Origin of the sequence: Parafilimonas sp. (assembly GCF_051953455.1) — a bacterium.
GTDB lineage: Bacteria > Bacteroidota > Bacteroidia > Chitinophagales > Chitinophagaceae > Parafilimonas.
In genome coordinates, this window is record NZ_JBQCIT010000023.1 from 1 (window position 1) to 46,772 (window position 46,772).

General features: G+C 38.7%; 42 protein-coding genes and 1 pseudogene. 21 read left to right on the top strand and 22 right to left on the bottom strand.

Annotated elements, in window-relative coordinates; all coding sequences use genetic code 11:
* Positions 1–222: 222 nt before the first annotated feature.
* Complete coding sequence (locus ACTHN6_RS09080; RefSeq protein ID WP_440435435.1) at positions 223–411, bottom strand: hypothetical protein; 189 nt, start codon at positions 409–411, stop codon at positions 223–225.
* 12 nt (positions 412–423) lie between these two features.
* Between ACTHN6_RS09080 and ACTHN6_RS09085 the strand changes: the two genes are divergently transcribed.
* Positions 424–1,302, top strand: coding sequence for a pirin family protein (locus ACTHN6_RS09085; RefSeq protein ID WP_440435436.1), 879 nt, complete (start codon positions 424–426; stop codon positions 1,300–1,302).
* A gap of 98 nt (positions 1,303–1,400) precedes the next feature.
* On the opposite strand, the gene rpsT is transcribed toward ACTHN6_RS09085, so the two are convergent.
* Positions 1,401–1,655 (bottom strand): 30S ribosomal protein S20, encoded by a 255-nt coding sequence (rpsT, locus tag ACTHN6_RS09090; RefSeq protein WP_440435437.1) that lies wholly within the window; start codon positions 1,653–1,655, stop codon positions 1,401–1,403.
* A gap of 212 nt (positions 1,656–1,867) precedes the next feature.
* Between rpsT and ACTHN6_RS09095 the strand changes: the two genes are divergently transcribed.
* Complete coding sequence (locus tag ACTHN6_RS09095; RefSeq protein ID WP_440435439.1) at positions 1,868–4,678, top strand: 2-oxoglutarate dehydrogenase E1 component; 2,811 nt, start codon at positions 1,868–1,870, stop codon at positions 4,676–4,678.
* Between the two features lie 96 nt (positions 4,679–4,774).
* Positions 4,775–6,382, top strand: a complete 1,608-nt coding sequence (odhB, locus tag ACTHN6_RS09100; protein WP_440435440.1) for a 2-oxoglutarate dehydrogenase complex dihydrolipoyllysine-residue succinyltransferase — start codon at positions 4,775–4,777, stop codon at positions 6,380–6,382.
* Positions 6,383–6,419: 37 nt separating this feature from the next.
* Here the strand turns inward: odhB and ACTHN6_RS09105 are convergent, their stop codons facing one another.
* From ACTHN6_RS09105 to ACTHN6_RS09130, 6 genes are all read right to left on the bottom strand, one after another.
* Positions 6,420–9,041: a CHAT domain-containing protein gene (locus ACTHN6_RS09105; protein WP_440435441.1), complete on the bottom strand. Its 2,622-nt coding sequence runs from the start codon at positions 9,039–9,041 to the stop codon at positions 6,420–6,422.
* A gap of 473 nt (positions 9,042–9,514) precedes the next feature.
* Positions 9,515–12,046: a CHAT domain-containing protein gene (locus ACTHN6_RS09110; RefSeq protein ID WP_440435442.1), complete on the bottom strand. Its 2,532-nt coding sequence runs from the start codon at positions 12,044–12,046 to the stop codon at positions 9,515–9,517.
* 291 nt (positions 12,047–12,337) lie between these two features.
* Positions 12,338–12,460: a hypothetical protein gene (locus ACTHN6_RS09115; protein WP_440435443.1), complete on the bottom strand. Its 123-nt coding sequence runs from the start codon at positions 12,458–12,460 to the stop codon at positions 12,338–12,340.
* Positions 12,461–12,509: 49 nt separating this feature from the next.
* Positions 12,510–13,244, bottom strand: coding sequence for a tetratricopeptide repeat protein (locus tag ACTHN6_RS09120; RefSeq protein ID WP_440435444.1), 735 nt, complete (start codon positions 13,242–13,244; stop codon positions 12,510–12,512).
* Between the two features lie 57 nt (positions 13,245–13,301).
* Complete coding sequence (locus ACTHN6_RS09125; protein ID WP_440435445.1) at positions 13,302–13,868, bottom strand: RNA polymerase sigma factor; 567 nt, start codon at positions 13,866–13,868, stop codon at positions 13,302–13,304.
* A gap of 267 nt (positions 13,869–14,135) precedes the next feature.
* Positions 14,136–14,618, bottom strand: a complete 483-nt coding sequence (locus ACTHN6_RS09130; protein WP_440435446.1) for a hypothetical protein — start codon at positions 14,616–14,618, stop codon at positions 14,136–14,138.
* A 790-nt stretch (positions 14,619–15,408) separates the two neighbouring features.
* Between ACTHN6_RS09130 and amaB the strand changes: the two genes are divergently transcribed.
* The 8 genes from amaB to ACTHN6_RS09170 all read left to right on the top strand — a co-directional run bounded on the left by amaB (position 15,409) and on the right by ACTHN6_RS09170 (position 23,355).
* Positions 15,409–16,929, top strand: coding sequence for an L-piperidine-6-carboxylate dehydrogenase (gene amaB / locus ACTHN6_RS09135; protein WP_440435447.1), 1,521 nt, complete (start codon positions 15,409–15,411; stop codon positions 16,927–16,929).
* Positions 16,930–16,995: 66 nt separating this feature from the next.
* Positions 16,996–17,619, top strand: a complete 624-nt coding sequence (locus tag ACTHN6_RS09140) for an energy transducer TonB (RefSeq protein WP_440435448.1) — start codon at positions 16,996–16,998, stop codon at positions 17,617–17,619.
* Between the two features lie 115 nt (positions 17,620–17,734).
* Positions 17,735–18,529 (top strand): thymidylate synthase, encoded by a 795-nt coding sequence (locus ACTHN6_RS09145; RefSeq protein ID WP_440435449.1) that lies wholly within the window; start codon positions 17,735–17,737, stop codon positions 18,527–18,529.
* A 64-nt stretch (positions 18,530–18,593) separates the two neighbouring features.
* On the top strand, positions 18,594–19,091 hold the full coding sequence (locus ACTHN6_RS09150; protein WP_440435450.1) for a dihydrofolate reductase: 498 nt from the start codon (positions 18,594–18,596) through the stop codon (positions 19,089–19,091).
* Between the two features lie 99 nt (positions 19,092–19,190).
* Positions 19,191–19,988 (top strand): O-methyltransferase, encoded by a 798-nt coding sequence (locus ACTHN6_RS09155; protein WP_440435451.1) that lies wholly within the window; start codon positions 19,191–19,193, stop codon positions 19,986–19,988.
* A 354-nt stretch (positions 19,989–20,342) separates the two neighbouring features.
* Entirely contained in the window at positions 20,343–21,467 is a 1,125-nt protein-coding gene (locus ACTHN6_RS09160) for a Re/Si-specific NAD(P)(+) transhydrogenase subunit alpha (RefSeq protein ID WP_440435452.1), read from the top strand.
* Between the two features lie 131 nt (positions 21,468–21,598).
* Positions 21,599–21,910 (top strand): NAD(P) transhydrogenase subunit alpha, encoded by a 312-nt coding sequence (locus ACTHN6_RS09165; RefSeq protein ID WP_245751267.1) that lies wholly within the window; start codon positions 21,599–21,601, stop codon positions 21,908–21,910.
* Between the two features lie 5 nt (positions 21,911–21,915).
* The gene (locus ACTHN6_RS09170) at positions 21,916–23,355 is read left to right on the top strand and encodes an NAD(P)(+) transhydrogenase (Re/Si-specific) subunit beta (protein WP_440435453.1); all 1,440 of its coding nucleotides are present in this window, start codon (positions 21,916–21,918) and stop codon (positions 23,353–23,355) included.
* Positions 23,356–23,445: 90 nt separating this feature from the next.
* Here ACTHN6_RS09170 and dprA read toward each other — a convergent pair whose 3' ends face one another.
* From dprA to ACTHN6_RS09185, 3 genes are all read right to left on the bottom strand, one after another.
* Complete coding sequence (gene dprA, locus ACTHN6_RS09175; RefSeq protein ID WP_440435454.1) at positions 23,446–24,546, bottom strand: DNA-processing protein DprA; 1,101 nt, start codon at positions 24,544–24,546, stop codon at positions 23,446–23,448.
* A gap of 108 nt (positions 24,547–24,654) precedes the next feature.
* Positions 24,655–25,371 (bottom strand): SIMPL domain-containing protein, encoded by a 717-nt coding sequence (locus ACTHN6_RS09180; RefSeq protein WP_440435455.1) that lies wholly within the window; start codon positions 25,369–25,371, stop codon positions 24,655–24,657.
* A gap of 94 nt (positions 25,372–25,465) precedes the next feature.
* Positions 25,466–26,698 carry a nucleoside recognition domain-containing protein gene (locus ACTHN6_RS09185; RefSeq protein WP_440435456.1) on the bottom strand — a complete coding sequence of 411 codons (1,233 nt, stop codon included), beginning with the start codon at positions 26,696–26,698 and terminating at the stop codon, positions 25,466–25,468.
* 114 nt (positions 26,699–26,812) lie between these two features.
* Here ACTHN6_RS09185 and ychF point away from each other — a divergent pair, with 114 nt between their 5' ends.
* The gene (gene ychF / locus ACTHN6_RS09190) at positions 26,813–27,925 is read left to right on the top strand and encodes a redox-regulated ATPase YchF (protein ID WP_440435457.1); all 1,113 of its coding nucleotides are present in this window, start codon (positions 26,813–26,815) and stop codon (positions 27,923–27,925) included.
* 84 nt (positions 27,926–28,009) lie between these two features.
* Here ychF and hisS read toward each other — a convergent pair whose 3' ends face one another.
* Complete coding sequence (hisS, locus tag ACTHN6_RS09195; protein ID WP_440435458.1) at positions 28,010–29,368, bottom strand: histidine--tRNA ligase; 1,359 nt, start codon at positions 29,366–29,368, stop codon at positions 28,010–28,012.
* Between the two features lie 44 nt (positions 29,369–29,412).
* Positions 29,413–29,901, bottom strand: coding sequence for a low molecular weight protein-tyrosine-phosphatase (locus ACTHN6_RS09200; protein WP_440435459.1), 489 nt, complete (start codon positions 29,899–29,901; stop codon positions 29,413–29,415).
* Positions 29,902–30,064: 163 nt separating this feature from the next.
* Here ACTHN6_RS09200 and ACTHN6_RS09205 point away from each other — a divergent pair, with 163 nt between their 5' ends.
* From ACTHN6_RS09205 to coaD, 7 genes are all read left to right on the top strand, one after another.
* Positions 30,065–30,877, top strand: coding sequence for an energy transducer TonB (locus ACTHN6_RS09205; protein ID WP_440435460.1), 813 nt, complete (start codon positions 30,065–30,067; stop codon positions 30,875–30,877).
* A 31-nt stretch (positions 30,878–30,908) separates the two neighbouring features.
* Complete coding sequence (locus tag ACTHN6_RS09210; protein ID WP_440435461.1) at positions 30,909–31,142, top strand: hypothetical protein; 234 nt, start codon at positions 30,909–30,911, stop codon at positions 31,140–31,142.
* Between the two features lie 64 nt (positions 31,143–31,206).
* Positions 31,207–32,100 carry a PstS family phosphate ABC transporter substrate-binding protein gene (locus tag ACTHN6_RS09215; RefSeq protein ID WP_440435462.1) on the top strand — a complete coding sequence of 298 codons (894 nt, stop codon included), beginning with the start codon at positions 31,207–31,209 and terminating at the stop codon, positions 32,098–32,100.
* Complete coding sequence (locus tag ACTHN6_RS09220) at positions 32,100–33,857, top strand: tetratricopeptide repeat protein (protein ID WP_440435463.1); 1,758 nt, start codon at positions 32,100–32,102, stop codon at positions 33,855–33,857. Before ACTHN6_RS09215 ends, ACTHN6_RS09220 begins: the two co-directional genes overlap by 1 nt.
* Positions 33,858–34,068: 211 nt before the next feature.
* Positions 34,069–34,590 carry a bifunctional pyr operon transcriptional regulator/uracil phosphoribosyltransferase PyrR gene (gene pyrR / locus ACTHN6_RS09225; RefSeq protein WP_440435464.1) on the top strand — a complete coding sequence of 174 codons (522 nt, stop codon included), beginning with the start codon at positions 34,069–34,071 and terminating at the stop codon, positions 34,588–34,590.
* Between the two features lie 105 nt (positions 34,591–34,695).
* The gene (locus tag ACTHN6_RS09230) at positions 34,696–35,628 is read left to right on the top strand and encodes an aspartate carbamoyltransferase catalytic subunit (RefSeq protein ID WP_440435465.1); all 933 of its coding nucleotides are present in this window, start codon (positions 34,696–34,698) and stop codon (positions 35,626–35,628) included.
* Between the two features lie 55 nt (positions 35,629–35,683).
* On the top strand, positions 35,684–36,154 hold the full coding sequence (coaD, locus tag ACTHN6_RS09235; protein ID WP_440435466.1) for a pantetheine-phosphate adenylyltransferase: 471 nt from the start codon (positions 35,684–35,686) through the stop codon (positions 36,152–36,154).
* A 62-nt stretch (positions 36,155–36,216) separates the two neighbouring features.
* Here coaD and ACTHN6_RS09240 read toward each other — a convergent pair whose 3' ends face one another.
* The 4 genes from ACTHN6_RS09240 to ACTHN6_RS09255 all read right to left on the bottom strand — a co-directional run bounded on the left by ACTHN6_RS09240 (position 36,217) and on the right by ACTHN6_RS09255 (position 40,747).
* Positions 36,217–37,827: a Na+/H+ antiporter gene (locus ACTHN6_RS09240; RefSeq protein WP_440435467.1), complete on the bottom strand. Its 1,611-nt coding sequence runs from the start codon at positions 37,825–37,827 to the stop codon at positions 36,217–36,219.
* A gap of 80 nt (positions 37,828–37,907) precedes the next feature.
* Entirely contained in the window at positions 37,908–38,663 is a 756-nt protein-coding gene (locus ACTHN6_RS09245) for a class I SAM-dependent methyltransferase (protein WP_440435468.1), read from the bottom strand.
* Positions 38,664–38,780: 117 nt separating this feature from the next.
* Positions 38,781–39,614, bottom strand: a complete 834-nt coding sequence (locus ACTHN6_RS09250) for an aminotransferase class IV (protein WP_440435469.1) — start codon at positions 39,612–39,614, stop codon at positions 38,781–38,783.
* Complete coding sequence (locus tag ACTHN6_RS09255; protein WP_440435470.1) at positions 39,611–40,747, bottom strand: DmpA family aminopeptidase; 1,137 nt, start codon at positions 40,745–40,747, stop codon at positions 39,611–39,613. The genes ACTHN6_RS09250 and ACTHN6_RS09255 overlap by 4 nt, the downstream gene beginning before the upstream one ends.
* A 153-nt stretch (positions 40,748–40,900) precedes the next feature.
* On the opposite strand from ACTHN6_RS09255, the gene ACTHN6_RS09260 reads away from it, so the two are divergent.
* Positions 40,901–42,205, top strand: a complete 1,305-nt coding sequence (locus tag ACTHN6_RS09260; RefSeq protein WP_440435471.1) for a mechanosensitive ion channel family protein — start codon at positions 40,901–40,903, stop codon at positions 42,203–42,205.
* A 103-nt stretch (positions 42,206–42,308) separates the two neighbouring features.
* Here the strand turns inward: ACTHN6_RS09260 and ACTHN6_RS09265 are convergent, their stop codons facing one another.
* Together ACTHN6_RS09265 and ACTHN6_RS09270 are read right to left on the bottom strand one after the other, a co-directional pair.
* Positions 42,309–42,938, bottom strand: coding sequence for a porin family protein (locus tag ACTHN6_RS09265; protein ID WP_440435472.1), 630 nt, complete (start codon positions 42,936–42,938; stop codon positions 42,309–42,311).
* Positions 42,939–43,130: 192 nt separating this feature from the next.
* A complete protein-coding gene (locus ACTHN6_RS09270; protein ID WP_440435473.1) occupies positions 43,131–43,499 on the bottom strand; it encodes a hypothetical protein in 369 nt (122 codons plus the stop codon).
* A gap of 195 nt (positions 43,500–43,694) precedes the next feature.
* Here ACTHN6_RS09270 and ACTHN6_RS09275 point away from each other — a divergent pair, with 195 nt between their 5' ends.
* Entirely contained in the window at positions 43,695–44,201 is a 507-nt protein-coding gene (locus ACTHN6_RS09275; RefSeq protein ID WP_440435474.1) for a hypothetical protein, read from the top strand.
* Between the two features lie 246 nt (positions 44,202–44,447).
* On the opposite strand, the gene ACTHN6_RS09280 is transcribed toward ACTHN6_RS09275, so the two are convergent.
* The 3 genes and pseudogenes from ACTHN6_RS09280 to groL form a co-directional block, all read right to left on the bottom strand.
* Complete coding sequence (locus ACTHN6_RS09280) at positions 44,448–45,110, bottom strand: hypothetical protein (protein WP_440435475.1); 663 nt, start codon at positions 45,108–45,110, stop codon at positions 44,448–44,450.
* Between the two features lies 1 nt (position 45,111).
* Entirely contained in the window at positions 45,112–45,450 is a 339-nt protein-coding gene (locus tag ACTHN6_RS09285; protein ID WP_440435476.1) for a PadR family transcriptional regulator, read from the bottom strand.
* Positions 45,451–45,555: 105 nt separating this feature from the next.
* A pseudogene (gene groL, locus ACTHN6_RS09290) lies at positions 45,556–46,772 on the bottom strand (chaperonin GroEL); the annotation flags it as partial.

A 46,772-nucleotide genomic window follows, 5' to 3' on the forward strand; every position in this document is an offset into this window, starting at 1 on the left:
TGAAGAAAATTGTTGAGTAGAATTACTGTTGCCGTTGTGTCGAAAAAAGTGCGTTGTGTCCAAATACATAAGCTGAGTAGAATTGTTGATGCCCAAGATTAAAACAACTTGCATGTAACACAAAGATTACTGATATTATACGCAGCGCCAAAAAAAATTGCTGCTTGGTTTTCAATACTTACCGCTTTCGTTTTTTGTATTGTCGTTGCGGTAATCAAATTTCTATCCCAAAAAATCAGGATGCCATTTTCCAGTTGGATTTGTTCTCTGTAAAATTGCTTGTGTAATCACTTTTAAGATTAGCATCCCACCCAGACATTTTTTCCCTTTGCTATTTTTTAGCGCCAGCTCAGCCTCATTCTTATCATACATCAATGCCGCAGGCAGTGGCTCCTGGTAAATTTGTGCCATAAAATTTTTACTATGGCAACAAAACAAATAGAATCAATAATCGCACCCGGCACCGCACATTATGTGGGCGATGGTTTCAGGGTGCATAATTTTATTCCCGGTGCAAGTGGATTGACTATGCAAAGGATGTCTCCGTTCATCATGCTTGATTATAATTCTAAATTTTATTTTTCGCCCACAGATAAACCAAGAGGTGTTGGTGTGCATCCGCACCGTGGTTTTGAAACTGTAACAATTGCTTACAAAGGCAGTGTGGCGCATAACGACAGCGGTGGCGGCGGCGGCATAATTAAAGAAGGCGATGTGCAATGGATGACGGCAGCATCAGGCGTTTTGCATAAAGAATATCACGAAGAAAATTTCAGTAAAAAAGGTGGTGATTTCCAGATGGTGCAATTGTGGGTAAACCTTCCTGCAAAAGATAAACTGAGCAGGCCTAAATACCAGGCGCTTTCAAATGAAAATATCAATCGTTATTATCTTGAAAATAATAGCGGTGAAATTGAAGTAATTGCCGGCGCTTATAAAAATGTAAAAGGCTCTGCCAGCACTTTTACACCGGTTAATCTGCTGAATGCTAAAATAAAAAAAGGTTCTTCTGCAGACTTTAATTTCCCATCAAACTATAATACTTCGCTACTGGTAATTGAAGGCAGCATTATTGTAAATGGTACGGAAAAAGTTGCGCCTGATAATTTCGTACTGTTTAAAAATGACGGCGAAACATTTACGGTTGAAGCAGCTCAGGATGCGGTTGTTTTGGTCTTAAGCGGTGAGCCTATTAATGAACCGATAGCTGCACACGGGCCGTTTGTAATGAATACAAGGGAAGAAATTATGCAGGCTTTTGACGATTATAACAAGGGCAGGTTTGGTTACCTGGCAGATTAGGATTAGGTTTCGTGTCAAGTTAAACCTGTTAGGTTTAACCATAAAAAAATCCCGCAGCAATGCGGGATTTTTATTGGTATATCTTTTAACAGCAATATTTAAGCTGTAGCTGTTGCTTTCTTTGAAAGTTTGCGCTTAAGATTACTTGCCTTGTTTTTATGAATAACACCTTTTTTTGCAAGCTTGTCAATCATAGAAACAACGGAGGGAAGCGATTCGCCATATGCCTTTTCATCAGCAGAAGCCTTTAAATCGCGAATGGCATTACGGGTAGTTTTGCCATAATATTTGTTACGTTCCCTGCGCTTTGCTGCCTGGCGCACATCTTTCTTGGTAGCTTTATGATTTGCCATAATAATTTTTTCGGACGGCAAAGGTAAGGGATTAGCAGGTTTTATCAGCAAGTTTCAGTACTTAATTTCTTTCAAAACTATTTGCGGGCACTATAAAAACGCGTTCTTAATTAATTTTTAACCTGTTATTTAGAAAATTAACTTCATCTATCTCCTGTTAAAATCAACGATATTTGCATTCTAATTATATAAAACCTCGATAAATTGCCTCCATGAAGGATTTTTCATACATCACGAGCTCGCATCCGGCATATATTGAAAGTTTATACCAGGATTTTAGAAAGGATCCCAATAGCGTGGATCCTGAAATGAAGAAATTTTTTGAAGGATTTGATTTTGCCGTTTCAAACGGCAATGCCAACGGAAATGGCAAACACACAAGTTCCGCTGCAGGTGCTATAGATACTACTGAAGTTTTAATACCTGTGGAAACCACTGAAACCTTAACCTCTAATCCGTTAGCCAAAACAGATTGGATGAAGGAAATTCGTGTGTACAGGCTTATTCTCGGCTATAGAAATAAAGGCCATCTTATTGCCGACACAAATCCTATACGCAAACGGAAAGACCGCCATGCCAATCTTGACCTTGCTTTTTTTGGGCTCAGCGAAGCTGATCTTGACAAAACTTTCCAGGCGGGAAACCTGGTGGGTTTGGGCGAAACAACGTTGCGTAATATTTTAAGCCATCTTAAAGCCTGTTATGCTTCGCATGTGGGTATTGAGTTTAAATATATCAGCGATCAAAAGCAAATTGACTGGCTTACGAACGAAGTGGAAAGGAAATTTGTAAACCCGCTTCCCATTGAAACTCAAAAGAGAATCCTGGAGAAACTTAACCAGGGCGTAATGTTTGAAAAATTCCTGCATACAAAATATGTGGGCCAGAAGCGGTTTTCACTGGAGGGCGGCGAAACCACTATACCGGCGCTGGATTCAATAATTCAAATCGGGGCAGAACATGGCGTGGAAGAAGTAGTGATAGGCATGGCGCACCGGGGAAGGTTAAATGTGCTGGCCAATATCTTAGGCAAAACGTATGAACAAATCTTCAGCGAATTTGAAGGCACGGCCAAGCTCGACCAGACAATGGGCAGCGGCGATGTGAAATACCACATGGGTTTTGGCAGCGAGGTAGAAACAAAAAGCGGTAAAAAAGTTCACCTTAAATTAATGCCTAACCCTTCGCACCTGGAAGCTGTTGACCCTGTTGTGGTGGGTTTTGCAAGGGCTAAAGCCGATATTTTATACAACAGCGAATACGATAAAATTCTTCCCATACTTATACATGGCGATGCATCCGTTGCTGGCCAGGGCATTGTATATGAAGTGATACAAATGAGTGATTTAAAGGGATATTATACCGGCGGCACCATTCATTTTGTAATCAATAACCAAATTGGTTTTACCACCGATTTTGATGATGCAAGAAGCTCAGATTACTGCACTTCATTAGCCGGCGCCATCCAGGCGCCTGTTTTTCATGTAAACGGCGATGATCCTGAAGCTGTGGTTAAATGCGTTGAAATTGCCACGCGTTACCGGCAGGAGTTTAACCAGGATATTTTTATTGATATGGTTTGTTATCGCCGCCATGGCCATAACGAAGGAGACGACCCGAAATATACACAGCCACATATGTATAAACTTATTGACGGGCATGCAAACCCCAGGGAGGTTTATACCAAATACCTGATAGAACATGGTGAGGCAGATGCACAGGAGCTTGCAAAAGGCATGGAGAAAAAGTTTTGGGAAGATTTGCAGGAGCGCCTTGATGAAGTAAAACAGAACCCGCTACCTTACAGGTACCAGCAGCCGGAAGAATGGTGGCGCAGCCTGAAAAAGGCAACACCTGAAGATTTCAATGCGTCACCGGTTACTGCCATTAGTGAAGAGCAATTGAAATTTTTATTTGACGGGCTGATGAGATGGCCTGAAGATTTTCATCCTTTAAGAAAGGTTGAAAAACTGCTCCAGGAAAAAATTAAATTGTTTACAAACGAAAGGAAGATTGACTGGGCCACCGGCGAATTATTAGCGTATTCATCTTTATTAACCGAAGGGAACATTGTTCGTATGAGCGGGCAGGATGTGTGCCGCGGCACCTTCAGCCACCGTCATGCAGTGCTGCGCGATGAGAATACAGATCAGTCTTATAACCGTCTCAATCATTTTAACGAAGAGCAGAAAAAATTCTTTATTTATAATTCTCTGCTGAGTGAATATGGCGTGCTGGGTTTTGAGTATGGTTATGCGCTTGCCAATCCAAATGCACTTGTTTTATGGGAAGCACAGTTTGGCGATTTTAGTAATGGCGCACAAACGATGATCGACCAGTTTATTGCCGGCGGCGAACAGAAGTGGAATCGCATGAACGGCCTTGTAATGTTGCTGCCGCATGGCTATGAAGGCCAGGGCCCTGAACATAGCAGCGGCCGCATGGAGCGCTATCTTCAAATGTGTGCACAGCTAAATATGGTGGTTACGAATATTACAACGGCTGCCAACTTTTTTCACGCTTTAAGGCGCCAGCTTGCCTGGAATTTCCGCAAACCACTTATTAATTTCTCTCCAAAAGCTTACCTGCGCTACCCCGGCAGTTACAGTGATATAAATGAATTTACCCAGGGCGGGTTTAAAGAAGTAATTGATGATGCCGCCATTACAGATGTATCATCGGTAAAGAAAGTATTGTTCTGCAGTGGTAAATTATATTTTGAACTGGCGGAAAGAAAACAAAAAGATAACCGCAAGGATATTGCACTCATCCGCCTTGAACAGGTTTACCCTTTGCCGGTTAAGCAATTGAATGAGTTGTATAAAAAATACAATAAAGCCGTATGGTTCTGGGTGCAGGAAGAACCGCTTAATATGGGTGCTGCATCATTCCTTCAAATGAATTTAAAGAATATCAATTATGGGGTGATAAGCAGAAGCGCCAGCGCCTCCACAGCCAGCGGTTATGCAAAAGTGCATGCACAGGAACAGGCGCAGATAATTGATACTGCATTTAGTATTTAAAACCCTTGCCTTAAAGGGAGTTTTCGAAAATGACTAATATCTTTGAACAGTTCAAAATAAAAATATAAAACACTCCCTTAGGGAGACGGAGGGCTTATGATTGAAATAAAAGTTCCGGCAGTAGGAGAGTCTATCAGCGAAGTAACCTTACTAAAATGGTTGAAAAAAGATGGTGAATATGTTGATCGCGACGATGTAATAGCAGAGCTTGAAAGTGAAAAGGCAACGTTTGAAGTAAATGCCGAACAAAGCGGTGTTATAAAACTTATTGCCAACGAAGGCGATACACTGAACATTGGCGCCGTGCTTGCCAATATAGATGAAAAAGCAAAAGCCCCCGATGCATCATCAGCCGCAACGGCTACCGGTTTAAAGCGCCCTGAAGTAATTGAACAGGCAGAAGCACCTCAGCCAAAAGAAACTACTACAGAAGAAAAACCCGCACCAGTTGCAGAAACAAAACCTGCAGCAGGAAAGGGTATTATAGAATTGAAAGTTCCTACAGTAGGAGAGTCTATCAGCGAAGTAACTTTATTAAAATGGACCAAAAATAACGGTGACTTTGTTGAACGTGATGAGGTGATTGCTGAAATGGAAAGCGAGAAAGCAACGTTTGAATTAAATGCGGAAGAGGCTGGTGAATTGACGCAAGTAGTTAAAGAAGGTGATGTAATTCAAATAGGCGATGTGGTTGCCACAATAAATACTGATGTGGCGGCGCCGGCAAAACAACCAACAGTCAATAGTCAACAATCAACGGAAAAGAAAGAAGAAAAACCACAACCTGCGGCTGCTGGGCAACAGCCATTGGCAGATGTAAAAGCAACACCTGTTGCATCAGCTATAATTGCAGATAAAAAAGTAAATCCATCTGATATAAAACCTACCGGCAGCAACGGCAGGATATTAAAAAGCGATGTGCTGGAAGCTTTGTCTCATCCAGCCAAACAACCATTTAAAGGCCAGGAATTAAACAGCCGTAATGAACGCAGGGAACGCATGAGCAATCTGCGCAAAACCATTAGCCGCCGCCTGGTTGAATCGAAGAACACCACGGCGATGCTTACTACTTTCAATGAAGTGGATATGACACGCATCATGGAAGTTCGCAAACAATACAAAGAAATTTTTAATAAAACACATGGTGTTAACCTTGGCTTCATGAGCTTCTTTGCAAAAGCTTGTGCTATTGCATTAAATGAATGGCCTGCTGTTAATGCTTATATTGATGGCGATGAACTGGTATATCATGATTATGCGGATATAAGCATAGCTGTAAGCACGCCGCGTGGTTTAACCGTGCCGGTTATACGCAACGTGGAAAGTTTAAGCATGGCTGATATTGAAAAGAAAGTAATTGAGCTTGCGGGTAAGGCGAGAGACAGCAAACTTACCGCTGAAGATTTACAGGGTGGAACATTTACTATAACCAATGGCGGCGTGTTTGGCAGCTTAATGAGCACGCCAATTATTAATCTGCCACAAAGCGCTATACTGGGCATGCATAAAATTCAGGAGCGACCGATTGCCATAAACGGGCAGGTTGTAATAAGGCCGATGATGTACCTGGCTGTAAGTTATGATCACCGCATAATTGATGGAAGAGAAAGTGTAAGCTTTTTGGTGCGTGTGAAAGAATTACTGGAAAACCCTGAATTGTTATTGTATCCAAAAGATCCAATCAAGTCATTGCTTGAAATTTAAGAATGTTCGAAAGATCTATATAAAGGGCTGAAAATTTTCAACCCTTTTTTTGTGGGAACCTTTTCCGGATATAAAACAGGAGAAATGCTACTGCAATGCCTGCAACAGCAATCCACCATATATAATTATGATTTGCAGCGTCCACATTCACAGCATCTGTGTTTCCTATTAACACCATATTTGCCCAGTAATACGGCAGCAGTTTTTCTTTACCACTGTTTTTAATAAAATACAACTTGGCTTTTTGCAGCGCTTCATCTTTATTCATGCCCTCAGATAAATACTGGTTAAACTTTTTTGAAATTTTGTAAATGGATTGTTCATCGGCTTTCCAAAGCGTGGCGGCTATTGCCGGAATGCCCGCCGCCGCAAAGCCTCTTGCCAGGCTATAAACGCCTTCACCCGTTGCATTTTTGCCAACGTTTGTTTCGCAGGCACTTAGTAAAACCAATTGCGTTGCCGGGTTATTTAAGAGCTGTAATTCTGATAAATGAATAACGGAATCCCACATAAGTAAAACCGGTTCGTTGCTTGAAGTATCAGCACTTGCATGGGAGAAAATATTGATGATTGAATAATTGGAAGCATTAGTAAAAAAATTATTTCTTGTCGCATTTTTATAGGTAAACAATAGAACATTCTTATAGAAACCCGCGCATTCCTGCATTGCAGCGTCTGCATATTGAAGCGCAGGCACATGAAGATCATTTGAAAAAGATACCGGAGCAAATCCTATAAAACTGCCTTTGGCTGCGCTGTTTTTAAACTGCTGCATTAAAAGCCCTGCTGAGTAAACATAATCGAAGCTGTAGTTATTAATTAAAAAAGATTTGCCGTTATTATCTGAACATAAAGCTTCGAATGGAATTAAACTATTATCAGTGCAAATTATTATTCTGCCGTGTGGCAAATTCAAAGGTTGAAAGATTGATGCGAAGAGTGAGTTAGATAAGTTGATGAAATGATTATAATTACTGTTGAGCCGGTTTTTATCAGCGCATAATTCGCTGAATGTGGCAATCTGCTTCTTAATATTTTTAGCGGCGGGTATTCGAAGAAAATTGACATTGTCTGCTTTTATTGCCAATGCATATAAAACTGAATCGCTGAAAAAATAATGCACAAAACATTGTTTTGATTTGCTTAGGAACGTTTGTAATGTTTCAAGCTTTGGTACTTCATCGGCATATTTATATTGATAATAAAGCGGATATTTTTGTTCCAGCGATTTTATATAATGCTCGAAATTATCTTTTGCATTTAGTAATTGTAATTGTACGTTTTGAAACTCTTTATCCTTTTCGTCTAAGGCAGCAAGCTTTTGTTCAAGTTCTACAATTTTAAACTGATAACTTTCTTCTCGCTTTGTTTCCGCTTCCGGCAAATAAGCAGTGGCATTTAATTCATTGAGTTTATCACCTAATAAAACCGCCCTGCTTTTTTCAAAAAAATAAAATGCCAGCGATGGATTCTTATCGAGATAACAGGCTTCAATTGCAATTGCATAAAACTGGTTTGTTTTGTCGCGCCAGTAAATCTTGCTTTGTTCACTTATATGTTCATGTCGTATTTGAGTGATGACAGAATCGGTAACAAGCGCCGTTTGAATACAGGCCTTAAGATAGGCCGTATTATTATTCCGGTGATATTCCTCAAGCAATAGCTCAGTTTTGTTTTTCATTAAAGTTATAATCAATTCAGCCCTGTTGCCAAATACACTTATTTTATTGATGGGAGGATTTTGTAAAATGCCCGAAACATTAAATTTTAAAGTGTTCATTGCTTTTAGATACAGATTCCCAGCTTCGGTTAGCTTGTTTTGTTTAAAATGAGACTCTCCATAGTTTAAATAGGCAAATGATAATTTGACTGAACGATCAACAGGGTCTGTTATTTTTCCTGCATAATATAAAAACCGCTCATAGCATTTTGCAGCATTTTTATAATCGCTTAATCCATTATAAAAATTTCCAAACTCGTTATAATCCGCACCAATGTTTGAATAGGAAGTTGTTTTTAATCTGTAATTGATAGCCTCATTATAATAGTATTTTGCAGAATCAAATACTTTTTTATTATTGTAAATTAACGCAAGGGTTTTATAAGCTGTTGCTAATTCAAATGCATCATTAATTTTTTTTGATGCATTTAAGGCCGCATAAGCAATGGGCAAACTTGCTTCAATATTATTTTGAAAAAACAAAGCTTGCGCCTGCATATTTAAAAAATTCGTTTTTGCAGATGTGTTATTTTCGATTTCAGCCAAATGTGCGCCCTTTATACTTTCCTCAACAGCTTTTTGATAATCTCCTGAAGAAAAGTAAATGTTAGCTTTTGCTGTTCTTGCATCTAAGGCAAAAGTGTTAGTATCTATAAATTTGGAAGCAAGATTGATTGAACTATCATAGTTTTTCAATGCCTGTGGATAGGATAATAAGGTTTCAAAAGCAGAGCCAAGGTTGAAAAAAGCATTGATGTTTAAATATATGGATGATCCTGTATTAGAGGCGTTATTAACCTGCAGGGCTGCCTTTGTAAATTTTATAGTACTGTCATAATCGTGATTGACAATATATTCATACTTCCCTATTTTTAATAATATCCACGCATAAACAGAATCCTTATCTTTTAGAGATCTGGATGCAGCTTTTTCCAACACATAAAAATCCTTTAATTTTTGCTTATCAGAGATTGATGAATTATCCTCTATAGCAAAAACTTTATTTAAAATTTCAGGCTTGGATAGGCTTTGGCTCTCTAAGTCTGAAAGAAAAAAAGAAGTAAATAAGTATGCAATCAAATACCTGTACAGCATCACATTAAATTGTCAGTAAAACTGGCCTAATTTAATATAATGCCGTACAACAGCAGAACAAATTTTTTATGAGGCTGCCCGGGAATTAAAAAGAGTGTTATTAATAAAGTTATTTGGGCTTGGTTTGCTTTGTTGTCCCTGTTGGAGCGGTTTCACTTGCCGCACTTGCCGTAGGTTGAACGATCACATCTTTTTTTGTTTTTGTCTTTGCCATAAAACTGGTGTTTTGATTTAATATTTGAATTTTACCTATTAGTCGTGGTTAATACAAATAGGGGAAGCAAGTTATCAAATTTATCGGTGTATGATCTTATAAATTATTTAAAGGTTTTCTTTTTAATGATGAAAGCCCCAGGTATAAGTATAAGCAATAAACCCGCTAACCATAAATAAGCACCGGAATAATTCGGCTGGAGCTGAATCGCATCCGCATTTCCAATCAGTATCATATTCGCCCAATAATAAGGCAACGTTTTTTCACTGCTGTTGTTTTGTATAAAATCTAATTTGGCTTTTTGCAGTGCCTCATCTTTAGTCATCCCTTCAGATAAATATTGATTGAATTTTTCTGAAATAGCATATATCGTTTGCTCATCCGCTTTCCACAAAGTTGCCGAAACCGAAGGAATGCCTGCACTTGCAAATCCCCTTGCCAGGCTGTAAATACCTTCGCCTGTAGCATTTTTGCCCACATTGGTTTGGCAGGCGCTTAAGAGCACAAGCTTTGTTGCCGGGTTGTTCAATGTTTGTAGCTCTGATAAATGAATCAAAGAATCCTGCATAAAAAGTACGGGCTCATTTTCTGTGGTATCAGCATAAGCATGGGAGAAAATGCTTACAACGGAATAGGAGGGAGCGTAAGAAAAAAAGTTATGGCGGCTTGCAGATGTATGGGTAAAAAGTTTGTCATTTTTATAAAAAGAGGCAGATATATTTAACGCGCTTGCAGCATTTTTTAAATCAACAACGCCGAGCGATTTATTAAAGGAAACAGGGGCGAAGCCGATAAAATTTCCTTTGGCAGGCGGGTTGTTGAATTGCTTCATTAAGAAGCAGGCAGAATACACGTAACCGAAACTATAATCGTTCAGCAAAAAATCTTTTCCTGAACTATTGATGCATAATGCATCAAACGGAATAGCTATATTTTCTGTACATATTATAATGCGGCCTTTGGGCAAATCCAATGGCTGAAATATTTTTTTATAAATTGAATTGGATAATAAAGCAAAAGTTTGATAATTATTATTCAGCGCTTTTTTATCAGAACAAAACTGCAGAAAATTGGTAAGATCATTCTTGTTAAACTCCTGTTGTGAAAGCTTAATAAAGCGGGTTTTATTTGCAGTTACTGCCAGTATATAAGTAACTGTATCAGCAAAAAAATAATGAACAAAACTTTGATTGTTCTTTGCAAGGTAAGATTGAAACGCTTCTAATGTTGGAACACTATCTGCATATTTATATTGATAATACACCGGGTATTTTTGTTCGAGCGATTTAATGAATTGTTCATAATCGTTTTTGATATTTAACAGCTCTAACTGTAAAGCCTGGTATTTTTTAGATGTATCAGATAATACTGACATTTTTTGCTGTAACTCAATGATCCTTATTTCATAATCTTCCTGTTTGGTTGCATCGTTTTTTGAGAGATAAGAAGCTGCATTGAGTTCGTTTAATTTATCGTTGAGTAATACAGCACGGCTTTTTTCTATGAAATAAAAAGCTGCATCAGCATTGTTACCCAGGAAACTGGTTTTAATAGCATTTGAATAAAAATCTTTTGTATAATTTCTCCAATACAATTTGCTCTCATCGCCCGTTTGTTCTTTTCGCATTTTCGTTATGATAGTATCCATGACCAGGCATGTTTGCATACAGGCCTTTAATAAATTATTATCCTTTTTTGCTGCAAAAGTTTTTAATAGTAATTCTATTTTATTATTAATGAGAACAATTATCGTTTCATTAATACCGGTTTTGTATAAATCTGATGACGTTGGATTTTTATTAAGGTTGGTAACCGGGGCATTTAAGTATGCAAAAGCTCTTTGGACATATTTAGATGCCGTAAAAAAATCATTTTGCTTTAGATAAAGTTCTGCAAGGTTTGTATTGGCTTTTGCAAGAAGTGCAGAATCATTTACTTTTTTTGCATAATTTATTGTTTGGAAATAGCAAAACTTTGCCTTTTCATAATAATGTAAACTGTCTGTATAAAAGTTTCCATAGTCGAGATAATCACGGGAAACCTGGTCAAGGTCTCCAGTTTTAATCCTTATGGCAATTGCTTTTTTAAATAGTGAATCGGCAGCTTTAAATTGTTGTTTTCTCTGAAAAATTATAGCCTTTATTTTTTGTGCCGATGCTAATTCATATAAAGCATTATTTTCTCCGGATATCTTTATTATTGTGTTTACATCAGTAAAAGCTTCTGTTAAGTTGTTTTCATAATAAAGTGATTGGGCCCTTTGTATTAATAGTTCCAAAAAATATGTAGAATCTCTTTTTTGTAAAGAGGCATATATACCCGATGTGCTTTCTTCTATTGCTTTTTGATAATCCCCGGCCTGGAAAAATATATAGGCTTTGTATAATCTTGATTGTATGACATAATTTAAGGTGTTGGGAAAAATTTTTGCAGCCAAAATAGTGCCGTCGAAATATTTTATCGCTTTATCAAATAATGAAAGTTGGTAATAATATGCAGCTAAGTGATAATACGCTTTTATTGTGAGGTGTTTTGAACCTTTTTTATTGTTTATTGCCGCTAGCGCTTCATTAGCCATCGCAATTCCAATGTCAAAGTTTTTATTGCAGTTAACTTCATAATAACCAATTTTCAAAAGTATAGCTGCATAAATGGAATCAGGTTGACATCTGCAGCTGTTAAAAAGATTTTTAAGCGCATAATAATCCGCTAATTTTTCCGCATCATTTAGCTTGGTACTTTTATCAATAACCGATATTTTATTTAAAAAATCTCGTTCGGCGCATTGAGCTTGCGTCTTTAATGTAAAAGAAGATATTACAATAATTAAAAAGCTAAAGCTCTTGCAAATAGGAATGGCATTATAATACATAAGCTAAAGCTTATTGCTCTTTTAATTTGCTATGGAATGTATGAGGTGCTTTTCTTAGCTATCAGTAGTGGGAGGATTTTTTGGTTTATCTCCGCCACCGGTAGTTTTAGCCGCTATATAAACTACTGTAATAAGTATAGCTCCTTGTATAATAGTTTGAATAGTAGTTTGATCCATAATTTATATTTTGGGTGTTAGCTAATCAGATCAAATGGAAATCACATTGCTAAAACTTCTTCAACCATTCTTCAGCAGTTTCTTTTTCGCTTTCGTTTTCATTTACCACTTTCTGCAGTAATATTTTGGCTGTTGCTTCGTCACCAGCTTTATTTCTTTTTAATAAGGCTACGGCTTTTAAAAAATCTCCCGGGTTATAATAAAGGCCTTGCATATTGGCCAATGCATCAAACTGCTCAATAGCTTTATCGTAATTATTTAATTGTATATAAGTTAAGCCTGTGTATTTTTTGGCATCGCTATTGGCAGCATCCTGTTTGGTAACGCCTTCAAAATAACCTAATGCTTTGGTATAATCTTTATTCTTATAAGCTGCAATGCCAAGCTGCAGGCTGTCGTGCGAAGCATCCATGGTTTGGCTTAAATCTATATTATTGATGTATTGGGAAGCAAGCCTTTGCGGTGAACTTTGCATTTCAAACAGGAACATAGACGCTACCACCAGCACACAGGCTGCTGCCGCGTACATGATCCATTTGTTTAAGGTTGATTTTTTAGAGATGGAAATAACAGGGGCGCTTTCTTCCTCCGTTTTTAATGTTTTCCATTCCTGCTGTTTTTTTGCCAGCAAATCTTCGCGCAAAGTTTCACGGGTAACTATATAGAAGGCCACTTCTTTTGCGAAAGCCTCATCTGTTTCACACCTTTTTTCAAAAGCCTGTTTTTCCTCGGCATTTAATGCCTGTCGAAAATAAGATTCAATATATTCCAGGTTATCTGGCATAATTATATTTTGTTTAGAGTATCTGTTTTAATAGCTGAGCAATAACCATATCCTAAGCTAATTAAGTATTTTTTCCCTGAGCTTATCCAAACACCTCAACCGCGTGGTTTTAACTACCGCCGCTGTATTGTACGACAGGATTGCTGCAATTTCTTTATCTGTCAGGCCGTCTTCAAACATCAGTAAAAGCTTCCTGCATTTTTCCCCTATTGCATCAAGCTGCTTTCGCACAGTTGCTTTTAACTCACTGGTTATTAGCCCATCAATCACAGTTCTTGTACTGTCCGGTAACTGGCTCATTGCGTCTGCCACAGGCATTGTTTTATGTACCTGATGCTTATTAGTCGTGTTTTTTCGTATCAGGTCAATACATTTATTGGAAAAAATCTGGTACAGATAGGTTTTCAGCGATGAGCGGCCGTCAAACCTTTCATTTACAATATTATGTATGGCGGAAAGTATGGTATCGCTGTAAGCGCTAAAGCTATCATCATTGTTTAAATTGTATTTTCTGGCGCCTTCATCAATAAAATAAACGTATTGTCTATAAAGTATTTGTTCATACCTGGTGCGTTTTGCGTACTCACCTTTAAGGCCTTCCAATATTTGTATATCTTGTTCCAACAAACAGAAGTTTAATTATGGTGTTATTAATAGTTATTTAAGCCCTGCACTTAATGTTTAATTGCTTTTATAAACAATAATGCCTGTGTTGCAAGCAATCAGAAATTTATTTAAACAGCCGAAAATTTATAACCATTTCTGGTCTTTCCGGCATATTTCCATTAATTCTAAAATGTTGAAATGCAAGTTAATAACTGCTACCCAAAATTTTCTCATTTATTTGGTTTGTTTACTGCATTGCCAGCAGGCTTCGGTTCATAAACTTATTTACAGGTAATATTTCTCATCAAGGTAAAACAGTCCGTCTGGCTTTTTCCAATACCAGAATTTGTTTTTAAAGATATAGTAGCTGCCTTTTAAAGAGCTGCGCACATATGGCTGCGGAACATACAGCACCCGCGGCGGAATTGTTTTATAACGTGCCTGCATATTAGCCCGTTGCTGGGTTGTAAAACCTTTTGAAAGTTGCAGGTTGTCATAACTGATTCCGCTGTCCTCAGGCAAATTCTGTTGTTGTGTAATAAGCCTTCCGTATCCGTCTGCCACCACCATCACTCTTGCCGCCGCATCGTTAATCGTTTTTCCGGAATCTGCAGTTTTTGCAGAATCAACTAAAACAGGCTGGCTATTATTTTTTGTGGTAGAAGTATCGAAAGTGGTTGCCGGCGTTTTTTGCGGTATCCGTTTTCTTGAACAACTTATGAGCGCGAAAAGAAAAATGCTGCAAAGAATGATAGGAAGTTTTTTCATGTTCAGTTTTTAGACAAAATATTATGCCAGATAAAACTAATATGTGATGATAAAATTTTTTTTTGAAAAAAATATACCAGGCCTTGAGCTCCCGGCAGAAGTTAAATTTTTGAAACCCATCAATCCTTCACATCTAAAATTCTCGGAACCGGTTTTTTTGAGAATCGTTAAACCTGATTTAGCGCTTAATTCTTTTTCTGCTAAAAGCCAAGAACTTGCTTAAAACCTTTTACCGTTTAAACTAACAATCTTTTCAGAAGAGGGATGAGGGAAGCTGAAAATAAAATCTATTTCACATTTAATTCTAACTGCGGTCATTTTTTAATCAATCATTTCAAAATTTTCCAGCTATCTATTTTAGTTACCACTTTTTACATGATAATATCTATAGGCTATTTATATTAGTTCTGATTAATATTTTAAATATAATTGTAGATAAATACATTACATAGATTATTTAGTAATTTTAAGTAAATAAATTAGCGTAAATATAAACTTAATGCTCGCTTTATATTCAGCATAATACAGAAGCAATTCATAAAGTAAAAAATGAATAATAAAAAATTGATAATCAATTAATAATACTATTTTATATTATTTTAATTAGTAGATAAATTTCACTTTATGGCTATTTGCTATGCTTCAGGATGTGATTTTGCATTTAAGCCGTTTAATTTTTAAAAACCTCTCCTCTTGCCGCTGAGAATAGATGCTTAAATTTGCTGCCTTAAATTGCTTTCTGTGGCCATTCGATTAAATGGCTCAACAGCTCATCTTAAAAATTATTCACATGGATTTTTTACAGCAGCTCGGTATCGCAACTGAAAATGCGGGTACTTCAACCGGATCAAAAACTTTTGCAGGTTCAGGAAGGAAAATAGATTCTATATCTCCGGTTGACGGAAAACCGGTTGGCAGCGTTTGGGACACTTCGCCCGAAGATTACAGCAAGGTTTTGGAAACAGCCCAACAAGCTTTTTTGGAATGGAGAAAAATTCCCGCGCCAAAACGTGGCGAAATGGTGCGGCAGTTTGGCGAAGCCTTGCGAAAAAACAAAGCGCCGCTTGGCAAGCTGGTGAGCTACGAAATGGGTAAAAGCCTGCAGGAAGGTTTGGGTGAAGTGCAGGAAATGATCGATATCTGCGATTTCGCTGTTGGCCTCAGCCGCCAGTTGTATGGCTTAACCATGCATAGCGAAAGGCCTGGCCACCGTATGTACGAACAATGGCATCCACTTGGTATCGTCGGAATTATTTCAGCCTTCAATTTTCCGGTTGCCGTATGGAGCTGGAACGCAGCTATTGCCTGGGTGTGCGGTAATGTTTGCATCTGGAAACCATCACCCAAAACGCCGTTGTGCGCTGTTGCCTGCCAGCAAATAATAGCTGAAGTGCTTAAAAACAATAATATGCCGGAAGGTATCAGTTGCCTGATAAACGGCGATGCCATTAGTAAAACTATGTGCGAAGACGAGCGCGTTGCATTGGTTTCTTTTACCGGCTCCACAAAAGTTGGGAAGATCGTGGGCGCAGCAGTAGCATCACGGTTAGGTAAATCCATCCTGGAACTGGGTGGTAACAATGCCATCATTGTTACAGAAGATGCCGACTTGAAAATGGTGCTTACAGGCGCTGTTTTTGGCGCCGTAGGAACGGCCGGCCAGCGCTGTACAACTACCCGTCGTTTAATTATTCATGAAAGTATTTATGATACGGTAATTGAAAACCTGAAAGCCGCTTATAGCCAGCTTAAGATCGGCGATCCGTTGAAAACTGAAAATCATGTTGGGCCTTTGATTGATAAAGCAGCCGTTAATAATTATTTAAAAGCTATTGAAAAAGCAAAAACACAATCCGCCAAAATTATTGTAGAAGGCGGGGTAATGGAAGGTGAAGGATTTGAAAGCGGTTGTTATGTAAAACCCTGTATTATTGAAGCGGATAATGACCTGGATATTGTTCAGACAGAAACTTTCGCGCCTATATTATATGTAATGAAATATTCCACCATTGAAGAAGCGGTAGCCAAACAAAATGGCGTACCGCAGGGTTTGTCGTCTTCCATCTTTACCAATAATATGCGGCAGATGGAATATTTTCTATCGGTTGAAGGAAGCGATTGCGGCATTGCCAATGTAAATATTGGTACCAGCGGTGCTGAAATTGGCGGCGCTTTTGGCGGCGAAAAAGAAACAGGCGGCGGGCGTGAAAGCGGCAGCGATGCCTGGAAAGCTTATATGCGCCGGCAAACAAATACAATAAATTATAGCACACAACTTCCTTTGGCCCAGGGAATTAAGTTTACTGTGTAAAAACATATGCGTTTATTTCGGCATTTGTGGCATCCTGTTTGAATTAAGGCGTACTAAAATTTTTTTATGAAGTACGCAAAATTCAAAAGCCTGGGATCTGTGGCTTTGGTTTCTTTAATGATAACAGCCTGTAATTCCAGTTCCTCAACTGATAAAATTGCTGATACTGCATCTACGCCGGCTTATACAACGCCGGAACCGTCAAATTCAGCAACTGATAATTTGGGAGATACTGCTGCCACAGCGCAAAATGAAACCGTGCCGGCTGCAGGTGAAAAACCCAAAGCAGCTATCACTGCAAAAAAACGCAAAGTGATTATTGAAGCTGAACCAGCTTCAAAATCTAAAAAAACAGAAGCAGATAAAAACGGCGTTTATACTTATACGGATATAGCGCCGGCATTCCCGGGCGGCCAGTCTGCCATAGAAAATTATATAAATAATCATATCGAATATCCGCAAACCGCTTTGGATGATAATGTTGAAGGACGTTCAGGCGTAAGTTTTGTGGTGAATGAGAATGGTAAGGTAACAGATGTGCATACGGTTGGTGCGAAGATCGGTTCCGGGCTGGATGAAGAAGCGGAAAGGGTGGTGGCTTCCATGCCTAAATGGACACCCGGAACCGTGAAAGGAAAACCGGTAAAAACGAGAATGACCTTGCCAATCGTTTTCCAGATTGAAGAATAATTTTATTTCGGTAAGCAATAAAGCCTCTGCACCTGCGGAGGTTTTTTAATGCACACCTTCTTCACAGCTCAAGGCTTACAGTTCACAGCTCATAGCTTTCTTTTACCTTGCGCCCATGCAGCAATACCAGCAATTACTACAGTTTATTTTAGATAATGGTACGCAGAAAACTGATCGTACCGGTACCGGCACTATCAGTTATTTTGGTTACCAGATGCGTTTTAAATTAAGCCAAGGCTTTCCCCTGGTAACAACCAAAAAGATACACCTGAAAAGTATTATTTATGAACTGCTTTGGTTTTTGCGTGGTGAAACCAATATTAAATATTTGAAGGAACATGGCGTAAGCATCTGGGATGAGTGGGCCGATGAAAACGGGGAACTCGGCCCTGTTTACGGAAAGCAGTGGCGAAGCTGGGCGGGCGCAAACGGTGAAACCATTGACCAGGTTTCGGATGCCATCAACCAGATAAAAAACAATCCCGACAGCCGCCGCATAATTATAAGCGCCTGGAATGTCGCCGATTTGCCTGGCATGGCCTTGATGCCCTGCCACAGTTTATTCCAGTTTTATGTGGCCGGTGGAAAATTGAGCTGCCAGTTGTACCAGCGCAGCGCCGATGTGTTTCTTGGTGTGCCATTCAATATTGCATCGTATGCTTTATTAACCATGATGATGGCGCAGGTTTGTAACCTGGAAGCCGGCGATTTCATTCATACGTTTGGCGACGTGCATATTTATAATAATCATATTGAGCAGGTACAATTACAGTTATCGCGAACACCCTATCCTTTGCCAACGATGAAATTAAATCCCTTGGTAAAAAATATTTTTGATTTTAAGTATGAAGATTTTACACTGGATAATTACCGGTTTCATCCGGCTATAAAAGCGCCAGTAGCCGTATAATCATAAGGAAATAAAGGCAAATTCAAATTGAAGTAATTTGCAAATCTTCATTTATACGTTACAAATGATTAAGAGTTTAGTAGTAGCAGCAGCAACAAATAATGCCATTGGCAAAGACAATCAACTGCTTTGGCATTTGCCAAACGATCTTAAGTTTTTGAAAAATAAAACCTGGGCCATGCCGGTGTTAATGGGCAGGAAAAGTTTTGAATCACTTGGTAAAAAACCCTTGAAAGGCAGGGTGAATATTGTGCTCAGCACAAGCAAATATTTTAAACATGATGGCATTGTGCACGTAAGCAATTTAAAGAACGCTTATTTTTTTGCAGCGGAAAATGATTACAAGGAAATAATGATTTTAGGCGGTGCACATGTATATGAACAAACCATAAATGAGGCTGATAATATTTATATAACAAGGGTACATCATGTTTTTGAAGATGCCGATGCTTTTTTTCCTGTTATTGATGAAAGCAAATGGAAGCTTGTGTTTAACGAAGATCATTATAAAGATGAAAAACATGCTTATGATTACAGCTTCCAGCATTGGGTGAAAAAATAAGCTCATTCTATAACCAGAAGAAATATTCACTAATTCATAAACAGCTATTAAGTTTGCGCAATCCTTAAGGGTTAAACATAGCTCCCTTCAGGCCCGGGCATGTATTCTTCAGCACAACTGGCATTTAAATATTTTAAATACTGGCTAACCGCATCAAACGGAAAAGGTCACGGTGTTCATTCTCCTTTTGTATATGATTTTATAAATAATGTGCTCAATGATAAACGCGAGTTCGACAGCTTTCGCTTCATTGAAAACATAAGGGCTGAATTAAAAAATAATCATAAAACAATAAATGTCCCCGATTTTGGCGCCGGCTCACGCATGCAGCTCAACAATAAACGAAAAATTTCAGCCATAGCAAATTCTTCCTTAAAGCCAAAAAAATTCAGCCAGCTTTTATTCCGCATTGTGCATTATTATAAACCGCAAAATATTCTGGAGCTTGGAACATCATTGGGTATTACCACCTCCTATTTATCGGCGGCCAATCCGTCATCTCAAATTATAACTATGGAAGGCGCACCGGAAGTGGCGGCCGTGGCTAAAAATAATTTTAAACAATTGCATCTTTCCAATATAAAAATTATTGAGGGTAATTTTGATGATACCCTTCCATTAGTCATCAGTGAACTTCCATCGGTTGATTTTGTTTTTATTGATGGCAACCATCGCAAAGAACCAACACTGAATTATTTTTATGAGTTATTAAGAATTACAGAGCGTACAACTATTCTTGTTTTTGATGATATACACTGGAGCCGTGAAATGGAAGCCGCCTGGGAAGAAATAAAAACACATCCTTCAGTCACGCTTACCATTGATTTGTTTTTTATTGGGCTTGTTTTCTTTCGCATAGAACAAAAAGTAAAAGAGGATTTTGTTATACAGTTTTAAGAGAAATCATACAAAAGAATGTGCTGGTTGATTTACCTGCTGATAACAATTGCAGTTATTGCGCTTTGTTATAAAATATATTGTCATGTGCAAATTGAAATGATAGAAAAGAAAAGGCTTGCGCTGCAGTTTTGCTTAACTATATGTTTTGCATGCCTGATCCCTGTGTTTCAACGTTTAAAAAATACTTCTGCCATTATGCTGGCAACCCGTGCCAATGCCGCTTTATGTGTTTTTTACTCCTGTATCCTCATAATGCTTTACCTGTTTTATTAAACATGTTCATCACAATACGGCAGCCGGATTTTGTTAATACAATAAAAGCCGATAATTTACGGGTTGTAACTATTGCCAATGACGATAGCCATCCTGAAAGAACCAATCAATGAAACAAGGGTTTCGCTTCTTCCTGAAGCGGCTGCCACACTTACCAAACAAAATATAGTTGTAAATATTGAAAAGAATGCCGGTGCATTGGCTTACGCTTCAGATGACTCATACCAATCAAAAAATATCGGCATAATTGAGCGGACAGAAATTTTAAATACTTCAGACATTATTTTATCTGTTCAGCCTTTATCAAAGGAAGATATTGCAATGCTTAAATCAAATACAATATTGATTGGCGTTTATCAGCCTTTATTCAATCATCAGTTTATAAAGCAACTGGCTGAAAAAAATGTAACTGCCTTCAGCCTTGATATGATGCCACGAACCACCCGTGCGCAAAGCATGGATGTGCTTAGCAGCCAGGCCAATATTGCAGGTTATAAAGCCGTGCTTGAAGCAGCCAATATTTATCCGCGCTACTTTCCCATGTTTATGACGGCTGCCGGCAGCATTAAGCCGGCTAAGGTTTTAATTCTGGGTGCCGGCGTTGCAGGTTTGCAGGCCATTGCAACAGCAAGGCGTTTGGGTGCGGTGGTTGAGGTGTTTGATACAAGGCCTGCAGTAAAGGAAGAAGTGATGAGCCTCGGCGCAAAATTTATAGAAGTAGAAGGTGCCGCCGATGCATCAAAAGCCGGTGGTTATGCTGTTGAACAAACGGAAGAGTATAAGCAAAAGCAACAGCAAAGGATTGCAGCTTCTGTTGCCAAAGCTGATATTATAATAACGACGGCGCAAATTCCCGGTAAGAAAGCGCCGGTATTAATTACAGATGAAATGCTTGATGGTATGAAGACCGGCTCCGTTATTATTGATCTTGCTGCAGCAACGGGCGGTAACACACTTCAAACAAAAAATAACGAAACGATTAGGTATAAAAATACAACCATTATAGGCAACAGTAATCTCGCCGCAACCATGCCCGGCGATGCCAGTAAATTATATGGCAGGAATGTGCTGGCCTTTCTGCAGCTTATCATAACAAAAGAAGGGGATATCAATCTGAATTTTGAAGATGATATTGTTGCCGGTTGTTGCATTACGCATGGTGGTAAGGTGATGAATGAAAGGGTGCGGCAGTTGATTGGCTGATAGGTTAATAGTTGAAATGTTTTTACATGGTCAGACGCTTCAAAAGCGTCGGGCCAATAGTTTAACGGCACACAGGGAAGAGATGCGCTTTTCAATTAGCTACTCGGCTTTGTGCATAAAAAATAAAAATTATGTTGAACTGGATAAGCGAAAACCAGCAATACATCTACATTGTAATACTTATGATTTTTCTTGGCATTGAAGTGATAGGCAGGGTGCCGAGTGTTTTGCATACGCCGTTAATGAGTGGCGCCAATGCCATTCATGGTGTAGTAATTATCGGTGCCATCATCGTAATGGGTAAAGCGGAAAGTAATAACTATGTAGCATTGATACTTGGCTTTCTTGCTGTGATATTGGGAACCTTAAATGTTGTAGGCGGCTTTGTTGTAACCAATCGTATGCTGGAGATGTTTAAAGGTAAAAAAGAAAAAAAACACTAATGTAAATGCTGTCAGAATTACTCACCTTAATTTATATACTGGCTTCAGTAACATTTATTATCGGTTTAAAGATGTTATCCAACCCGGCAAAAGCGCGTACTGGTAATTTGATTGCAGCAGCGGGAATGACACTTGCTATTCTCGGAACTATTTTTTTATATAAAGATGAGTATGGCCAGCCGCTTCATAATTATGGATGGATTTTCGGCGGCATCATAATAGGCGCAGTAATTGGTACACTTGCCGCCAAAAAAGTGAGGATGACAGCCATGCCTGAACTGGTGAGTTTATTTAACGGCATGGGTGGTGCATGCGCCATGCTTATTTCAATTGTTGAATTCAATCATTTAAGCGAAGTTTTTTATAAACCCGGCTGGAGTGAGGTGCCCTGGAAAATTAATAGTGCAATTATCGGCCACCTGCTCACGATATATGCCGGCGCATTTATAGGCAGCGTTTCTTTTGCAGGCAGTGTAATTGCCTGGGGTAAATTAAACGGAAAAATCAAAGATTTTTCTTTTAAAGGCCAGCATATTTTTAATATTGTTTTGTTGTTTGTTATTATCGGATTAATTATCTTTTTATTATTTGGCCTTAATCCGCTTAACTATAAACTGTTTTATCTTATCCCGTTTTTGTCGCTTATTTATGGAGTGCTGTTTGTGTTTCCTATTGGTGGTGCAGATATGCCTGTTGTAATTTCCCTGCTCAATTCTTTTACCGGTGTTGCTGCTGCCTGCGGCGGGTTTTTATATGATAATAAAGTAATGCTCACAGGCGGCATTCTTGTTGGTGCTGCAGGTACGTTACTTACTATTCTTATGTGCAAGGCAATGAACCGCAGTTTGAAGAATGTATTGATTGGAAATTTCGGAGGAAATAATACTGTTACCACACAAAGCAAATCAGGAGGAAATTATAGAGAGATCAGTGTGAGTGATGCGGCTGTAGCAATGGCTTATGCAAAAAAAGTAATGATAGTTCCGGGATATGGTTTGGCTGTTGCACAGGCGCAGCACGCCTGCCATGAACTGGAAAGTATGCTGGAAGATAAAGGTGTTGAAGTCAAATATGCTATTCATCCTGTTGCTGGAAGAATGCCCGGCCACATGAATGTTTTATTAGCAGAAGCAGATGTGAGTTATGATAAACTGCTTGAAATGGAGCATGCAAACGATGAGTTTAAAACAACAGATGTTGTGTTAATCCTCGGCGCTAACGATGTGGTAAATCCTGCGGCCAAAACAGATAAATCTTCTCCTATTTATGGCATGCCTGTGCTGGAAGTGCAAGAAGCAAAAATGGTGATTGTAAACAAGCGCAGCATGAAACCCGGTTATGCAGGCATTGAAAACCAGCTTTTCTTTCAGCCCAAAACCTCTATGTTATTTGGCGATGCCAAAAACGTATTGCAGCAACTGGTGGTTGAAGTGAAAGAACTGTAGTTGATGGAAACTTTTTAGGGAACAGGCAGATATTTATTTTATTCGAAAGATTCAAGAAAAAATAAACCTGTATTTCTCACTGATTAAATTTTAATACATCAGCTTATATATTTTTCCCGGCAGGCTTGTTATTACATTTTGCAATTCGAGGTTTAATATAGCTGCCGCTATTGAACTGCTGCTAAGGTTGCTGCGAATATTCAGCTCATCAATATGCACGCCATCTTTTTGTTTTAAAAGATTGACGATTATCTTTTCTTCTTCACTTAATTCAATAAATAATTCAGCCTGTAATTTCCTGCTGATTTTTTTGGGTTGCCAGCCCAGGCTTTCCATAAGTTCTTTTGCATCCGTAAACAAAGCTGCCTTATTGGTTTGAATAAGATAATTGCAGCCTGCACTTTTTGCATCAGAAGTGCGGCCGGGCAAGGCAAACACATCGCGGTTATAATTGTTGGCCAGTTCAGCGGTAATCATACTGCCGCCTTTTATTGCAGTTTCTATTACAATGGTAGCATCTGCCATGCCTGCAACAATCCTGTTGCGTTTTGGAAAATTATATTTATCCGGTTTTTCATAATGACGAAATTCTGTGAGTAAGCCACCCTGTTCTGTTATCTCTTTTGCCAGAGATGTATGCTGGCGCGGATAAATTATTTGCAAACCATGAGCCAATACAGCAACTGTTTCCAGTTTGTTTTGCAGCGCGGTTTTATGTGCTATGCTGTCAATACCATAAGCAAGCCCGCTTACAATTAAAACATTCATATCAGCAAGGTCATTCACCAATTTTTCAGTAACCTGTTTGCCATAATCTGTATTATTTCTTGTGCCGATAATACTTATAATGCGTGGAGCATTCAAATCTGTATTACCGCGATAATATAACAGCGTTGGAGAATCATAACAATTTAATAAGCGCTGCGGATAATTTTTATCTGTTATAAAAAGTGGTTGGATTTTATACTTTTCAATAAATTTTATTTCTTCTTCTGCTATCGAAAAATCATCAAACGATTTAATATTGGCCGCGCTTATTAAACCAATATTTTCCAGAGCGCTTAACTCTTTCTTTTTAGCTTTAAAAATGCTTTCGGCATTGCCATAAGTTTCAATAAGTGTTTTAGCCTGAACACAACCAACATTAGGAACAAGGGTTAAGGCAATTTGATACAAAAGGTCAATATTCATAAGGAAGAGGGTTATTACATTAAAAACGGCAATGAAAATAATAAATATTGCCACAACAAATAAAAAAGCCTGCGAAATTTCGCAGGCTTTAAAAAATCAATTCCGCCTTTACTTCAATTCAAAAACTACATTTACGCTGTATTCAATTTTTATCTTTTTAAAATCAACATCCATTGGTGCAGCTTCGGCGTCGGCTGTTTTCAGCATCATATTAGCGGCATACATTGGCCTGGGATAACTGCCGTTTTCTACCGGGTCATTAATGGTTAAAGCCTGGCCTACATTATCACCTAAAGCGGCAGCGAGGTAAGTTGCTTTTTCTTTAGCGGCTTTTATAGCCTGTATTTTCAATTCTTTTTTAATTGAATCCATTTTGCTGTGCGATGTGCGGCTTAAAGCAAAATTTTGTGTTGCCTGGTCATCCAGTTTATCAACCAGCTTGTCCATGTCATTCACAGACTTCATTTTTACTTCATAAGTAATCCCGGCCTTCATATCAGGATTTTTCTTTTTATTTTTTTGATACCACCAATAGTTGCCATCCCATCCTGAATAACCCTGTACAACCACATCAGTATCTGCAATACCCATGCTTTTTGCAGCGCTTAAAAACTGGTTACGAATGGTTTCTATGTCCACCTTCTCACCATTTTTCTTTGTGTATTCACGCAGTTCTACCTGAACATATATTTCATCCGGTGTTATTTCCAGTTCAGCAGTGCCGGTTACATTAATAGTGCGTTGCTTAATCATATTATCGCCTGTTTGTGCATTGGCAAATAATAAAAACAAACTTGCAGAGAGCGCTAAAAATACTTTCTTCATAATTCTCAATTTAATTTACAACATGATGAAGCTATTTAAAATATTACACAAGCATAAAATGCTATTAACAATGGTTTAAGAAAAAGCCTTTCATTTATTTAAAGAAAATGTATGCAATAATAATCGCAGCAATCACACCAATAATATCTGCGAACAATCCCGCCCAAACAGCATAACGCACTTTCTTGATACCAACGCTGCCAAAGTATAAAGCAAGGATATAAAAAGTAGTATCAGTGGTGCCCTGGAAGGTGCAGGAAAGTTTACCGATAAAACTGTCCGGCCCGTAAGTTTTCATGGCGTCTATCATCATGCCCCTTGCACCGCTGCCGCTAAAAGGCCGCATGATAGCAGTGGGTAATGCGGGAACAAAATCAGTATTTAAACCTGAAGCATGCACCAGGTAACTTATTCCATCCACAATATAACCAAGTGCCCCGCTATCCCTGAAAACGCGGATAGCTACTAGCATTCCAACGAGATAAGGGATTATTTTCAGCACTACATTAAAGCCTTCTTTCGCGCCTTCAATAAAAGCATCAAAAACCGATACTTTTTTATAAGCGCCGCCCGCAATAATGGCTATAATTATTATAAGCAAAATAAGATTACCGCTTATTGTGCTAAACGTAGTTTTGGTGGCAGCACTCATGTAGCTTACACCAATCATTAACACACCAACCAGCGCTATTAAACCAATGATCCATGCAAGCAAAACTGCGTCCCATTTTAATTTTTGTTTAATACCTACAACGATGATGGAAGCAAGCGTTGTTATTAATGTACCTAATACACAGGGAATAAAAACGCTGGTGGCATCGGTTGAACCTACCGAAATTCTATAAGTAAAAATTGAAAGCGGGATTAATGTGAGCCCGCTTGTATGCAATACCAAAAACATTATCTGCGCGTTGGATGCGGTGCCTTTGTTCGGATTAATATTTTCCAGGCTTTGCATCGATTTTAATCCAAAAGGCGTGGCCGCATTATCCAGACCAAGTATATTGGCGCTGAAATTCATCACCATTTCACCCATCACGGGGTGGCCATCCGGTACCTCGGGAAAAAGCCTTTTCATTAATGGATTTAACTTTCTTGCCAGCCAGTTAATAGCGCCTGCTTTTTCAGCAATATTCATCAGCCCCAAAAAGAAAACCATTGTTCCTATAAGTGAAAACGCAACATCTACAACGGAAGATTTGGCGGAATCAAAAATGCCGTCAACCAAAGTTTTGAAGATGGTGGTATCACCATCAACAAAAAACTTAATTAATGCAATAATAAAAGCGATAACAAAGAATGCAATAAATACGATGTTTAATGCCATGCGCCTGTCCGCTGCGACGGAAGTTTGATGAGGGCGTAAAATAAAAGAAACATTTCATTAATTCCGATAATACTACATTTGCGCCTCAAAATTTTTAAATCTTCCCTTAAGGGGATGGAGGTTTTAATTATGGCTTTACAGGCAGGTATAGTTGGGCTGCCCAACGTAGGAAAATCAACTTTGTTTAATGCATTGAGCAATGCGAAGGCACAGGCGGCAAATTTTCCGTTTTGTACAATAGAACCGAATGTGGGTGTAATCACGGTTCCGGATGAGAGATTATTTGAACTGGAAAAACTGGTAAACCCGCAGCGTGTTGTACCGGCTACCGTTGAAATTGTTGATATTGCCGGGCTGGTAAAAGGTGCCAGCAAAGGAGAAGGTTTGGGCAATCAATTTTTAGGAAATATCAGGAATACCGATGCTATTATTCATGTGCTGCGTTGTTTTGATGATGATAATGTAATACATGTTGACGGCAGCGTAAACCCGGTTCGCGATAAAGAAATTATTGATACCGAACTGCAGTTGAAAGACCTTGAAAGTGTTGAGAAAAAAATTTCGAGACTTGAAAAAGTTGCACGCACTGATAAAGATGCAGCAGCCGGCCTGGAAATATTAAGAGCATTAAAACAGCATTTTGAGCAAGGCAAAAATGCAAGAGGTTTCAGCGTGAATGAAAAAGACCGTGAAAAATATATAGATGATATTTTCCTGCTTACCATAAAGCCGGTGATTTATGTATGTAATGTGGATGAAAAATCTGTTATCACGGGCAATCAATACACAGAAGCTGTAAAAGAAACCGTGAAAGATGAGAATGCGGAGATATTATTTATAAGCGCTGCTATTGAAAGTGAAATAGCTGTAATGGATAGTTATGAAGACCGCAAAATGTTTTTGGAAGATTTGGGATTGAGAGAAAGCGGTGTTGTGCGGCTCATCCGTTCAACCTATCATTTATTAAATCTTGCCACTTATTTTACTGCCGGTGTGCAGGAAGTAAGAGCCTGGACGATTCATAAAGGCATGTCTGCACCGCAGGCGGCAGGCGTTATACATACAGATTTTGAGAAAGGTTTTATTCGTGCAGAAGTTATAAAGTATGATGACTTCCTTAAATATAAAAGTGAAGCAGCTTGCCGCAGTGCCGGTAAATTGGCTGTACAGGGAAAAGATTACATTGTTGAAGACGGCGATATAATGCACTTCCTGTTTAATGTGTAATATTTCAAACTGAATAAAAAAGAGGTTGTTCCGGTTATTGAAACAACCTCTTTTTTATTAAGCATTTATTTAAAGGCAGATATCCTATTCAAAAGGAAACGATAAAAGTTCTTCCTGGTTTATTGTATCCTGTTTCCCGGTAGTAATATTTTTTATTACACAGCTGCCCGCTTCAAGTTCCTTACTGCCAATTATAACAACATAAGGTATGCTATTACGTTCGGCATATTTAAACTGTTTATCGAATTTGGCAGTTTCGTGATAAATTTCTGCTTTTATTTTATGGCTCCTTAATTGCTTAAGAAGATGGTATGCAGCCTTGCTTTCTGCCTCGCCCAAATTAAAAAACAATACCTGCGTTGACGCTTGCAGCGATGATGGAAATAACTGTAACTCCTCCATTACATCATACATCCTGTCAACACCGAAGCTTATACCAACGCCCGGCAAGCCAGGCACATCAAATAAACCGGTCAGATCATCGTACCGGCCACCGCCGCCAATGCTGCCCATCTGCACATTTTTGGCTTTAATTTCAATAATGGTTCCGGTATAATAATTTAAACCACGGGCCAGCGTAAAGTCTATGGAAAAGTTGGCGTTATCTTTATTATGCGCCAATAAAAATTCCAGTTCATTAATACCTTGCTTGCCAATTTCAATTTCATCTATCAGGGATTTGATATTGCTTATTTTAGATGCATTATCACCTTCAATTGAAATGTACTGTTCAATCAGTTCAATCTGCAAATGCTGTAAACCCCTGTCTGCCAGTTCTGTTTTTACCTTGTCCCAGCCTATTTTATCCAGCTTGTCAATAGGAACAGTGATATCGGTTATTCTTTCGCTGCCGCCGCATAATTCAGCCAGGGCTGAAAGAATTTTCCGGTTATTGATCTTTATTTCAACATCAATATTCAGTTGTTTAAAAACATCTGTGTAAATATTGATAAGCTCCACTTCATTTAATAAAGAATTGCTTCCCACCACATCTGCATCGCACTGGTAAAATTCGCGGTACCGGCCTTTTTGCGGGCGATCTGCACGCCACACGGGCTGAACCTGGTAACGTTTAAATGGAAAGCTCAATTGGCCATAATTCATGGCAACATACCGGGCAAAAGGAATAGTGAGATCGTAACGCAAAGCACGTTCTGTAATGCCGGAAACATTTTTCCCTTCCAGCACTTTTTCAAAGTCAATCCTGGCCTGTTCATGTTTTTCTTTTCGCTCAAGACCATTGTTCAGAATCTTAAAAAGAAGTTTATCGCCTTCTTCTCCATACTTTCCTGTTAACGTATCAAGGTTTTCCATGGCCGGCGTTTCCAGTGGCTGAAAGCCGTATAACTCAAATACATTTTTTATTGTATTGAAAATATAATTGCGTTTGCGAATAGTGGCCGCATTAAAATCCCGTGTTCCCTGTGGTAGTGATGGTTTCATTAACAAGTAAAAATTAAAAAATAGATTTAAATTGAAAGCCGCTGTCAGGCAGGCTCTGTTTTGGTTTTTGTACTTTGATTTTCGAAATTTTGTATAACAGCGTCGCATGCTTTTTCAAGCATGGCATATACTTCGTGATAGCCCTGCTCTGTGCCATACCAGGGATCGGGCACATCCATATTTTTTCCCGGATAAACTTCATTCATCAGCAAAGCGGTTTTGGATGGATCCCATAGTCCGCCGCTTAGGCGTTTAATATCATTATAAATATCTTTATCCATGGCATATATTTTATCAAAGCGCAGCATGTCTTCTTTTATAAACTGCCTGCAGCACTGGCTGCTTATATCCACGCCATTAAGTTTAGCCACTTTTTGCGAAAGCCTGTGCGGCGGCTCGCCCACATGATAATTTGCCGTGCCCGCGCTATCAACCTGCCAGTTTAAACCGGCTTTATCTGCCTTGTGCTGCATAATGCCTTCAGCCAGCGGGCTTCTGCAAATATTGCCCAGGCATACCATTAAAATCTTCATCTGACTCTTTAATTAAGGCGCAAATATAGCTAACGAAAGACTGATGGAATTTCCGTATAGTTCAAACAACTGCAGGAACTTAATATTTATGGAAATATTTTCTTAAAGCATCTCATAAGCGGAGCGCTCTGTAACAAATCTATTCATCATTAAATTTTATTTTATGCTGCCTGATAAAATTATGCAGAGCGATTTGCTTGATATTCTTTTTGAAAACAGGAATAAAAATTATGGCGCTTACGCCATCAGAAGATCATATAATAAGACATTATTGTATGCCACGGGAATTACTTTATTTATAGCAACTGCTTTTTCTTTTTTCCAGTTTATACATCATAAAAATGATGCAGTGCTTTCCGGCAGGCTCGTGTATATACCCGATCCGGATTTGATAAAGATTATAGAAGCACCTAAAGAACCAAAGCCGGTTGAAAGCAAACCGGTTGAGAAAAAGATTAGCCAGAAAATATATTCCAAACCGGTAATATCTGATAAGATTGAAACAACGGAAATGCCAACGCTGGAAGAACTGGATAAGAATAGGATAGGTGTACAGAATATTATAGGTAAAGATTTTGATGGCATCATTCAGCCTCCGGTGGAAACAGTTGCTGATAAAGGAACAGCGGCTGTTAAACCCGAACCGGTAAAGGATGATAAACCTCTGCTTACAGCACAGGTAATGCCTGAATATCCCGGCGGCATTGAAGCGCTTAAAAAATTTATGTTGAAGAATTTGCGTCAGCCCGATGATTTGCAGGCGGGTGAAAAAATTATTGTGCGGGCCTCGTTTGTGGTAAATAAACAGGGAAGGATTGAACAGGTGAAAATTATTGCAAACGGGAGGGAAGACCTTGATAAAGAAGTAATAAGAGTGATTAACAGGATGCCTTTATGGAAACCCGGCATGCAAAATGGTACTACGGTTTCGGTATATTTTAATTTACCTGTAACATTTCTGGGTGCGGGAGAATAAAAAATATTTTATATTGCCAACTTTGAATTAAATGAATAACGATTTAGAAAGCAGGCGCCGCAAGAGCTATACGCAAATGCGCATGATTTACGATCTAACTATGGCCGGCCTTATGATTGGTATGTCTTTCATACTTTTTTTTGGTGATAAATTCGGATTGGATTTAATTGCAGGCCTTGATTCGCTTATGCGCTATGGTTTTGGCACGTTGTGTTTGCTGTATGGAGGATTCAGGATGTACCGTGGCATAAAACACAATTATTAATTTTTGAATGATGAGTGAGCGCAGGCTTTTTGTAAGTTTTTGCATTAGTGTTTTTTTATGTCTGGTGTTTGTAAACTGCAGAAATAAAGTTGACAAATACGATTCGCCGATAAAAGGTAAAATTTTCATAAGTGTTGATGAAAGTTTTAAACCGGTAATAACAGAGCAGGTCAAGGTATATGAAGCATCCCATCCCGGAACATATATAGAAGCAAGCTATAAGTCAGAAGCCGATTGTTTCAGGGATTTACAGAAAGACAGCACGAGAATGATAATTGTTTCAAGGGGATTGACTGAAGAAGAGAATCAATTCTATAAACAAAAGTTATCATTTAAAGTACAATGGGATATTTTAGCTTATGATGCCATTGTTGTAATTGTAAACAAGCAGTCGAAAGACAGTCTTTTCACTATTGATAAACTCAGGGGTTACCTGAGTGGAAAAGATACCAGCAAACTAGTTGCCGTTGATGGGAGAAATGCTACAAGTACCGTACGAATGTTAAAAGATTCCTTATTAATGGGAGCCGAGTTTGGGAAAAATGTGATGGCTGCACCAGATAGCAAAGACCTGATCAGTTATGTTTCGTCGAACGAAAATGCAATTGGTTTCATAGGTTTTTCATGGGTGGGCGATGAGGATGACCCTGTTCAGCAGCAGTATAAAGATTCTATCAGGTTTGGCCTAATAGAATGTAAAAATTGTGAAGCAGGTACATTTGCAAAACCTTCACAGGCAACAATTACAGCAGGGCAATATCCTTTGGTACGGCCTTTGTTTTTTATTTTAAAAGAAAATACTTTAGGATTAGGCTCGGGTTTTGTAAACTTCTTAAGCCTTGAAAGAGGCCAGCTTATATTCAGGAGAAGTTATCTCGTACCGGCTAAAATGAATTTCACGGTGAGAAAATCCATGATGGAGTCAAATACAAATCTCATAAATAAAACAACAGAATAATGAAGAAAACAATCTTATCTCTTGTTACTTTCTTAAGCATGTACACTATTGTTACTGCGCAAAGCATTGATGATGGTAAAAAGTTTTTGTATTATGAAAGATATACAAGTGCTAAACAGGCGTTTGAAAAACTTGCGTCGGGAAACAAAGATGCTGAAGCCGTTTACTGGCTTGGCCAGGCTTACGTGGATGCCGACCAGTTAGATAGTGCAAAAGCCGTTTATCAGAATGCATTAACCGCAGGGCTTAATGATCCGTGGATATGGATTGGCAGCGCTCATGTTGATGTACTGCAGGGTGGTGATATAAATGCTGCAAAGCAAAAGTTTGAGCAGGCAATTACTGCCACTACTAAAACAAAGGGAAGAAATAAAGGACCTAATGCTGATATCTTAAATGCAATTGGCCGCGCTATGGCCGATGGCCCCAGCACTGTAGGCGACCCGAATTATGGTATTGATAAATTAAAGCAGGCCGCTTCTATCGATCCTCAAAATCCTGGCATTTTTATCAATCTCGGAAAATGCTACCTGAAATTAGGCGGGGATCATGGTGGTGAAGCTTTTGAAGCCTTCAGGCAGGCCACTGTTATTAACCCGCAATTTGCTTTGGGTTATTACAGAATCGGTCTTATTTATCAAAGCCAGCGTAACCAGGAATCTATGAATGAATGGTACGGTAAGGCTATTAATGCAGACCCTGCATTTGCTCCTGTATATCTTCAATATTTCCAGTACTATTCTGAAACAGATGTTTCGGCAGCAAAAGAATATCTTGATAAATTCATTGCCAATGCTGATAAAGATTGCAAAACAGAATACTTTGTAGGCGATTATCTTTTCAGAGCCGGTAAATACCAGGAGTCATTGGCAAAAGCAAAAGAAATGGAAAGCGGTTCCTGTAAAGATTATCCAAGCATTAGTATATTATATGCCTATAACTATGACAGGTTAGGCGATTCTGTACAGGCAAAATCTTATATCCAAAAATATTTTGCAGCGGCAAGCCCCGATGCGCTGCAGCCTGCAGATTACGCTTTTGCCGGCAGCATTCTTGCAAAATTTCCAGACGGTGAAGACAGCGCAATTGCTTACCTGCAAAAAGCTGTAGAATTAGATACAGTGAAAGATGAGCAATTGAAATACTTGATTACGGCAGGTAAAATTGCTGCTGCTTCAGCAAATTACAGGAAGCAGCTTGCTCTTATTAAGAAGATGGAAACCATAAACGGCGGCAAACTTTCAGAAACAGAATATTTCAATCTGGCAAAAGCAATTACAGATGCAAAAGAAGCTGATTCTTCAAAAACATTTGATTCTTCAAAGTACCTGATTGGAGATTCTGTGATCATGTTATATGTAAGTGCATATCCTGATAAGCCGCAGGGTTATTCTTTCAGAACGCGTTTTGCAAAAATGAGCGACGTAGATTCAACAAGAGGTTTGGCGGTTGCACCAATTGAGCAATACAATGAATTTTTGTCAAAAGATACATCTGCCGACAGTAAAAAATCAATGTTTGCCAATTACTATTACCTGTTGCTTTATTATGCACAATATGCAACTGACGTTCCCAAAGAGCAGGAATACCAGCGTGCAATTGATGTTACTGAAAAGATGAAAGCCATATATCCTGATCCTAATTCTGATGAATATAAGTTTGCAGATGGAACAGGTAAATCACTGCAGAGCTCACTTGATAAGTTCAATAAATCAAAAGCTGCAGGCGGAAGTGGTTCCGGCAAAAGCCAGAAATAATTTATTAGATCATTTTTTTAAAAGCCCTTCAGTAATGAGGGGCTTTTTTAATGAAAGAAAATGCGTAAAATTTATTACCGGTTAACACGCATACATTGGTATTTGAAACCAGCCAGTGCTTGTATAGTTTACCGGCTGTAATAATCTTACTGCTCTTTGTTAGCCAAAGGAATTAATCTTTATCTTTATTCAAAACCAAAAAGTCCACGCTTTGAAATCTATTCTCACAAAAAACCAGATTAAGTTAACGGTAAAAAGATTGGCACACCAGATTTTAGAAAATCATCTTAATCTTGAAAACACGGTGCTTATTGGCATTCAGCCACGAGGTATTTTTTTAAGCGACAGGATTGTTGATGAATTGAAACAATTAATTCCTGCTGAAAAAATATTATACGGAAAACTTGATATTACTTTTTACCGCGATGATATTCGTGAAGAATTAAAACTTGCCAATGCTACGCAAATACCTTTCAGTACAGCAGGAAAAAATATCGTGATTATAGATGATGTTTTATGGACGGGCCGCACCATCCGCTCAGCTTTGGATGCGCTTATTGATTTTGGGCGGCCGCAAAAAGTGGAATTATGTGTTTTGATAGACCGGCGTTTTAGCCGTGAACTGCCCATACAGGCGGATTATGTTGGTCGTGCCATCGATACGTTCTCTTCCCAAAAAGTATATGTGCGCTGGCAGGAAAATCATGGCGGCGATGAAGTGATATTGGAATGATGCGGTTCAAGAACCCCGTTAATCAGCAACATTGATTGTAATCTGAGACGTGTTTATAAAACTATAAACCAGAAACTGCAAACTAAATTATATCTTCGCTTTTTAATGAAGCTGTCATCAAAAAACCTGCTCGGCATTAAAGATCTCTCCAGAGAAGATATCCAGTTAATCCTTTCCACCGCAAGCCAGTTTAAAGAAGTATTGCAAAGGCCCGTAAAAAAAGTGCCTTCACTGCGTGATGTTACCATCGTGAATCTCTTTTATGAAAATTCTACCCGCACAAGATTTTCTTTTGAGCTTGCAGAGAGACGCTTAAGCGCCGATGTATTAAATTTTGCCGCCGGCACATCATCTGCCGCAAAAGGCGAAACATTGCTTGATACGGTGAACAACATCCTGAGCATGAAAGTGGATATGGTGGTGATGCGCCACAGCGCCACTGGCGCGCCGCATTTTCTTGCACAACATATTCCCGCAGCTATTGTAAATGCCGGTGATGGAATTAATGAACATCCAACGCAGGCTTTGCTGGATGCCTATTCCATGCAGGAAAAAACAGGAAAACTGGAAGGTTTAAAAGTTGCCATTATCGGCGACATTATGCACAGCCGCGTAGCGCTCAGCAATATTTATTTGCTTACAAAAATGGGCGCCGAAATTACCATTGCCGGACCGCCAACGCTCATCCCAAAATATTTACAGGAAGCATTTAATGTACATGTTACCTATAATGTAAAAGAAGCGTTGCAGTGGTGCGATGTGGCGAATGTTTTACGCATTCAGTTAGAGAGGCAAAATCAGCCATTGTTTTCTTCGCTGCGGGAATACAATCTCGCTTATGGCATAAAAAGAAGTTTGCTCGACAGTATTGGTAAAGACATTGTGATTATGCACCCCGGCCCCATAAACCGAGGTGTTGAATTAGACAGCGATGTTGCTGACGGCCCGTATTCTATTATATTAAACCAGGTGGAAAATGGTGTGGCAGTGCGCATGGCGGTCTTATATTTGCTAAGCCCGCAAAGCGCCAATTCTTAATAACATAAATAAGTGATTGCCGATAATTTTTTTCGGAATCATTGAGGAACACGCTATGAGTATTTGTTTATTTCCAGGCACTTTTGATCCGGTTACTTTAGGCCATATTGATATTATTGTACGTGCAAAACCTTTGTTTAAAAAGGTAGTGATTGGCATTGGCAAAAATTCATCCAAATCTCCCATGTTTTCTGCCGAGCAAAGACTGGAATGGTTCAATGAAATTTTTAAAGATGAGCCTGGCATTGAAGCTGCTATTTATGAAGGCCTTACCATTAATTTTTGTAATGAAATAGGTGCAAAATTTATTCTGCGCGGTATTCGCTATGTGAGCGATTTTGAATATGAAAAAGCTATCGCCGATGCCAACCGCACACTGGATAAAAGCATTGAGACCATTTTTCTCACCGGCGAACCCATTTATACGCATGTGGCTTCAACCATTGTGCGGGATATTATAAAGAACCATGGTGATGCTTCCCCTTTTTTACCCGAAGTTGTTACCAGAAGTTTGAAGAAACAATAAAATCGATTAATCTAAAAACCATCTTCTTAAATAGATAAAACCACTCACGGGCGGCCAGCCTGTTACTGTTTTTTAAGACGTGCTTCTTCCAAATCAAGGTTGTCTTCCATATCCCTTATAATATAGTCTTCATAAATTCTTTCATCTTCAATTTTATGCAGCAGGCGCCTTCTCTCTTCAATAATATCGAGCATAATATTCTTGTATAACTTTCTTGAAGAACCCACAAATTCTTTTACTGATAATTCCTCGCCTCTAGCCTTGTCTGTAGCTTCAATATTTCTTTCAAATTGTTCTCTAATTCTGGCTATTGATTCGTACTGTTTCATTTCTTCCTGGTAATGTTCGTTAAGATAATTGATCACCTGTTTTGCTATGCGGTACCGTATATCTTCCAGTTGCACTTCATCGGGCACATATTCATCAATCTCTTCAATCTTTAAAAGTTTAATAAAGAAAGGCAGGGTGAGGCCCTGGAAAACAAGCGTTGCAAGAATAATTACAAACGTTATAAAAAGAATGAGATTCCTGTGCGGAAAGGTGCTGCCATCATCCAATGTAAGCGGGATAGCCAGTGCAGAAGCCAGCGATACAACGCCCCTCATGCCAGACCAGCCTATAATAAAGGGAAACTTCAGCCCCGGGCTTTTTTCTTTTTTCCTGATGGTTGGGCTAAGCCATCTTGGAATAAATTCTATCAGGTACACCAGTATAATTCTTAACGCAATTACAATACCAGCAATAATAAGCGCATATTTTATGGCCACATCAATATCATATTCCCCTTTAAGGCCTTCCATAATTACGGGTAGCTCCAGGCCAATTAATATGAATACAAAACCATTTAATAGGAAGTCGATGGTTTCCCATACTTCTTTTGTCTGAATACGTGTATGATAGTTGAGAAAATCTTTTGAGCGGAATGATAAGAACAATCCGCCGCTAACCACAGCCAGTACACCAGACCAGTGAAACTGTTCTGCAATAATATACATGAGGTAAGGCGCTATCAGCGTGATGGGCGTTGTAATGCTGGAAGACCTTGCCCAGGCTGTTAACACAAAGAATAGCACATGAGCAATTACCAATCCCACAAAAACACCCATAACCGCAAGTTCAAAAAAGTTTACAATAGCATTCTGCGCTACAAAATCGCCTGTTTTTATAGCGGCCAAAGCAAATGAAAATACGGTGAGTGATGCCGCATCGTTTACGAGGCTTTCGCCTTCCAGGATGGTGATGCCCCTTTTGGGAATTTTTGCGCCCTTTAATACAGATGCTGCCGCCACAGCATCCGGCGGTGAAATAATACCGCCCAGCAGGAAACCCATTGCGAGTGTAAAGCCGGGAATAATGCTCACGGAGAAATGTGCTATTGCCATTGATGTAAAAAATACCAGTCCAAACCCAAGCAAAAAAATAGACCGTTTCCATTTCCAGAAATTATTCCATGATGTATGCCATGCAGCATCAAACAGCAGGGGAGGAAGGAAGATAAGAAACACTATATCGGGGTTTATGCTTATGTTAGGTATTTGCGGAATGAACGATATGCACAGCCCGCCAATAACCAGGAAAATAGGATAGGATATTTTTATGCGCTGGCTTAACACAAACAATAAAGCCATTGCAAAGAACAACGAAATAATAAGCAACAAACTATGATGAATCATACGTTGCTAAAATACAACATCCATTTTTTTTGATTTTAGCGGCGCAGTGAAATCAATGCCATCAGGCCGGTTAATTACAGTTACAACCTGCCAACATACAATTTTGTATCGTACCTGAATTCTATAGTATTATTTTGATTAAACCTGTCAAATATTTTTCGAAGGTTTTCAATCATTGCATTGTGTTTGGGATGATCTTTATCAGGCGCATAAGAAGAAGAGAGCAGTCTTCCCTTCAGTGATTCAAAATCGAAGACCTGCTTGTTATCGAAGCTTTGCTTTATAAACTGTGCCGGCGCATAAAAATCAGCAATTATTTTATCATTAATATTTTTATGGTCTACTTTGGAGTAATCAAGTGAATAATCAAACAGCAGTTGTTCATAGGCCTGCTCAAAAGGTGAAGTGGTGCGTCTTTCATTCCATACCAGGCAGCAATAACCGCCCGGTTTTAAAATACGTTTAAACTCTGCTTTGGTTTTCGGCACTTCAAACCAATGAAACGCTTGTGCCGCCGTTACCAGGTCAGCAGCCCCATCCTGTAAATTTGTTTGCTCTGCCGTACCGTTAATACTAATAAAATTTGAATACTCCTGCAATAAATCTTCTGCTTTGTGGCGCATAGCCGTGTTGGGTTCCACGGCATATACGGTATTGCCATAGTCCAAAAAATTTTTTGCAAATATGCCCGTGCCGGAGCCAATATCTGCAATAACCTTATCTTTTCTTAAACCAATGGCCTGCTCAAGAAAAGGAATAATTTCAGCAGGATAAGCCGGGCGATACTTTACATAGTTGTTTACCCTGTTGCTAAACCGTTGCGTATTATTTTCCATATCAAAAATAATTTCTAAGGTAATGCTGCGGCAATAAATATGTGCATTACACACTGCTTAATAACTTTTTATTATGCTGGTAATTCATTCAACATATTCTGTTCCGGGCTTCCTGGTTTAATATGTGGTTTGCTGGTTTTCCATCTTCATAAACAAGTCGTATAATGCTGCTGTAACATTTCCGGGTTTGCCGTCGCCAACCTTTTCGCCGTCTATTTCTACTATGGGCAATAAACGTTTGGTAGTACTGGTCGTGAAAACTTCAGCAGCGTTCTTAAGTTCAGTTAATGTAATATCACGCACAGTAACAGGCATGATATCTTTAGCCAGTTCCAGAACTTTTTTACGCGTTATGCCGGCAAGAATATTATTAGCCGGGGTTAACAATTCTCCGTTATTGTTTATGATGAATATGTTGGACCGCGGAAACTCACTTATAACCTCATGCTTATAATACAATACATCATCTGCCTGTTTTTCTTTTACTTCTTTTTGGAGCCACACACCCATTAGATAATTGATGGATTTTACAGATGGAAGATCGCGCAGATATTCATGCGTAATGATTTTTATACCGCTTTCATATTTTTCTTTTGGCGGTAATTTTAGTGGTTGCTGCTGAATGATGATATTACCCTCCACAGGCGAATAGCCATCGGGAGAATAACCACCGGTTGCAGTTATACGAATGCCGCTTTCGGGCAGGTTATTTTTTTCTATGAGTTTAAAAATAATTTCTTTTAATTGTTCTCTTTCAAGTGGAACAGTAATAAACATGGCTTTTGCAGAATGATAAAACCGGTCAAGATAATCTTCTAAAAATAAGGGCTTGTTATTACCTGTTCTGAAAAAATCAAACACGCCATATCCTCTTTGCAGGCTTAGGTCACTTATTTGTATAGCCGCTTTATCTTCTTCAAAAAAATCATTATTTATGAAAACCCATCTCATGGCTGGTACCTGTTATATTTCTTTAAGATAGAAATTACTTTGTCTTTGGGCAGTTCTTCAACTGTATGCCCGTTGCGGCCTTTCATGGTTTTGGCGGCAAACAAAGAATTAATGATCGCTTCTTCTGTGGCTTCAATAGCAGCCATAAACAACGGCGACATATCATCATTAAAAACAGTGGAAGTTGTATATAATTTTTGCGTAACATTGTAAGGAATGCGAATGCTTGTATCAGCAGAAAAAGCGATTACATAATCACCGCTACCGTTACTGGCAATGCCGCCTGTTTTTGCCAGGCCCATGAATGCACGTTTGGCCAGACGTTCGAGGTTGCGTGCATCTAACGGTGCATTGGTTGCAACAACAATCATACAACTGCCATCAACAGGGTTGTTGAGCTGATCGCTTAAGAAATATTTACCCAGTTCCTGTGCCACAGGCACGCCGGCTATTTGCAACACGCCGCCAAAATTTGTTTGTACCAACACCCCCACTGTATAGCCGCCTAAAGCTTTTGGCAATACCCTCGATGAAGTACCAATGCCTCCTTTAAACCCAAAGCAAACCGTGCCGGTTCCTGCGCCAACATTCCCTTGTTCTACTTCACCGGGTTTTGCATTTTTTATGGCATCTAAAACATCCTGTTCCTGCACATGCCTGCCGCGTATATCATTCAAATAACCATCATTGGTTTCACCAGCAATAATATTTACACTGGCTATATCTTCATTGCCTTTTTGCGATAAAGTATAGGTAATGCCTGCATTAATGGCATTTGCCACATTTAATGTGTTGGTAAGAATAATGGGGCTTTCAATATTGCCTAATTCTTTTACCTGTGTTATACCGGCCAGCTTTCCAAAGCCGTTGCCTGTAAAAACAGCAGCAGGCACTTTTTGCTGAAAAATATTACCTCCATGCGGCATTATAACGGTAACACCGGTTCGGATGCTGTCGCCTGTTATTAGAGTTTTTTGTCCAACCAACACACCTGCAACATCAGTAATGGCATTGTTCCTGCCTTTTTGCAAAACACCGATTTTAATGGGTGCCTGTGCATTTGTATTTATTATATAACCTAAACAAGCAAGTAAATAAAACAACCTGCAGTTAAGTATGCGTACTGTTTTCATGTTTGTGTAAATATATTGGAAGATTGGCTTACAGCAACTGTTGAATAAGTTTGAAAGGCTGTGAGGTGGGTATAACAACGTTCCTGTTTATCTTTTGTAAATTTGCGCTTTTGTCATTGATGTAAAGATGCATCTAAACAGCTCGTTTTTATTATGGAGACAATATCAGAAAACACGAAATTTTTTTTGTATGAATGGACTTATTCAATATTGCGTAAATGGGGGATTTCAGAAAATTCAGCTCATTTAATTAATCTCTTATTCCTGGCGTTAATTTTTGGTATTTTATTATTACTCGTGCAATTCATTATAAGAAAAGTGCTGGTGAATTTTGTAGCCCGGGCTGCGATGAAAACTACCTCTAAATTTGATGACTATCTTGTGCATAACCGCACCCTAAACAACATTGCCAGGTTAATTCCTTTATATATTTCTATTCAGTTGGTACCGATTATATTAACAGGTTTTCCCGGCTGGATAAATCCTGCACAAAAATTAATCAATGTTTTCCTGGTGATAGCCTGGGTAATGGTAATACGGTCAATTCTCCGCTCGTTCAGAGATCATTTACAAACCAAAAAAAGTTTTGAAGGGAAACCGCTTGACAGCTATTTACAGGTAGTAAATATCTTTATGTTTTTTATAGCCGGCGTTTTAATTTTTTCCACGTTCACCGGTAAATCCCCCTGGGCATTTTTAACTGCAATGGGTGCAGCGTCAGCTATTTTAATGCTTATATTTAAAGACACTATTCTTGGTTTTGTGGCCAGCATACAGGTTTCAACAAACGATATGGTTAGGATAGGAGACTGGATTGAAATGCCGAAATGTGGCGCCGATGGTGATGTGATTGAAATAAACCTTAACACGGTGAAAGTGCAAAACTGGGATAAAACAATTACAACTATTCCAACCTATTATCTCATTACCGATTCTTTTAAAAATTGGCGGGGCATGCAAAATGCCGGTGGCAGAAGAATAAAGCGTGCCATCAACATAAAAATCTCTTCCATTCATTATGTTTCTAAAGAAGATATAGCAGAGTTGAAAAAAATACAGTTATTATCAGCTTATATTGAAGAGCGACAGGCAGACATTGATCTTTATAATGAAAAACATTTTCCTGACAGAACAATGCCGGTAAACGGCCGTAACATGACAAACGTTGGTTTGTTCAGGCAATACATTAATAAATACATACAGCAACATCCGCGCATAAGAAAAGATATGACTTTACTTGTTCGTCAATTATCGCCGAGTGAATATGGGTTGCCGATTGAATTGTATATGTTTACTACAGATACCCGTTGGGCAGTGTATGAAGACATTATGGCTGACATTTTTGATCATTTATTATCAGCTATAAAATACTTTCACCTTGAAGTGTTTGAAGCGCCTGCTTCAGATGATATAAGGGGTTTAAAGCTTTCTTTTAAGCCTGAATTATTTGCTTATTAGGATAGTATAGATAAGGCACAAAAATTTTAGCCACATAGTAACTGGTCAAATAATAACAAGCCCCCAATACATCCTGGCGGGCTTGCTATTATGAATTTAAAAGCTAATAATAATCATCTGAATTGCTGCCAAACATCCAGCCAATTGAAAAACCGAAAGCATCCATGCTTTTCAGTTTATAATAAGCGTCATTGGACAGGTTAGATAAACCAAGGTTAAAGAAAGTGCTAAGCGAAATACCATTGGCAAACTGGTAACCGCCTTTTAATTGCAGACCAACATCAAAGCGTTTTATTTGTCCCGCCGTATCACTCCCAAATTCAATTTTACTGGTGTAACCAGCAGATGAATATTTACCGGAAATATTATACATAAGATTAGGGCCCACGCCTGCAAATAAGGTACTGTTATTGCCAAACATGTGCGAGTACATAATGGGAACAGGTAATGAAATGCGGTTAAGCGAATACTTTTCATCATAGTAATCGTCGGCTATTTTCATATCGCCTGTTTTAAATAGCAGTGAAGGCCTTATTGCCAGGAAATCTGTAAGCTGGAAATGTGCTGTTACGCCTGCATGATAATTAAGCCCTGCATAAATATCATTGTCGTTGTAAAGTCCTGAAGCTGTAAAACCAATTTCAGGGCCAACACTTACCTGGGCTTGCGTTGTTGAATGGAGCGAACAAATAATAAGGGCGGGGAGTGCCCATCTTAAAGCGTTTAGTTTCATTTTTTTAAAAGTTTAGGCTACAAAAGAAAGCATTCTTATAATTCAAAAAACATAATTCAGGAAATATTTTTTAAATGAAAACAATAATATGCTGTTTAAAACAGCAAGCTTTGTTGCTGCAGAAACAGGAAAAATTAAAAGCCGTTTCACAAGGAAACGGCCTGAATTTTATAAAAGGATTATGCTTCTTGCTTATTCTTTGCTGCCGGTATAGGTTTGCCCCTGGTAGTCTATTTGCAGTGTGGTAACTTTATTATCACTATCGCGTATAAAAGTAAATGTGGCTGCACCGCTTGCATCAAAAGCATCTTTTTTATCGCTTATAGCATCCAGCGGGCCGTTGTATTCACCGCCTGAATAATACAGTTTGTCATCCTTTACACTTATTTCCATGTACTCAAAAGGCAATCCTTCATATTTATACTTGCCGGTAAATGTTGAACTGTCGGCGATTGAAAATGCAGGCGTGCTGCTGATTGTTTCGGCTGCAGAATTCTGCGCGGAAACACTTAGGGTGAAGAAGCAAATGCCAAGAAGCGGGATAAAAATTGTTTTTTTCATGTGCTGATATTTTGGATTTTGAAGATAATGCAGGTTTGCATCTGTACAAAATAATTTGTTTGATTCCGGGACGTTTAACCTGCAAAACAGTTATGCATTATGTTCAGCCTTTGTTAATGTTCCTGATAGTAATGGCTGCGTTTTTTACAACATAATTGCGTTTGTTATTTTTGCCGCCTTTAAAATTTATTTGCTATGAAATTAAAACTGATTTTTACAGTAGTGTTTGCATACGCTTCCATAAGCTTGTTTGCTCAAAGCAGTAGTTACAAGCAATCCATTGGTGTGCGTTTAGGCAGTGGATATTACGATGCAGCGGCAGCGGCCTATAAAACATTTATAACAAAGCCCGGGGCTCTTGAATTTGATCTGGGCATCCGCCCTTACAGCCGTCATGCTAATGATTGGGTGAATGTATCTTTCTCTGGTGTTTACCAGCATCATTTTGATATAAAACCGGTAGAAGGTTTAAAATGGTTTATTGGTGGCGGCGTGGTTGTTTCCAATTCTTTTTCAGACAACAAAGATCGCCGCGGTTTTAACCTGGGTTTATTTCCTACTGGTGGCGCAGATTATAAATTCGCCAAAATACCTTTAAGCGTATCTGCCGATATACGACCGACAATAAATGTTACGGAAGCTTATGATTATTATGACAGGGTTTATCCTAATGTTGGTGTATCTGCCAGATATACATTCTAAATAATCAGCAGGTAATTATGCCGGCAACACACCGGCTAAAGGAATAAATAAAGACTTTAAATTATAATGGCGCAATTTTAATAATGGCGCCATTATAATTATATACCTTATCAGCTAATTGTCTCTGCCGGTATATGAAACAGTTTTTTTATTGACGTTGGGCTATTGCATCCTGTTTATCTCATCAATGTTAAAAATGATGCATTGATATTTAAACGTGTAATATAGAAGAGGGCATGTTTTTCATTAATTAAAGGCCGCAGGATAAAGCGCTTCGGCTTTTTTTCTGATACTGTTATACGTTCTGAACGTAGCCAGTTCAAATAAAATAGTGATGAAAAGAAAAATGATAAATGGTATAGATGATATATGTAATCCGGATGGTATTATAAATGGTTGAAAAAAAACAGGTATAAAACGATACCGGGAACCGTGTTCCAGTATTAGCAGCGGTTTTTTTATGTTCTTACTTAGCAAAACATGTATCGCAGGTAATAGGATAATCCCAAAATAAATAATGTAAAAATATATTTCTAAATTATCCTTTAGAAACCCGGATAAGATTGACAAAACAGATACGATCAATAAAGAAAGTGTTACCTCCGGCCATTTAAACATATTTCTTATTTCAGACCACCATCTTTTTTTAGCTGCTTTTTCAAGATAATTCTGGCGCTCCTCTACAATTTTTGCAAAACCAAAAATGCCAAAGCCCTTATATATTTTTTCTAATGCGAATTCAAATGACATACCAGGGTTAAGGCTTATTTCATTTTCAATACTTGATGCTAAATGATCTACGATTTCAATTTGAAGATCATACCAGCGAACAGATTTTTTTTCAACAAATCGAAATAATGATTGCATTTCTTTTTCAGAGAGATTATATACAGCTTTTGGCGATTCCATTTTATAAAGATGGTTTAAGGTTTAAAAGATTTTGGATGTTTAGGATAAAACTGGAAAAATCTGCGAGTTTAAATTTTATTTCTTTTTTTCCTTTTTTGGTTAAATGATAATATTTTCTTTGCCTGTTACCAGCCAGTTCTATTGAAGATTCTATTAAACCATCTGCTTCCAGTTTATGCAAAGCCGGGTACAATGCTCCTTCCGTTAATTGAATATTGCCATTGGTTAATTCTTTTACTTTCCTGGTAATTTCATACCCATACATTTTCTGGTTATCATTAAGCAGTTTTAGTACAACGGTTGTTAATGTGCCTTTGAATAACTGGCTGCTGTCTTTCATAAAACAAATATACCTAAGATTCTTATGTATATATGTATTTTTCTATTAGCAAAACAAAAAAAGGCCGCTCTTCCGAACGGCCTTTTAAAAATATAAACCCAAAGATTAATAATCCATACCCATACCGCCTGGCATACCAGCCGGTGCTGCTGCAGCAGACTTAGGTTCAGGCTTATCAGCAATTACACATTCTGTTGTTAACAACATACCTGCGATAGATGCTGCATTTTCCAAAGCTACACGGGCAACTTTAGTAGGATCAATGATCCCGGCAGAGAATAATTTTTCATAGTTCTCTGTGCGGGCATTGAAACCAAAATCGCCTTTACCGTCTTTTATTTTCTGTACAACGATAGAACCTTCGATGCCGGCGTTGGCAACAATCTGGCGCAATGGTTCTTCCAATGCACGCTTAACGATGTTGATGCCGGTTGCTTCGTCTTCGTTGTCTGATTTCAATTTATCCAAAGCTTCAACTGAACGGATGAAAGCAGTGCCGCCACCAGGCACAATACCTTCTTCAACGGCTGCGCGTGTTGCATGTAAAGCATCGTCAACACGGTCTTTCTTTTCTTTCATTTCAACTTCTGTTGCTGCGCCAACATTCAATACAGCCACACCACCGCTTAATTTAGCCAGGCGTTCCTGTAATTTTTCTTTGTCGTAGTCTGAAGTTGTTGTTTCAATCTGTGCTTTAATCTGGTTGATGCGGGCCTGGATATCATCTTTAGCACCGGCGCCGCCAACGATTGTTGTATTGTCTTTGTCAATTACAACGCGGTCTGCACGGCCTAAATAAGAAAGGTCTGCATTCTCTAATTTGTAGCCTTGTTCTTCGCTGATAACGATGCCTTTTGTTAAGGTAGCAATATCATTCAGCATTTCTTTCCTGCGATCGCCAAAGCCAGGAGCTTTAACAGCAGCTACTTTAATAGTGCCGCGCAGTTTGTTCACGATCAATGTTGCCAGTGCTTCGCCTTCCAGGTCTTCAGCAATGATCAACAGCGGAGCGCCCTGCTGAGCGATTTTTTAAAGAATATGAAGAATATCTTTCATGGCGCTGATCTTCTTGTCGTAGATCAGTATGTAAGGTTTTTCCAGTTCAGCTTCCATTTTTTCGCTGTTGGTAACAAAGTAAGCTGAAAGATAACCGCGGTCGAACTGCATACCTTCAACAATTTCGATGTTGGTTTCAGTGCCCTTTGCTTCTTCCACGGTAATAACGCCATCTTTACCCACTTTGCCGAAAGCTTCAGCAATCAAAGAACCGATGGTATCGTCGTTATTAGCGGAAATAGAAGCTACCTGCTGAATTTTATTAG

Bases quoted from the DNA above. Each gene is read 5' to 3' on its own strand.
- ACTHN6_RS09080 (WP_440435435.1), bottom strand. From the start codon at position 411: ATGGCACAAATTTACCAGGAGCCACTGCCTGCGGCATTGATGTATGAT.
- ACTHN6_RS09085 (WP_440435436.1), top strand. From the start codon at position 424: ATGGCAACAAAACAAATAGAATCAATAATCGCACCCGGCACCGCACAT.
- rpsT (WP_440435437.1), bottom strand. From the start codon at position 1,655: ATGGCAAATCATAAAGCTACCAAGAAAGATGTGCGCCAGGCAGCAAAG.
- ACTHN6_RS09095 (WP_440435439.1), top strand. From the start codon at position 1,868: ATGAAGGATTTTTCATACATCACGAGCTCGCATCCGGCATATATTGAA.
- odhB (WP_440435440.1), top strand. From the start codon at position 4,775: ATGATTGAAATAAAAGTTCCGGCAGTAGGAGAGTCTATCAGCGAAGTA.
- ACTHN6_RS09115 (WP_440435443.1), bottom strand. From the start codon at position 12,460: ATGGATCAAACTACTATTCAAACTATTATACAAGGAGCTATACTTATT.
- ACTHN6_RS09120 (WP_440435444.1), bottom strand. From the start codon at position 13,244: ATGCCAGATAACCTGGAATATATTGAATCTTATTTTCGACAGGCATTA.
- ACTHN6_RS09130 (WP_440435446.1), bottom strand. From the start codon at position 14,618: ATGAAAAAACTTCCTATCATTCTTTGCAGCATTTTTCTTTTCGCGCTC.
- amaB (WP_440435447.1), top strand. From the start codon at position 15,409: ATGGATTTTTTACAGCAGCTCGGTATCGCAACTGAAAATGCGGGTACT.
- ACTHN6_RS09140 (WP_440435448.1), top strand. From the start codon at position 16,996: ATGAAGTACGCAAAATTCAAAAGCCTGGGATCTGTGGCTTTGGTTTCT.
- ACTHN6_RS09145 (WP_440435449.1), top strand. From the start codon at position 17,735: ATGCAGCAATACCAGCAATTACTACAGTTTATTTTAGATAATGGTACG.
- ACTHN6_RS09150 (WP_440435450.1), top strand. From the start codon at position 18,594: ATGATTAAGAGTTTAGTAGTAGCAGCAGCAACAAATAATGCCATTGGC.
- ACTHN6_RS09155 (WP_440435451.1), top strand. From the start codon at position 19,191: ATGTATTCTTCAGCACAACTGGCATTTAAATATTTTAAATACTGGCTA.
- ACTHN6_RS09160 (WP_440435452.1), top strand. From the start codon at position 20,343: ATGACGATAGCCATCCTGAAAGAACCAATCAATGAAACAAGGGTTTCG.
- ACTHN6_RS09165 (WP_245751267.1), top strand. From the start codon at position 21,599: ATGTTGAACTGGATAAGCGAAAACCAGCAATACATCTACATTGTAATA.
- ACTHN6_RS09170 (WP_440435453.1), top strand. From the start codon at position 21,916: ATGCTGTCAGAATTACTCACCTTAATTTATATACTGGCTTCAGTAACA.
- dprA (WP_440435454.1), bottom strand. From the start codon at position 24,546: ATGAATATTGACCTTTTGTATCAAATTGCCTTAACCCTTGTTCCTAAT.
- ACTHN6_RS09180 (WP_440435455.1), bottom strand. From the start codon at position 25,371: ATGAAGAAAGTATTTTTAGCGCTCTCTGCAAGTTTGTTTTTATTATTT.
- ACTHN6_RS09185 (WP_440435456.1), bottom strand. From the start codon at position 26,698: ATGGCATTAAACATCGTATTTATTGCATTCTTTGTTATCGCTTTTATT.
- ychF (WP_440435457.1), top strand. From the start codon at position 26,813: ATGGAGGTTTTAATTATGGCTTTACAGGCAGGTATAGTTGGGCTGCCC.
- hisS (WP_440435458.1), bottom strand. From the start codon at position 29,368: ATGAAACCATCACTACCACAGGGAACACGGGATTTTAATGCGGCCACT.
- ACTHN6_RS09200 (WP_440435459.1), bottom strand. From the start codon at position 29,901: ATGAAGATTTTAATGGTATGCCTGGGCAATATTTGCAGAAGCCCGCTG.
- ACTHN6_RS09205 (WP_440435460.1), top strand. From the start codon at position 30,065: ATGCTGCCTGATAAAATTATGCAGAGCGATTTGCTTGATATTCTTTTT.
- ACTHN6_RS09210 (WP_440435461.1), top strand. From the start codon at position 30,909: ATGAATAACGATTTAGAAAGCAGGCGCCGCAAGAGCTATACGCAAATG.
- ACTHN6_RS09220 (WP_440435463.1), top strand. From the start codon at position 32,100: ATGAAGAAAACAATCTTATCTCTTGTTACTTTCTTAAGCATGTACACT.
- ACTHN6_RS09230 (WP_440435465.1), top strand. From the start codon at position 34,696: ATGAAGCTGTCATCAAAAAACCTGCTCGGCATTAAAGATCTCTCCAGA.
- coaD (WP_440435466.1), top strand. From the start codon at position 35,684: ATGAGTATTTGTTTATTTCCAGGCACTTTTGATCCGGTTACTTTAGGC.
- ACTHN6_RS09240 (WP_440435467.1), bottom strand. From the start codon at position 37,827: ATGATTCATCATAGTTTGTTGCTTATTATTTCGTTGTTCTTTGCAATG.
- ACTHN6_RS09245 (WP_440435468.1), bottom strand. From the start codon at position 38,663: ATGGAAAATAATACGCAACGGTTTAGCAACAGGGTAAACAACTATGTA.
- ACTHN6_RS09250 (WP_440435469.1), bottom strand. From the start codon at position 39,614: ATGAGATGGGTTTTCATAAATAATGATTTTTTTGAAGAAGATAAAGCG.
- ACTHN6_RS09255 (WP_440435470.1), bottom strand. From the start codon at position 40,747: ATGAAAACAGTACGCATACTTAACTGCAGGTTGTTTTATTTACTTGCT.
- ACTHN6_RS09260 (WP_440435471.1), top strand. From the start codon at position 40,901: ATGGAGACAATATCAGAAAACACGAAATTTTTTTTGTATGAATGGACT.
- ACTHN6_RS09265 (WP_440435472.1), bottom strand. From the start codon at position 42,938: ATGAAACTAAACGCTTTAAGATGGGCACTCCCCGCCCTTATTATTTGT.
- ACTHN6_RS09270 (WP_440435473.1), bottom strand. From the start codon at position 43,499: ATGAAAAAAACAATTTTTATCCCGCTTCTTGGCATTTGCTTCTTCACC.
- ACTHN6_RS09275 (WP_440435474.1), top strand. From the start codon at position 43,695: ATGAAATTAAAACTGATTTTTACAGTAGTGTTTGCATACGCTTCCATA.
- ACTHN6_RS09280 (WP_440435475.1), bottom strand. From the start codon at position 45,110: ATGGAATCGCCAAAAGCTGTATATAATCTCTCTGAAAAAGAAATGCAA.
- ACTHN6_RS09285 (WP_440435476.1), bottom strand. From the start codon at position 45,450: ATGAAAGACAGCAGCCAGTTATTCAAAGGCACATTAACAACCGTTGTA.